Source organism: Aeromonas aquatica (genome assembly GCF_000764655.1).
Classification (GTDB): Bacteria; Pseudomonadota; Gammaproteobacteria; order Enterobacterales; family Aeromonadaceae; genus Aeromonas; species Aeromonas aquatica.
Genome location: NZ_JRGL01000089.1, coordinates 55,470 through 101,389, shown reverse-complemented (window position 1 = coordinate 101,389; position 45,920 = coordinate 55,470). Strand labels below are relative to the sequence as shown.

General features: G+C 61.6%; 35 protein-coding genes and 3 tRNA genes (1 of these 38 only partly in view). 14 read left to right on the top strand and 24 right to left on the bottom strand.

The features are described from left to right. Positions 1–219: 219 nt before the first annotated feature. Positions 220–1,161 (top strand): 23S rRNA (adenine(1618)-N(6))-methyltransferase RlmF, encoded by a 942-nt coding sequence (rlmF, locus tag LG30_RS0109605; RefSeq protein WP_033130481.1) that lies wholly within the window; start codon positions 220–222, stop codon positions 1,159–1,161. Between the two features lie 252 nt (positions 1,162–1,413). Continuing rightward, on the top strand, positions 1,414–2,136 hold the full coding sequence (locus tag LG30_RS0109600; protein WP_033130480.1) for a MaoC family dehydratase: 723 nt from the start codon (positions 1,414–1,416) through the stop codon (positions 2,134–2,136). Positions 2,137–2,215: 79 nt separating this feature from the next. Here LG30_RS0109600 and LG30_RS0109595 read toward each other — a convergent pair whose 3' ends face one another. Further along, positions 2,216–3,202: a DUF481 domain-containing protein gene (locus LG30_RS0109595; RefSeq protein WP_033130491.1), complete on the bottom strand. Its 987-nt coding sequence runs from the start codon at positions 3,200–3,202 to the stop codon at positions 2,216–2,218. Positions 3,203–3,226: 24 nt separating this feature from the next. Continuing rightward, positions 3,227–4,144, bottom strand: a complete 918-nt coding sequence (locus tag LG30_RS0109590; protein ID WP_033130479.1) for a L,D-transpeptidase family protein — start codon at positions 4,142–4,144, stop codon at positions 3,227–3,229. A gap of 392 nt (positions 4,145–4,536) precedes the next feature. On the opposite strand from LG30_RS0109590, the gene LG30_RS0109585 reads away from it, so the two are divergent. Next, positions 4,537–4,626 (top strand) — tRNA-Ser (locus LG30_RS0109585). 332 nt (positions 4,627–4,958) lie between these two features. Here LG30_RS0109585 and LG30_RS0109580 read toward each other — a convergent pair. After that, a complete protein-coding gene (locus LG30_RS0109580; RefSeq protein ID WP_033130490.1) occupies positions 4,959–6,827 on the bottom strand; it encodes a potassium transporter Kup in 1,869 nt (622 codons plus the stop codon). Positions 6,828–7,386: 559 nt separating this feature from the next. Here LG30_RS0109580 and LG30_RS0109575 point away from each other — a divergent pair. Further along, complete coding sequence (locus tag LG30_RS0109575; RefSeq protein ID WP_033130478.1) at positions 7,387–8,253, top strand: SPOR domain-containing protein; 867 nt, start codon at positions 7,387–7,389, stop codon at positions 8,251–8,253. A 300-nt stretch (positions 8,254–8,553) separates the two neighbouring features. Here the strand turns inward: LG30_RS0109575 and LG30_RS0109570 are convergent, their stop codons facing one another. After that, positions 8,554–11,802, bottom strand: a complete 3,249-nt coding sequence (locus LG30_RS0109570) for a response regulator (protein ID WP_033130477.1) — start codon at positions 11,800–11,802, stop codon at positions 8,554–8,556. 248 nt (positions 11,803–12,050) lie between these two features. On the opposite strand from LG30_RS0109570, the gene LG30_RS0109565 reads away from it, so the two are divergent. Beyond that, positions 12,051–12,126 (top strand) — tRNA-Gly (locus tag LG30_RS0109565). A 57-nt stretch (positions 12,127–12,183) separates the two neighbouring features. Continuing rightward, positions 12,184–12,257: transfer RNA gene (locus tag LG30_RS0109560), tRNA-Cys, on the top strand. A gap of 57 nt (positions 12,258–12,314) precedes the next feature. Here LG30_RS0109560 and LG30_RS0109555 read toward each other — a convergent pair. Beyond that, entirely contained in the window at positions 12,315–12,602 is a 288-nt protein-coding gene (locus LG30_RS0109555; RefSeq protein ID WP_033130476.1) for a hypothetical protein, read from the bottom strand. A 217-nt stretch (positions 12,603–12,819) separates the two neighbouring features. Here LG30_RS0109555 and LG30_RS0109550 point away from each other — a divergent pair, with 217 nt between their 5' ends. Next, positions 12,820–13,020, top strand: coding sequence for a YbfA family protein (locus LG30_RS0109550; protein ID WP_033130475.1), 201 nt, complete (start codon positions 12,820–12,822; stop codon positions 13,018–13,020). A 234-nt stretch (positions 13,021–13,254) separates the two neighbouring features. On the opposite strand, the gene LG30_RS0109545 is transcribed toward LG30_RS0109550, so the two are convergent. From LG30_RS0109545 to LG30_RS0109510, 8 genes are all read right to left on the bottom strand, one after another. Continuing rightward, a complete protein-coding gene (locus LG30_RS0109545) occupies positions 13,255–14,022 on the bottom strand; it encodes a DODA-type extradiol aromatic ring-opening family dioxygenase (protein ID WP_033130474.1) in 768 nt (255 codons plus the stop codon). A gap of 306 nt (positions 14,023–14,328) precedes the next feature. After that, positions 14,329–14,799 carry a BamJ family beta-barrel-assembly machinery protein gene (locus tag LG30_RS0109540; RefSeq protein WP_033130473.1) on the bottom strand — a complete coding sequence of 157 codons (471 nt, stop codon included), beginning with the start codon at positions 14,797–14,799 and terminating at the stop codon, positions 14,329–14,331. A gap of 135 nt (positions 14,800–14,934) precedes the next feature. After that, positions 14,935–16,089 carry a sodium:phosphate symporter gene (locus tag LG30_RS0109535; protein WP_033130472.1) on the bottom strand — a complete coding sequence of 385 codons (1,155 nt, stop codon included), beginning with the start codon at positions 16,087–16,089 and terminating at the stop codon, positions 14,935–14,937. A gap of 214 nt (positions 16,090–16,303) precedes the next feature. Then, positions 16,304–17,647, bottom strand: coding sequence for an APC family permease (locus LG30_RS0109530; protein WP_033130471.1), 1,344 nt, complete (start codon positions 17,645–17,647; stop codon positions 16,304–16,306). Positions 17,648–18,127: 480 nt separating this feature from the next. After that, positions 18,128–19,471, bottom strand: a complete 1,344-nt coding sequence (locus LG30_RS0109525; RefSeq protein WP_033130470.1) for an APC family permease — start codon at positions 19,469–19,471, stop codon at positions 18,128–18,130. Beyond that, the gene (locus LG30_RS22515) at positions 19,471–19,608 is read right to left on the bottom strand and encodes a hypothetical protein (RefSeq protein ID WP_193354261.1); all 138 of its coding nucleotides are present in this window, start codon (positions 19,606–19,608) and stop codon (positions 19,471–19,473) included. The genes LG30_RS0109525 and LG30_RS22515 overlap by 1 nt, the downstream gene beginning before the upstream one ends. Positions 19,609–19,841: 233 nt before the next feature. Further along, entirely contained in the window at positions 19,842–21,131 is a 1,290-nt protein-coding gene (gene gabT / locus LG30_RS0109515; RefSeq protein WP_033130469.1) for a 4-aminobutyrate--2-oxoglutarate transaminase, read from the bottom strand. Between the two features lie 232 nt (positions 21,132–21,363). After that, positions 21,364–22,842, bottom strand: coding sequence for an NAD-dependent succinate-semialdehyde dehydrogenase (locus tag LG30_RS0109510; protein ID WP_033130468.1), 1,479 nt, complete (start codon positions 22,840–22,842; stop codon positions 21,364–21,366). Between the two features lie 317 nt (positions 22,843–23,159). On the opposite strand from LG30_RS0109510, the gene puuR reads away from it, so the two are divergent. Together puuR and LG30_RS0109500 are read left to right on the top strand one after the other, a co-directional pair. Further along, a complete protein-coding gene (gene puuR / locus LG30_RS0109505) occupies positions 23,160–23,768 on the top strand; it encodes an HTH-type transcriptional regulator PuuR (protein WP_033130467.1) in 609 nt (202 codons plus the stop codon). Positions 23,769–23,817: 49 nt separating this feature from the next. After that, on the top strand, positions 23,818–25,095 hold the full coding sequence (locus LG30_RS0109500) for an NAD(P)/FAD-dependent oxidoreductase (protein WP_033130466.1): 1,278 nt from the start codon (positions 23,818–23,820) through the stop codon (positions 25,093–25,095). 250 nt (positions 25,096–25,345) lie between these two features. On the opposite strand, the gene LG30_RS0109495 is transcribed toward LG30_RS0109500, so the two are convergent. The 5 genes from LG30_RS0109495 to LG30_RS0109475 all read right to left on the bottom strand — a co-directional run bounded on the left by LG30_RS0109495 (position 25,346) and on the right by LG30_RS0109475 (position 29,769). Further along, positions 25,346–26,551 (bottom strand): transporter, encoded by a 1,206-nt coding sequence (locus LG30_RS0109495; RefSeq protein ID WP_033130465.1) that lies wholly within the window; start codon positions 26,549–26,551, stop codon positions 25,346–25,348. Between the two features lie 62 nt (positions 26,552–26,613). Then, positions 26,614–27,273, bottom strand: a complete 660-nt coding sequence (locus LG30_RS0109490; RefSeq protein ID WP_033130464.1) for a hypothetical protein — start codon at positions 27,271–27,273, stop codon at positions 26,614–26,616. Between the two features lie 7 nt (positions 27,274–27,280). Beyond that, positions 27,281–27,958, bottom strand: coding sequence for a C39 family peptidase (locus LG30_RS0109485; RefSeq protein WP_033130463.1), 678 nt, complete (start codon positions 27,956–27,958; stop codon positions 27,281–27,283). 50 nt (positions 27,959–28,008) lie between these two features. Beyond that, the gene (locus LG30_RS0109480; RefSeq protein WP_033130462.1) at positions 28,009–29,103 is read right to left on the bottom strand and encodes a hypothetical protein; all 1,095 of its coding nucleotides are present in this window, start codon (positions 29,101–29,103) and stop codon (positions 28,009–28,011) included. 87 nt (positions 29,104–29,190) lie between these two features. Continuing rightward, positions 29,191–29,769 carry a hypothetical protein gene (locus LG30_RS0109475; protein WP_238566410.1) on the bottom strand — a complete coding sequence of 193 codons (579 nt, stop codon included), beginning with the start codon at positions 29,767–29,769 and terminating at the stop codon, positions 29,191–29,193. Positions 29,770–30,137: 368 nt separating this feature from the next. Between LG30_RS0109475 and LG30_RS0109470 the strand changes: the two genes are divergently transcribed. After that, positions 30,138–31,439, top strand: coding sequence for a sigma-54-dependent transcriptional regulator (locus tag LG30_RS0109470; protein ID WP_033130461.1), 1,302 nt, complete (start codon positions 30,138–30,140; stop codon positions 31,437–31,439). Between the two features lie 116 nt (positions 31,440–31,555). Here the strand turns inward: LG30_RS0109470 and ybaL are convergent, their stop codons facing one another. Both ybaL and ggt read right to left on the bottom strand, forming a co-directional pair. Continuing rightward, positions 31,556–33,187: a YbaL family putative K(+) efflux transporter gene (gene ybaL / locus LG30_RS0109465; RefSeq protein ID WP_033130460.1), complete on the bottom strand. Its 1,632-nt coding sequence runs from the start codon at positions 33,185–33,187 to the stop codon at positions 31,556–31,558. Between the two features lie 393 nt (positions 33,188–33,580). After that, a complete protein-coding gene (ggt, locus tag LG30_RS0109460; protein ID WP_033130459.1) occupies positions 33,581–35,362 on the bottom strand; it encodes a gamma-glutamyltransferase in 1,782 nt (593 codons plus the stop codon). A gap of 134 nt (positions 35,363–35,496) precedes the next feature. Here ggt and LG30_RS0109455 point away from each other — a divergent pair, with 134 nt between their 5' ends. Beyond that, complete coding sequence (locus tag LG30_RS0109455; RefSeq protein WP_033130458.1) at positions 35,497–36,093, top strand: GDSL-type esterase/lipase family protein; 597 nt, start codon at positions 35,497–35,499, stop codon at positions 36,091–36,093. A gap of 109 nt (positions 36,094–36,202) precedes the next feature. On the opposite strand, the gene rdgC is transcribed toward LG30_RS0109455, so the two are convergent. Then, positions 36,203–37,114 carry a recombination-associated protein RdgC gene (rdgC, locus tag LG30_RS0109450; protein ID WP_033130457.1) on the bottom strand — a complete coding sequence of 304 codons (912 nt, stop codon included), beginning with the start codon at positions 37,112–37,114 and terminating at the stop codon, positions 36,203–36,205. Between the two features lie 177 nt (positions 37,115–37,291). Here rdgC and LG30_RS0109445 point away from each other — a divergent pair, with 177 nt between their 5' ends. The 3 genes from LG30_RS0109445 (at position 37,292) to LG30_RS0109435 (ending at position 42,819) form a co-directional block, all read left to right on the top strand. Then, a complete protein-coding gene (locus LG30_RS0109445; protein WP_033130456.1) occupies positions 37,292–37,726 on the top strand; it encodes a GNAT family N-acetyltransferase in 435 nt (144 codons plus the stop codon). Positions 37,727–37,837: 111 nt separating this feature from the next. After that, positions 37,838–39,064, top strand: coding sequence for an exonuclease SbcCD subunit D C-terminal domain-containing protein (locus LG30_RS0109440; RefSeq protein WP_033130488.1), 1,227 nt, complete (start codon positions 37,838–37,840; stop codon positions 39,062–39,064). Beyond that, positions 39,061–42,819 carry an AAA family ATPase gene (locus LG30_RS0109435; RefSeq protein WP_033130455.1) on the top strand — a complete coding sequence of 1,253 codons (3,759 nt, stop codon included), beginning with the start codon at positions 39,061–39,063 and terminating at the stop codon, positions 42,817–42,819. Before LG30_RS0109440 ends, LG30_RS0109435 begins: the two co-directional genes overlap by 4 nt. A 68-nt stretch (positions 42,820–42,887) precedes the next feature. On the opposite strand, the gene LG30_RS0109430 is transcribed toward LG30_RS0109435, so the two are convergent. The 3 genes from LG30_RS0109430 to ptsI all read right to left on the bottom strand — a co-directional run. Next, positions 42,888–43,433 carry a cytochrome b gene (locus LG30_RS0109430; RefSeq protein ID WP_033130454.1) on the bottom strand — a complete coding sequence of 182 codons (546 nt, stop codon included), beginning with the start codon at positions 43,431–43,433 and terminating at the stop codon, positions 42,888–42,890. A 520-nt stretch (positions 43,434–43,953) separates the two neighbouring features. Then, positions 43,954–44,463, bottom strand: coding sequence for a PTS glucose transporter subunit IIA (crr, locus tag LG30_RS0109425; RefSeq protein WP_005325875.1), 510 nt, complete (start codon positions 44,461–44,463; stop codon positions 43,954–43,956). A gap of 43 nt (positions 44,464–44,506) precedes the next feature. Beyond that, positions 44,507–45,920: the 3' portion of a phosphoenolpyruvate-protein phosphotransferase PtsI gene (gene ptsI, locus LG30_RS0109420; protein ID WP_033130453.1), read on the bottom strand. 314 nt of this gene lie beyond the right edge of the window; 1,414 of the gene's 1,728 nt are visible here — the last part of the coding sequence; its start codon lies beyond the right edge, outside the window; it ends in the stop codon at positions 44,507–44,509.

Sequence of the window (45,920 nt, the reverse complement as noted above, 5' to 3'; positions counted from 1 at the left end):
TTGCGCAAGACGACGCTGGCGCAAGCTGAGCAGTGGGAAGAGAGACAGCAGGTGTTGAAAGGCTTGGGTATCCATGATGGTGGCCCTCAGGGTGATGACCTATTTCAAGGTTAGCCTTTCAACACGTAATTGGGACAGAGCCTTTTTTATGGCCGCCGTTTAGACTTTCCGTCATCAACTCTCTATAGTGTGGCCCCCTTGAACCTCGGCAGGCCCAGCATGAAGACCCAGCATAAATCCGGATTGCACCCGCGCAATCGCCATCAAGCCCCCTACGATTTTGACGCTCTCTGCCAGCGCACGCCCGAGCTGCGGCCTTTCGTGTTCATCAACGAGCACGGCACCCAGACACTCGACTTTGCCGATCCTGCCGCCGTCAAGACGCTCAACCGGGCCTTGCTGGCGCTGCACTATGGCATCCAGCATTGGGATCTGCCGCCGGGCTATCTGTGCCCGCCCATCCCGGGTCGGGTGGACTACTTGCACCGAGTGGCGGATCTGCTGGCCGAGAGCGCGGGGGAAGTGCCCACCGGCAAGGGAGTGCGGGTGCTGGACATCGGCGTGGGGGCGAACTGCATCTATCCCTTGCTGGGGGCCCGTGAATACGGCTGGCGCTTCGTGGGATCGGACATCGATCCCGTCTCGGTCAAGGCGGCCAACCTGTTGGCGAGCAGCAATGGGCTGGCCAGCCAGATTGCCTGCCGTCATCAGAGCGATCCCAAGCAGATCTTTCGCGGCATTGTTGGCCCCAGGGAGCGCTTTGCCCTGACACTCTGCAATCCGCCGTTTCACGCCTCTCTGGCCGAGGCGAGCAAGGGGTCTGAGCGCAAGTTGCGCAATCTCGGCAAGGCGGTCGCCGGGGCACCTGTGCTCAACTTTGGTGGCCAGAAGGCCGAGCTTTGGTGCGAGGGGGGAGAAGCGGCATTTCTGGCGGCCATGATAGGCCAGAGCAAGGAGGTCGCCAGCCAGTGCCTCTGGTTCAGCTCGCTAGTGTCGAAGAAGGAGAATCTGCCGGCCGCCAGGAAGGCACTGGCTCAGGCGGGGGCGAGTGAGGTTCGGGTGATCGACATGGCGCAGGGCAACAAGGTGAGCCGGATCCTGGCCTGGAGCTTCCTGGATGCGGCGAACCGGGCCGACTGGTGGTCAGCCCGGATCGATTGAGTGAAAATGGGGGCCTTGAGGAAAAAATACCCTGAACGGCTCCCTTTTCACGCCCATCATTTCCGGTGACGTTGTCGCCACGTTAATCGTTTTTACTGCACGTTCAAGCCTGGTTTCCCCCGCAGGTTAGTGATCACTCTCACCTCTGGTACAGTTGTACGCCGAGATTTTTTTGCACTTACTGGTGAAACTTTCATAAAATAGGACTGGTTAGACCTCTTTACAGGCATTGAATCGAATAGGGATCGGTAAATGAAAGTTGTCGATTTTCTGAAACACAAGCGCGAGATACTGGCGCAGCACCCCTTTGAGCTCAAGGATTGGCTCTCTCCGGCGATCCGCGACTACTGGCGTGAGTTTCAGCAAAAAGCACACCTTCACCCGCTGCTGGGTCGGGTGCTCGACCTGCAGGCCGAGCAGCAACTGCTGCGACGGCAGGGGGCGGCTCAGGCTCAGGCGGTCAACAGCCAGCCGGTTCTGACCGAGGAGAACCCGGTCGAGCTGAGCGGCGAGGCGGCCAGCCTGTACGCCGAGTTGCAGGCCCGGATAGGGGAAGAGACCCATGTCGGCGAGTGGCTGCAGGTCAGCCAGCCGCTGATCGATCGGTTCGCGTCCGTCACCGGGGATCACCAGTGGATCCACACCGATCCTGAGCGCGCGGCGGCCGAGTCACCCTTCAAGACCACCATTGCTCACGGCTTCCTGACCCTGGCCCTGCTGCCCCAGCTGACCGGTTCGGTGGACGAGGCGACTCCGGAGTTTCCCAGTGCTCGCATGGTGGTGAACTTCGGCCTGGAGCAGGTGCGTTTCCCGTACCCCATCAAGGTGGATAGCAATATTCGCGCCCGTACCAAGCTGTCCAGGGTCACCCCCATCAAGGGCGGGCTCGAGTTGCTCAAAGAGATCAAGATAGAGATCGAAGGGATCCGCCGCCCCGGCTGCGTCATCGAGTCTCTCACCCGCATCTATTTCTGATCCCCCTCCTCGTTTGACGCGGATAAACACAGGCCCACTTCGGTGGGCCTGTGTCGTTTCTGACGTTTGGCGGAGGAGATTAGAAGCTGGCCCCCAAGGTGATGGTGTGGCGCCACTCCTTCTCATCCAGGCTATCCCTGAGACCACCATACTCGAGCCAGGTATCGTCCCAGCTCAGCTCGCTCGACCAGGAGAGGCGCAGGTGATCGTTGAAGTAATACCTGAGCCCCAGGCTGCCGTTGATGGACTGGTTGCGGGTCAGGTAAGGGGAGGGCTGGTCGATGAACTTCTCGTAGCTTCCCTTGCTGAACAGCTCGAACCGCTGCTGCCAGACGGAGACAGGCTGGCGATAGTCCCATCCCAGGCTGAGATAGGGGTAGTTGATGATGCGGTCATCGAACAGATCCGAGCCGCTCCAGACGTCAGGGGTGAAGTAGGAGCGCTGTAGACCGATTTGGCTGATCAACTCCAGCCGCCGCCGCTTGTCGTTCCAGAAACGATAACCTGGTCCCGAGGCATAGCTCAGCTCCAGGTAGTTGCTGTCGATCAGGTCGTAGTCGGCATCGAGGGAGGAGCGCAGGAACCAGTGCTCATCGAAGAAGAAGTCCAGCTTGGGGCTGAGTTTGTACTCGTGACTGTCGGTGATGCTGTTCGATGTCTCGTAGATGTACTCCCCATCCAGGGTGTAACGCCAGTCCAGGTTGGCCAGCTCTGTGGAGGCCTTGAGGTTGACGTTGTTGGTCTTCTTGTCGCTCTCCTTCAACTTGATGTTGAGATCCCCTGTCCCGCTCCAGAGCCAGGCGTTGAGCTCATCCGGGGAGTCCAGCAACGGGATCCCCGTCCTGGTCAGCGGCTTGGGTTGCTCCTGTTTGTCCAGCCGCCAGCGCTTGATGGCATCACGTGGGATGGTCAGGGCCTGGCTGTAAGCTGGCTTGATACTGATCTGCTCGTCGGTGATCTCCTCTATGGTGCCGGTCAGGCGATCGCCGTTGTGCATCCACAGTATGTCTGCCCACACTACTGGGCTGGCGAGCAGGGCGATCAGGCTCCAGGGCCCGTATCGCAGTGCGGACATAGCCGATCCCATCAGTTAGCCGCTGACGGGCTGGGGCAGCCCGTTTTTGCTGTCGAGCACGGCCGTCACCCGAGCGCTGTCCACCTCGGGGGCCGCGATGAACTGCTCAACCTCGGCGGACAGCACCAGGGGGGCCCCCTCGGCCAGCTCTTCCTCGGTGCGGGACAGAGGGGAATGGACCTCCAGCCAGCGTCGGCCGTCCGGCTCCACCGCCATCTTGACCGGCTGATTGATCACCCGCACCTGAGTACCGACCGGTACCAGTTTGAACAGGGTCTCGATGTCGTCGGGGCGCAACCGGATGCAGCCCGCGCTGACCCGCAACCCGACGCCGAAATCCTTGTTGGTGCCGTGGATCAGATAGTCCTTGTTGCCATAACCAAGCCGCATGGCGAACTTGCCGAGGGGATTGTCCGGCCCGGGGGGAACCACGGCCGGCAGGTCTATGCCTTTTTGCTCCAGCCAGGACTTGCGCACCATGGGGCCGGGCACCCAGGTCGGATTCGGATTCTTGGCAATGACTGTGGTGGTCATCTCCGGCGTCTCGCGGCCGATGTCACCGATGCCGATGGGCAACACCATCACCTCCTGTTTGCCCTTGGGGAAGTAGTAGAGCCGCAGCTCGGGCAGGTTAATGACGATCCCCTCTCTGGGCACATCGGGCAGCAACATCTGGGTTGGCAGGGTCAGCCGGGTGCCCGGGGTGGGCAAATAAGGGTCAACCCCCGGATTGGCCTCGAGCAGCGCCAAAAAGCCAATCTGGGTATGTTTACCCACCAGCTCCAGGTGGTCGCCCTCTTGTACTATGTAATCTTCCAGCTCGCCGATGAGGCGGCTGCCGTCCGGCGGGAGGGGATAGGTGATGGACCAGACCGGCGCGGCCCAGAGGCTGGCAACCACCAGCAGCAGTGAGGCGATACGTGTATACAACATGGTTTTTCCTATCAGCATGTCTTGAGGGAAGCGCTTCCCTCCCAAAAAAAGAGCTGGGATTGTTAACCAATAGCCCGGTGATTACCAGCGCCGGAGCCAGGTATGCCCGAGCCGGATTTATGCGACTCTTGCGCTCTTTTTAGCCTGCAGGCCTCTATTTTCCTGGTCTCATTGGACAAGGCCGCAGCCCGGAGAAAGGCGGCAGGGGGGATGGAGCATCGACAAGTCCCGACACGGCCGCGTGGTCACGCCGGGATGGGGAGCGGATCTGGATGGGGAATGCCCCTTGGGCGCACTTTGCCGTTAGGTGCTGATTTATTAGGCAGTCATCTGATCTGCAACGATATTTACATTGATTTCCCGACTTGGGTTGGGTCAATATGAGGGCCCGTGGAGAGATGCCGGAGTGGCCGAACGGGATTGACTCGAAATCAATTGTGGCAGCAATGCCACCCAGGGTTCGAATCCCTGTCTCTCCGCCATTTATGTCCTTCAAGCCCGCGCCAGTCGCGGGCTTGGCATTTCTATCCTATGCCAGCCAATACCTCAGTTCAGCTATAGCCAATGCCTCTCTTCCCTTGTTCAGGGGACGCTTCTCTGTTGGGGGCGGAGGGAAGGGCAGGGAACCTGGGTAAATTCCCCCACACTGGGTCCATTTCCCATTCGCGAACGCCACTGATGTACAGATCTTGATGTCACCATACACAGCCATGGCTGTGTATGGTCGGCGTACCTCTCTACCCCGTGAATATGCCGGTCAGGTCTGCCGTTGCCGCGGCTGATTCAGGGGGAGGGGCGTTGCCGAGACGCGCACTCAGAGTTCGAGTTGCACGCCCAGCTCCACCACTCTATTGGTCGGGATCTGGAAGAAGTCGGTTGCCCGAAGAGCGTTGCGGTTCATCCAGATGAATAGCTTCTCACGCCAGCGCGCCATACCCGGTATGTCCGTGCTGATGAGGTACTCGTAGGAGAGGAAGAAGGAGGTGGTATTGAGCCTCACCTTCAATGCCTGTTTGGCGCAGGCCTGGAAGATCTCCTCCATCGATGGCGTCTCCTGATAGCCGAAATGGGCCACCACCTGCCAGAATCCTTCCCCGATCTGCAGCAGTTCCAGCCGCTCCTCCCCCGTCAGCCAGGGCTCATCCTTCACCTTGATGGTCAGGAAGATGACCCGCTCGTGTAACACCTTGTTGTGCTTGAGATTGTGCAGGAGTGCGTGGGGCACGACCTTGATGGACTTGGACAGGAACACTGCCGTTCCAGGTACCCGCAGCGGCGGACGGATCTGGATATTGTCGACGAAGCCCTGCAAGGATAACGCCTGGCTCTCGAGTTTCTCGAGCACCAGCTCGCGGCCACGCTTCCAGGTGGTCATCACCACTATGATCAGCAGGGCAAACAGTACGGGCAGCCAGCCGCCCGCGAGGAACTTGGTGGTATTGGCGCTGAAGAAGGCCAGATCCATCACCAGCAGCGGCGTGCCCACCAGGCCGATCAGCCAGAGCGGCTGTTTCCAGCGGTGGAAGGCGACCACCATCAACAGCAGCGTGGTGATCACCATGGTGCCGGTCACGGCGATGCCGTAGGCGGCCGCCAGGTTGCTCGAGCTCTTGAACCAGAAGATCACCAGCACTATGCCGCCGAGCAGCAGCCAGTTGACCAGCGGCAGATAGATCTGTCCCTTCTCGTGCTCGGAGGTGTGGCGGATCTCCTGGCGCGGAAGAAATCCGAGCAAGATGGCCTGGCGCACCACCGAATAGGTGCCGGAGATGACCGCCTGAGACGCAATCACGGTCGCCATGGTGGCCAGCACGATCAGCGGCAGTGTCATCCAGCCGGGGGCCAGCAGGTAGAAAGGGTTCTCGATGGCCTCGGGGTGGCGCAGCAGCAAAGCTCCCTGGCCGAAGTAGTTGAGCAGCAGCGCCGGCATCACCCAGCTATTCCACGCCAGCTGGATCGGACCCCGTCCGAAGTGCCCCATGTCGGCATAGAGGGCCTCGGCTCCGGTCACGCACAACACCACGGCGCCCAGCACCACGAAGGCCGTCCCCGGTCTCGCCAGCAGGAAATCCAGGGCGTAGAGCGGGTTGACGGCTGCCAGGATGGCGGGCGTCTTGGCGATTTCGAGTACGCCGAGCAGCGCCAGTATGGTGAACCAGAGCAGCATGATGGGCCCGAACCAGCGCCCGATCCCGGCGGTGCCGTAGTGCTGGACGCCAAACAGCACCACCAGTACGACCAGGGCGATGGGGAGCACGAAGGGCGCGAGAGCCGGGGCCATGATCTCCAGCCCCTCGACGGCGGAGAGTACGGAGATCGCAGGAGTGATCACCGCATCCCCGACAAACAATCCGACCCCGGCCAGCCCCAGCAGCATCACGATCGCGCGCGTGCGCGGGGAGAGGCGCCGGGCGGCGAGGGAGGCCAGGGTCAGTATGCCCCCTTCCCCCTTGTTGTCGGCCTTCAGCACCAGCAGCACATATTTGAGCGACACGACGAGCATGATGGTCCAGAAGAAGAGGGAGACGATGGCATAGATCTCTTCTTTACCCGGCTGTAGCCCCATATTCCCGGCAAAACTCTGCTTCAGGGCATAAAGCGGACTGGTGCCTATGTCACCGTAGACGACCCCCAAGGCCGCCAATGTGATGGCCATACGGCCTTGCCCCGCTTCGTTGCTCATCATGAAATCCCATTTCAATTCATTATGTTAACCATAGTATGGCTGGCTATCTCGAAAGTGAAATGGCGACTGTTGGCGGGCTGATCGGGTTGGGCCTTTTGCTGTCTGCTCGTTCCACCGGCAGCCATGGGCTCTCGTAGCCCCTTTGGAGGGGCAAGACCGTTTCTCCTCGGTGTATGGGCCGCTGCAGAGGGGGCGGCCGCGGATTCAGGCCAATTCTGCCCAAATGATCGGCTGGCGGCGGCCAGATCCCGATGGACAGCCGGTGAATTCAGGCCGAGTTCAGCGCTACCCCGGTATCGTTTTCCGGCGTTTTATGTGGTGTAACGAGTAACAGGCAGAGATGGCTGCTGGTGCCGTTGTCCAGATTGCTCCTTCATCCCGCGTCGATACGCGAAGTGACAGCGTCGGGGCCAGATCACGGATCTGCCTGACCGGGTCGCGTTCATCAAGGATGTGATCTCCTGCACATGATTCACTGGCTTTGATGCTGGCCGGTGATCTCTTTTCGTGGCCTCGGTGGCCCTCTAACCATGCTCATGACGTCCTGGAGGACATGATGACCGAATCTCATCTGCGCAAGTGCAATACCCCTTCTCTCATTCGCCAGATAGTGCTCGGTCTGGTCGCCGGCATCTTGTGCTTCCTGGTACTGAGTTATTCAGATCTTTCTGCTCGAAAGGACGAGCCCGAGGTGGGGGTGGCCGCTCCTGCGCCGGCGGACGCCAGCTTGCCTGCCGCCGGCTCGGATCAGAGCAGTGGCGCCACAGCAACCCTGATCCCGCCGGCTGAGACCGGGTTCTCCCTGCCTTCTGCTACCGAGTCGATCGAAGGGCAGGCCGATGGTATGGCCGGCACGCTGGCCCCCATGCTGGATATGCCGGTCAGCGGCGCCTTGCCGACCGCGACCGAAGAAGTAATGGCGCCTGAGCCGCCAATGCCAATGCCCGCCGTCCCCTCTGCTCCCTTGGTTGCGGCCGAGCCTGCAGCGTCCCCCGAGCCGGTGTCCAAGTCAGCCTCGGAACCTGTGTCCAAACCTGCCACCGAGCTTGTGTCCAAGCCAGCCTCGGAACCTGTGTCCAAACCGGCCCCCACGCCCGAGTCGCAAGGCAAGGCATCCGGCAAGGTCAGCCTGACGCCCGCCAGCGTCCTGAACCAGAAGAGCATCAACCACCTCAGTATTCAGCTGATGGGAGCAGGCAGACTGGATGCCATCGAGCAGTTTGTGCTCGCCAATCGGCTCGCCGACAAGGTGTGGGTCTATCGAACCAATTTCCATGGCAGCCCCTGGTATGTGGTGCTGCAAGGAGATTATGCCGACCTGAGCCAGGCGCAGGCGGCCATTCGCAAGTTGCCGCCTGCCCTGCAGAAGGCGGAGCCCTGGCCCAAATCCTTTGCCCAGGTGAATAGAGAATTGACGCCATAAGCCGGGTGATAGGGGATTGGCCTGAGTGAACATGCTTCATCCTAGAGGCGTTGGGTTGCCGGCGCCCTTGGGGGATACGTGAGAGTCGGCTGACATGGGATAGGCAGTATGCCCTTGTCTCTGATGTGCCAGGCCGCTTGCTGAATCGCACTGCCCTGGAGGCGTTGCCCCTTCGCTCTTTATGACACCGCCCCTAATGCACCATACCCGCGTCAGTCGCGGGTGTGGTGTTTTTGGCATGCCATCTGCTCAATCCCTCCTGGCAACGGGATACATACCACCCGAGATCGCACCGGATCATCAGCCCTTGCGGTTGGCGAGCTGGCGCAGCAGCTGGGTGCTCTGGTGCAGGCTCTGTTGCTGGGCCTCGTTCAGGGGGCACTGCTTGAGCACGTATTCGGCGCTGGCCACCACCGTCTTCCAGCGCGGCGCCTTGGGCAGGGTGTCCAGGCTCAGGTACTTGTCGAGGGTGCGGGTCTGGGGGCTGGATCTGTCCATGTAGACGCGCCACAGCTTGCTCTTCTCCGCCAGCACTATCTTGCCCTTGCCGGTACTCTGCTGCCAGGCATCCAGGGTGAGGTGCATGGTGTCCACCAAAGCCCGACGCAGTGGTTCGTCATCCTGCTGGCGGATGAGGTTGTCGGCCAAGGAGCGGAACTCGCCTCCCAACCGACTGAGCTCGCCCAGCAGTTGGCCATCCTCGATGATGGCCTGACGGGACAGGCTCTTGAGGGCGTTCTCCAGCGCCATCACCCGGTTGTCATCCTGGCGAGATTCGGTACTGAGGGTGAGGGCGAACGCGCTCTGACCACCGAGCGTGATGGGCAGGGCACGGGCGTTGAGCGCATCCCGCTGACCCGCCACCAGGAAGGTGAGATCTTGCTCGGGATTCGTCACCATGTCCGGCCATTGACTGGCCAGCGGCGCCGCCAGCCACTCGTCCAGCGGCAACCCCTCCATGGCTTCCGGCTCCTGTCCCAGCAGGCGTGCCAGCACCCGGGAGGCAAACAGCACAGTGCCCTGCTCGTCGATGAAGACCATGGGATCGGCCCCTTCCCCGAGCAGGGTCAGCAGCCGCTCCTGATCCTGGTGAAGTTGCCCTTGCAGGCGCAGGCGATGCTCTATCTCCTGCTTGAGCAGCCGGTTCTCCACCAGGGAGGCGCGGCCGGCGCTGGCCTCCAGCAGGGACTTGACCCGGGCGAACAGCTCCTCCTTGCAGAACGGCTTGACCAGATAGTCGTTGGCGCCGGCGTTGAAGCCTTCCTCGATGTCCTTGGGCTGGTTGAGGGCGGTGAGCAGCAGCACCGGCAGTTGATCCTTGGGGTGTTGCTCGCGCAGGCGGCGACAGACATCGAAGCCGGACAGGGTCGGCATCATCACATCCAGCAGGATGAGGGAGACCGGCTCCTGAGCGAGCTTGGCGAGGGCGTCGTGGCCATCGCTGCTCGGCAAGATGCGGTAGCCACAGGGTTGCAGCAGGTGGCGCAGTATGTGCAAGTTGATGGGCTCGTCATCCACCACCAGGATCAGGGGCGCATCGGCCGGCGGCAAGGGCAGATCGTCGCTCTCCCAATCCGGCAGGATCAGCGGCTGCTGGCGTACCAGCTGGTGCTCGATCTGGCGGCTGTCCAGGGTCAGCCCACCCGCCTTGCCACTGGCGAGCGGCAGGGTGAAGGCGAAGGTGGAGCCGACGCTGGGTTCGCTCTCCACATAGAGCTCTCCCCCCATCAGGTGCACCAGCTGACGGGTGATGGAGAGGCCGAGGCCGGCCCCCTGCTTGCTCACCTCGGGGCTCATCTGCACCAGCGGCTCGAAGATGTGCTCAAGGTGCTCTTTGGGAATGCCGATGCCGGTGTCGGTCACCCGGATGCGCAGGAATTGCCCCTCCACCTGGGCACTCAGCACCACCTTGCCCTGGGGGGTGTACTTGATGGCGTTGCCCACCAGGTAATCGAGCAGATCGTCAACCAGCCGCGCCAGGCCGTCGGCACTCTTGATGATGAGGCCGAGCTGCTTCTGTTGGCCCTCGGTCAGGTCCTGCTGGCTGGCGAGCATGGACTCCGCCATCCCCTTGATGCCGTGGATCGGGGTGCGCAGCTCGTGGGAGGTGTTGGCGAGCAGTTCATCCTTGAGTTTGTCCGCCTGCTGCAGACTGAGGTTTTGCTTGTGGGTCAGCTTGACCTGCTGTTGCAGCTCCTGGGTCTGGCACTCGATGAGCTCAATCTTGTCCTTCACCGAGCGCTGCATGTGGCGAAACGCCTGGGCCAGCCGGTCGATGTCGTCGTCGGTACGGGGGATCTCGATCGGGTGATCCAGGGCGCCATCGGCCACCTGCTCTGCGGCGGCGGTGAGGGAGCGCAGCGGCGCCGTGATGGAGTGGGAGAGCCAGCGGGAGAACAGGGTCAGCAGCAGCAAGGAGCCGGCCCCCAGCAGGATCACTAGCGTCTCCAGCTGGCGGATGGGAGCATAGGCCTCGCTGGTGGAGATCTCGGCGATGAAGGCCCACTCGGTATCGAATACCTTGACCTGGGTATAGGCGGCCAGCACCTCGTCGTCGTGATAGGAGAGGAAGGGACCAACCCCTTGCTCGCCAGACAAGGCCTTGATGACGAGCGGGGTCTGCAGCGGCCGGAAGTTGGGGCTGAAGCTGTTCTCCACGCTAAATTCCGGCGCCAGCCAGGCGTCGGCCCGCATCCGCTTGTCCGGGCCGACGAGGATGGTCTCGCCGGTCTCGCCGAGCCCCTCCCGCTCCGCCATGATCTGGTTGAGTTTGTCCGGCAGCAGCTCGAAGATCACCACGCCGCGCACATCGTCATATTGCATGACGGGGGCGGCCAGGTAGGCGACCACCTGACCGGTCAGCTCGTTGCGGCCAAAGTCGGTGAACTCGAAGATCTGTCGCGGTTTCTGGCCCCCGTCGAGGCGGCGTTTGACCTTGGCGAAGGTGTTGCCAAGCCCGCTGGCCTGATAGGGGCCGGAGAGCAGGTTGGTGGCGAAGTTGGGGTGCTTGGTGACCGAATAGACCACATCACCATTGAGATCCACCAGGAAGATGTCGCTGTAGTTGCTCTTGCGCACCATGTCGGCATAGCCGCGGTGGAAGCGCTGGTGGACCCGGCCGTACATCTCGTCCGCCAGGATCAGGGCGCTGATGGAGGGTTCGATGACCAGCTTGCTGTCGGGTTGCTGCAACTTGTCCCAGGAGCCCGGCACGTAGCGGGCCTGGGCACGGGCACGAGCGCCCTGGGGCGTGGTGCCCAGCTTCTCGAAGGCGCCGGTGAAGCCATAGAAGCGGCCTATGCTGTCGCCGGCGAAGTCTTGCTGGGAGAAGTTGGTGATCTGCTCTTTGAGGTTGCCGAAGTAATCCTCCAGCTGGCTCTTCTTGATGTTACGTACCGACACCAGATGATTGGAGGTCTGGGTGGTGAGGTCCTTGCCGTGGCTGTAGAGGAAAAACAGGGTGACGACCAGGAAGGGCACCAGGCCTAACATGAAAAACGCCAGCATCAGCTGTGGTCTGAGCCCACGTGGCCTGAAGATCCATTTCATCGTATGATTTTCAATTGAGAATCCAGTTACTAAACGCGACAAGTCTCTGATTAAAGACTAATCATTTCAATGACTTTATCTTGAATTCGCCTACGGAGTCACAGCGGGCCGAGGGAATTTCGGCCAAGGCGTTTAAAGCCTGAGCAAACGACCGGGAAAAGTGCTGAAAGTCAGAAAAAAGGGTTGTGCCCGTGCTCGGGGTACGTATAATGCGCCTCGTTGTCGGGTAACTGACATCAGGCAATAAGGCGGGAATAGCTCAGTTGGTAGAGCACGACCTTGCCAAGGTCGGGGTCGCGAGTTCGAGTCTCGTTTCCCGCTCCAATATCTCATGACACCAAGCATGAGCATCACTCTCAAGGTTCAATACCTTGTCAGCATGGCGCGTTAGCAAAGCGGTTATGCAGCGGATTGCAAATCCGTTTAGTCCGGTTCGACTCCGGAACGTGCCTCCATCTTCTTGTACTTCCCAGCATTTCTATTCCATATCTTGTTCTCTGCGTACTCAGTGCTCACTGTTGCTCCGTCAACTGCTCGCAGCCCTGCAGGCGCCACTCCTTGTGCAGATAGCGATCCATGTCGGCCAGTGCCTGGCCTCGAAACTGATACTGCATCTCCGCCGACTGCTCGGCCAGGGCCGACATCTTCTGTTTCAGCTGGCCACATTGCCACAGGCTGACGGTGGGGGTGCCCCTGTAGGCGAGCTCGATGCTGTCATTTCGATTGAGTTGCCACTCCTGCCACTGCGACCAGGCAAGCAGACCCAGCACGCTCAGGACTGCGACTTCTGCCAGTTTCATTCTCTCATCTCCTTGCCGATGTCAGCCTTCCAATTAACTCTGGCCCAGCCGCCGCGTTTTTTCATGATTGTTGTTTTTTGGTTAATTAATGTAACCCGTTTTCATTTCATGGTCTGCTGGCGGGGATTTTTACCAAAAAGCGGCTTTAATGGTGTAGTAATCCTACAGTTTGTGGCGTAATATTCGCCAAGTGGTCTTACCAGTGAGGTGCTAAATCATGTTCCATCCCTTCTCTCTGACTCAGATAATCCTGCGCCGCATCTTCGTGTTGCTGGTGGGTTTACTCGCCTTCCCGGTGATGCTGTTTCGCCGAGATCGCGCCCGTTTCTACAGCTACCTGCACCGTATCTGGAACAAGACCAGCACCAAACCGGTGTGGCTCAAGATGAGCGAAAGGGGCGAGCGGATCTTCTACTGATCCCGCCGCACAATAAAAAAAGAGAGCCGAGGCTCTCTTTTTTTATTTCTGCAACACCATGAAATACAAGTCATCAGGCTTTGATTATCGGTCCCTGGCCAACCGTCCCCATGGTGTCCACCCGAGTGCTGTCGAGTGGCTGGTCGATGTTCTTCCTCATTCCCCTTTCAAGGCATTCGTCACACAAAAAATGGCGGGAGTGGCCCGCCATTGTGTTGATTTATCACTCTGAACTTAGCCAAAGCGGTAGGAGCCCATGTAGAGGCTGCCGTAATCCCAGCTGTCGTGCAGCTTCTGGGGTTTGTCGGCCCCAGCCGCCCCCAGTGCCACGAACAGCGGGCGCAGGTGATCGTCGTGGGGGTGGGACTCCACCGCCCCCGGCGCGCGGGCCCGGTAATCTTCCAGTGCTGGGCGATCGCCGGCGGCCATGGTCTGCTCCAGCCAGTGGGCAAAGTCCCTCGCCCAGTTCGGGACAGGGGAGCCGTCCGCTCCGAGTGCCCGCAGGTTGTGAGTGATGGCGCCGGAGGCGAGGATGCCGATCCCCTGTTCACGCAGGGCCTGCAGTGCTTCTCCCAGCTGCCACAGCTGGCTCGGGTCGAAGTTGGCCGGGATGGAGATCTGTACCAGCGGGATCTCGCTGGCCGGATCCATCAGGGAGAGCGGCGACCAGACGCCGTGGTCCAGCTCACGCTTGACCGGGGTGGCATTCAAACCGGCAAGCAGCAGCTGATCGCTCACTGCCTCTTGCAACCAGGCCGGGCTGTTGGCGGGCCAGCGGATGCTGTAGAGCGGGTCGGGGAAGCCGTAGAAGTCATACATCAGCGCCGGCGTTGGCTCGACGTTGAGCTGCAGATCGGTGCGGCTGAACCAGTGGGCCGAGATCACCACCAGCCCCTTGATATCCCCAAGGCGCAATTTCGTTAGAAATTGTGTAGCAGGCTGATCGCGCAAGACCAGATCCGGGGCGCCGTGGGAGATGAACCAGACGGGAGCGATAGCCATGATGAGACTCCTGGTTGGCGGCATCGGCACAGCTGACCGGCACCGCGTTAAACGGGATCAGGGCGAAGGGCCACTGAGATTGAGGTCATTATCCTCCCCGGTTTTGTGGTTAACAATCCAGCGCCATGTATAAGCACTGTTCACCATGGGTTGATAGTCTGGTCGGTTCGAAGCGCCGGCGGATGGACGCGAGCCCGCCAGGATGGCTCGGTCAGAGAGCGCGGTGAAATGGGGGGATGGGCAGAAACGACAAGGCCAGCGTGTGAGCGCTGGCCTTGGCTTTTGATGGCGGTTGAGCCTTGGGGCTTACTGGATGCCCAGCAGCTCCACGTCGAATATCAATACCGATCCCGGCGGGATCTTGCCGGCGGCACGATCGCCGTAAGCCAGGTTGGCGGGGATGTAGAAACGGGTCTTCTCCCCTTCCACCATCAGCTGCACCCCTTCGGTCCAGCCAGGGATCACCTGATTCAGACCAAACTCGATGGGCTCGCCGCGGGCGACCGAGCTGTCGAAGACGGTGCCATCCAGCAGCTTGCCCTCGTAGTGCACCTTCACCTTGCTGGTGGCGGTAGGGTGAACAGTGCCGGTGCCCGGGGTCAGCACCTCGTATTGCAGGCCGGAGGCCGTGGTGGTCACCAGCGGCTTCTCCTTGTTGCTGGCGAGGAACTCGGCACCCTGGCGCACGTTATCTGCGGCCAGCTTTTTGTTGTTGCTGCTCGAGTAGAAGTAGTAGGCGACGCCGGCAACCAGCAACGCGATCAGTATGAATTTCATCGGTTTTCCTTACATGCGGTGAGAGTGGCATCTTATCCCAGCCGGGGAGAGAGGGCGAGCCACAGGGGCAGGGGATGTGACTGGGCAGACAAAGGACGAGGGGCACGTGATGGGTGCCCCTCGTCTTCGCGGGAATTACTTGGCCGCCACCATCATCAGCGCAGGCAGGGCGAAGAAGAGCCCGCCCACGTAGCCGAGCGCCAGCAGCTTGTTCTCGCTGCCGACCCGGGCCAGGGTCTCGGCGGCCTTGATGGGCAACTCGCGCAGGAAGGGCACGCCATAGATGAGCGCCACCGCGAACAGGTTGAACAGCACGTGCACCAGGGCGATGGTCAGCCCCAGCTTGGCACCGGCGCCGCTGATGGCGGTGGCCGCCAGCAGGGCCGTGATGGTGGTGCCAATGTTGGCGCCCAGGGTGAAGGGGTAGAGCTGGCGAGTACTGAACAGACCGCTCCCCGCCAGCGGGATCATCAGGCTGGTGGTGGTGGAGGAGGACTGCACCATGACGGTGACCAGGGTGCCGGAGGCGATGCCGGTCAGGGGGCCACGGCCCAGTGCCTTGTGCAGCAGCTCCTTGGCGCGGCCGACCAGCACCCGTTGCAGCACCTTGCCGAGCCAGGTGACGCAGCCGAGGATCAGCAGGATACCGATGACGATGGTGGCGATGGCGCCGCCCTTGCCCGGCAGGAAGGCGACCAGCTTGTCGATGAGGTTCAACGCCGGCTCGATGAGGGGCTTCATGAAGTCCACCCCCTTCATCGACATGTCGGCGGAGCCCATCAGCATATTGGCCAGCCCCTCTGCGCTCTTCTGCAGCAGGCCGAACATCAGCTCCAGCGGCAGGAAGATGAACACCGCCAGCAGGTTGAAGAAGTCGTGTACGGTGGCGGCGGCAAAGGCGCGGCGGAACTCGTCCCTGTCCCGGATGTGGCCCAGTGAGACGATGGTGTTGGTGATGGTGGTGCCGAGGTTGGCGCCCATCACCATGGGGATGGCCATGCCCATGGGCAGGCCGCCTGCCACCAGGCCGACGATGACCGAGGTGACCGTGCTGGAGGATTGCACCAGGGCGGTGGCCAGGATGCCGAGCAAGAGGGCGACGAAGGGGTTATTGGCGAAGGCGAAGATCTGGGCCGCGCCCTCGGCGCCGCCGGAGAAGCCCTTGAAGCCGTGGGAGACGGCGCCGACGGCGACCAGGATCAGGTAGATCAGGGTGATGACAGCGAGCCAGTTGAACAGTGGGCCGGAACTTTGGGTCTGCTGTTGTGGGGAAGAGGGGGTGCTGTGCATGTTGCCTCTGGGCAGTCTGTGAAAATGGACGGGCGCATTACAGCAAGGCTCCATGACAGAAATATGACAAAGTGACATTTTTATGATGGTTTGATGACAGCCGTCAGGGGACATTCAGGATAGGACAGAGGTGAAGGGATAAGGCTCCCCGGGGCGGATGTCTGAATGAAAGAAGGGGAGCCATGGGCTCCCCTCTTTGCATCACGCGGATGACTTACTGGCCGTCGGCCGCTTCCTCGTACTGACGGAAGGGGATGCGGAACACCGCCAGACGCAGGAACAGATAGGTGACCCCGATCCCCGCCCAGATGAGGCCAAGCTCCAGGGAGCTGCGCTCCAGGTTGATCCACAGTGCCCCTATGGTGGCGGCGCCGAGCAGCGGCAGCACCAGGAACAGCAGGTGATCCTTCAGGGTCTTGTTGCGCTTCTCCCGCACCCAGAACTGGCCGATGACCGACAGGTTGACGAAGGTGAAGGCCACCAGGGCGCCGAAGTTCACCAGCGCCAGCGCCATGTCCAGATCGAACGACACCGCCGAGAGGGCCAGGGCCCCCACCAGCAGCACGTTGATGGCCGGGGTGCGCCAGGTGGGGTGAATGTAGCCAAACACCCGCTCCGGGATCATGCGATCGCGCCCCATCACATAGAGGATGCGCGATACCCCGGCGTGGGCCGCCATGCCGGAGGCCAGCACCGCGACCGTGGTGCACACCAGCACCACGCTCTGGAACAGGGTGCCACCCACGTAGAGGGCGATCTCCGGCAGCACGGCGTCCGGCTCCTTGAAGCGGGCCAGATCCGGGAAGAACAGCTGCAGGCTGTAGGAGACGGTGACGAAGATGATGCCGCCGATGAGCGCCGTCAGCACGATGGCGCGCGGGATCACCTTGCCGGCGTTCGGGGTCTCCTCGGACAGGGAGCTCAGGCCGTCGAAGCCGAGGAAGGAGAAGCACAATATGGTGGCGCCGGTGAACAGCGGCAGCATGCTGGCGGATTCCACATGGAAGGGACGGCTGCTGAGCAGGGTGCCGGTGCCCTCACCGTGGGTCAGGCCCCAGCCGATGAGGCCGAGGAAGGTGAGGATGATGGCGATCTGAATAAAGACGATGACGCCGTTGAAGTTCGCCACCAGGTTGATGCCGCGCAGGTTCAGGAAGGTCATCACGGTCACCAGACCGAAGATGAAGATCCAGGGCTCGACACCGGGGAACATGGCGGTCAGGTAGATCTTGGCCAAGAGGATGTTGATCATCGGCATGAACATGTAGTCGAGCAGGGAGGACCAGCCGACCATGAAGCCGATGTAGGGGTTGAACACCTTCTGGGCATAGGTATAGGCAGAGCCCGCCGAGGGGAAGCGGCGCACCAGATGGCCGTAGCTGAAGGCGGTCAGCAGGATGCCGCCGAGCGCCAGCAGGTAGGCGGTGGCCACGCGGCCTTCGGTGATATCGCCGACGATGGCGAAGGTATCAAACACCGCCATGGGAGTGAGGTAAGCCAGACCCATCACCACCACCTGGAACAGGGTGAGCGTCTTGAGCAGCTTGGCACCGGCCATCACGCGTTCTCCTCTGCACAGGCCCGGGGGGCGAAGGTGAACGGGATCAGGGATGCGGCGGGGCATCGCTGGACACAGGGGGCGCCAAACGGGTGGCGCACGCCGGTGGGGACCGGCAGACAAGCAGTGAAATGCCCCATGTATTTCCTCACAACGTCGGGAGATTGTTGAGCAATCTCGGTATCAATTCCGGCACAAGACCGGCCTCTTGGTGGATGGTGGTTTGCCCCTGAAATGCAAAGAACCGATGTTGTAAAACATCGGCTCTCAAGGGGCGCGACATTGTGCCCTCAGGGGGGGGGGGTGACAAGCAAAAAAAGGGTGCTATTGGGCATTTTGTTGACGGGCGTCAACCCCGGGATGGGTGTCCGCAGGCGCGAGAGCCGTCGGGGTGGCAGCGGACCGCGTGATGGGAGGGCTCCTGCTCAGCGTCGCCCAAAAAAGAGCCCGCACGGGGCGGGCTCGGGAAGGGCGTCAGGCTCAGGAGAGATCGGTCTCGGGCCGACGCAGCGGGACCCGGAACAGGGTCAGGCGCAGCAACAGGTAGAGGGCGCCGAGGGCGGCCCAGATCAGCCCCAGCTCGAAGGAGGCGGGCTCGAGGTTGAGCCAGAGCACCCCGATGCAGGCGGCGCCGCACAGGGGCAGCAACAGAAACACCAGGTGATCCCGCAGCGTCTTGTTGTGGCCGAGCTTGAGGTAGAAGTGGGCGATCACCGCCAGATTGACGAAGGTGAAGGCCACCAGGGCACCGAAGTTGATCAGCGCCAGCGCCATCTCCAGGTCGAATGACACGGCGGAGAGGGCCAGTACCCCCACCAGCAGCACGTTCAGGGCCGGGGTCTGCCACTTGGGGTGGACATAGGCGAAGAAGCGGCTCGGCAGGGCGCGATCCCGCCCCATCACGTAGAGCAGGCGGGACACCCCGGCGTGGGAGGCGAGCCCGGAGGCGAGCACCGCCACCGTGGTGCACACCAGCACCACCGCCTGGAACAGCTTGCCGCCGACATAGAGCGCTATCTCCGGCAGCACCGCATCCGGTTGCTGGAAGCGGGAGATATCCGGGAAGAACAGCTGCAGGAAGTAGGAGACGGAGATGAAGAGCACGCCGCCGATCAGCGCTGTGAGCACGATGGCGCGGGGGATCACCCGCTCGGCGTTCGGAGTCTCCTCACACAGGGTGGTGATGGCATCGAAGCCGAGGAACGACAGGCAGAGGATGGAGGCGCCGGTCAGCAGGGGCGTCACGTTCATGTGCTCGGAGAAGAAGGGACGGCTGCTGGTGATGGTGCCGAGCCCCTCACCCTGGTAGACCCCGGCGACGATGAGACCGATGAAGACGGCGATGATGCTGAACTGCATGATGACGATCAGGCTGTTGAAGTTGGCCACCAGCTTGATGCCGCGCAGGTTCAGGAAGGTCATGATGGCGGCCAGCACCAGGATGTAGGTCCAGGGCTCCACGCCCGGCAGCAACACCTCCAGGTAGATCTTGGCCAGCAGCATGTTGATCATCGGCATGAACATGTAGTCGAGCAGGGAGACCCAACCCACCATGAAGCCCACATAGGGGTGAAACACCTTCTGGGCATAGGTATAGGCGGAGCCTGCCGAGGGGAACTTGCGCACCAGGTGGCCGTAGCTCATGGCGGTGAACAGCATGCCGATGAGGGCGAACAGGTAGGCGGTCGGCACGTGGCCTTCGGTGATCTCGGTGACGATGCCGAAGGTGTCGAACACGGCCATGGGGGTCAGGTACGCCAGCCCCATGATGACCACGTGCCAGAGTTTCAGGCTTTTTTTCAGGCCGACGGGTTGGGCATTCATCATGCTTTCCCCTCTGTGTTGACCGGGGGGATCAGGTTGACGATGGCGTCAGCCTGGGCACTGGGGGCGCCAATGTGTTGCACAGACGGCTGGCGCAGACCGGCGCGGGCCGGCAGGAAAGCGGTGAAATACCCCATGGTGTTCCTCACTAAGAAGCGGGTGTCGTGAGATGGCAGCCCATCTCGCTATCATTTCCGGTCTGTTCCGGCCTCGTTATGGATTTGGTTGCCGCAAAAAAAGACCGGGCTGCGATGAGCGGGCGGTCCTTGAAAGCGGAGGCGCATTGTGCATTCGTGATGCCCCCCTGACAAGCATATCAAGGGGGTAAAAACGCATTTTTTAGCACAAATGCGAGGCGCTGGTGAGCAGCCTAGGGTCTGGCGGCTGCCAGCGCCTGTTCGAGCAGGGTTAATCCCTCGTCGACGATGGCCGGCGAGGCGGTCAGCGGCGCCAGGAAGCGGATCACGTTGGCTCGCACGCCGCAGGCCAGCAGCACCAGGCCGCGTTTGCCGGCCTCGGCCACCAGGCGCTTGGTGAGGTCGGGGTCGGGGCGGCTGGCGTCACCCTCCTTGACCAGCTCCATGGCCACCATGGCGCCGGGGCCACGGATGTCGCCGATGCAGTCGACGTCCTGTGCCAACCGGTGCAGGTGCGCCTTGATCTGCTCCCCCTGAGCCAGGGCCCGTTGGTTGAGCTTCTCCTCCTCGATCACCTCCAGCACCGCCAGGGCGGCGGCGCAGGCGATGGGGGAGCCGGCATAGGTGCCGCCCAGACCACCGGGCTTGGCGGCGTTCATGATCTCAGCTTTGCCCACCACGGCCGAGAGCGGGAAGCCCCCCGCCAAGCTTTTCGCCAGGGTCATGATGTCCGGCTCGACGCCGCTGTATTCGGTGGCGAAGGTCTTGCCGGTGCGACAGAATCCGGTCTGGATCTCGTCGCAGATGAGCAGGATGCCGTGTTGATCGCAGATCTTGCGCAGGCTCTGCAGGAAGCTTGGGCTGGCCACATAGAAGCCCCCTTCGCCCTGCACCGGCTCTATGATGATGGCCGCCACCCGGGCCGGCTCTATGTCAGCGCTGAAGCAGAGATCCAGCGCCGCCAGGGCATCGGCCTCGCTCACTCCCAGATAATCGGCGGGGAAGGGCAGGTGATAGACCTCCCCCGGGAAGGGCCCGAAGCCGGTCTTGTAGGGCACCACCTTGCCGGTGAGCGCCATCCCCATCATGGTGCGGCCGTGGAAGCCGCCCTTGAAGGCGATGGTGCCGCTGCGACCGGTGTGGGCGCGAGCGATCTTGATGGCGTTCTCCACCGCCTCGGCACCGGTGGAGAGGAACAGGGTACGCTTGGGGGTCGGTCCCGGCACCAGGGCGTTCAGCTTTTCGGCCAGCTCGATGTAGCCGGGGTAGGGGGTGACCTGGAAGCAGGTGTGGCTGAACTTCTCGAGCTGTGTGCGCACCGCGGCGAGCACTTTCGGGTGGTTGTGGCCGGTGTTGAGCACGGCGATACCGGAGGCAAAGTCGATGTAGCGATTGCCCTCCACGTCCCACAGCTCGGCGTTCTGTGCGCGCTCAATAAACACCGGCAGCAGGGTGCCCACACCCTGTACCACGGCCGCTTCACGGCGGGCCTGCCAGCTCTGGTTATTCTCTGAATGACTCATCTTTCCTCCCTGAGGGGCACGGGCCCCTGATATTCCTGTGCAATCTGCTCATCGATTGAACCGCGCACTGCCATCTGGCAGGGCGGCATGTCTGGTGCGGGGCGCGGGTGACGTACCGCAGGGCGCCGCCGACGCTCTCGTGAGGCCGAGGCGGCGCCCATGTCTATCTATAAAAACGATGGACTGGTGTCAGAGACATCTTTTTCAGCGATGCCTCTGCGGGGCATGGGCATCATCGGATGCCGCCAAAGCAGAGGTATTTGGTCTCGAGGTACTCCTCCAGCCCCTCTGCCGCCCCTTCCCGACCCAGCCCCGACTCCTTGATGCCACCAAAGGGCGCCAATTCGGTCGAGATGATCCCCTCGTTGATGCCCACCATGCCGTATTCCAGCTGTTCGGCCACCCGCCATACCCGGGCGATGTCGCGACCATAGAAGTAGGCGGCCAGGCCATAAGGGGTGTCGTTGGCAATGGCGATAGCCTCGGCCTCGGTCTCGAAGCGCACCAGGGGTGCCACGGGGCCGAAGATCTCCTCCTGCAGTATGGGGTTGTCTCTGGCCACCTCCGTCAGGATGGTGGGATGGTAGAAGAGCGGGCCGGCGGGATGGGGTTCGCCCCCCACCAGCACCCGGGCACCGGCGGCTTCGGCCTGCTTGACCAGGGTTGCCACCTTGTCGGCGGCGGCCGGGTTGATGAGGGGGCCAATCTGGGTGCCCTCGCTCATGCCATCCCCCACCTTGAAGGCGCGCACGGCGGCGGCAAGCTTGTCTGCGAAGGCGTCATGGACGCTGGCCTGCACCAGGATGCGGTTGGCGCAGACGCAGGTCTGGCCCGCGTTGCGGTACTTGGAGGCCAGCGCACCCGCGACGGCGGCGTCGAGATCTGCATCGTCAAACACGATGAAGGGGGCGTTGCCACCCAGCTCCAGGGAGAGCCGCTTCATGGTGTCGGCGCACTGGCGCATCAGCAGCTTGCCGATGCGGGTGGATCCGGTGAAGGAGAGTTTTCGCACTGTCTTGTTGTTGCACAGCTCGTTGCCCACGACCGAGGCCTGATGAGAGGTGACTATGTTGATGACCCCGGCGGGGATGCCCGCCTGCTCGGCCAGGGCTGCCAGTGCCAGCGCGCACAGGGGCGTCTCGGCGGCGGGCTTGATGATGATGGTGCAACCGGCCGCCAATGCCGGCCCCGCCTTGCGGGTGATCATGGCGATGGGGAAGTTCCAGGGGGTGATGGCGGCCACCACGCCCACCGGCTGCTTGATGGTCGCGAGGCGCCTATCCCCGGAGAAGCCCGGGATGGTGCGGCCATAGGCGCGCTTGCCCTCTTCCGCGAACCACTGGATGAAGCTGGCCCCGTAGGCCACCTCGCCCTTGGCCTCGGCGAGCGGCTTGCCCTGCTCCCGGGTCATGATGCGGGCGAGCTCGTCCTGATGGGCCATGATGAGCTCGAACCAGGCATGGAGCCTGTTGCTGCGCTCCTTGGCGGTGAGGGCGGCCCAGGCCGGTTGCGCCGCGTGCGCCGCCGCGATGGCGCGTCGGGTGTCCGTCTCATTCATATCGGGGACCCGGGTGATGACCTGGCCATCGGCCGGATTATGCACCTCGAACTGGCGCCCGTCCTCGGCCTCGCACCAGCGACCATCTATATAGGCGAGAGACTTGAGTAAGGCATGAGCCTGAACCGGTTGTGATGTTGACGATGCTGACATGGGAAGCCTCGATTGTGGGTCTGGGTGGCCAACTCATCCGAAGGTGCCACCGTATAGAATAATAAGCACACAATGACGATAAATTGAGCCGAAATGTTTTTCAAGTGTTAAATATATTTGAGTGAAGGGTGTGCTACATGCTAGAAATGGGGCTGTCAGGACGATTCTATCGGTTTTTAGCGGGGGCGGTGTGCAAAATAATGAACAGCCTGGTTGTGCAGGATAACGAACACGGCGGTGGAATTGGTCCGCTATTTTAACCAGATGGCTCACAGGACTTAGGCAGGCACCTACACAGGCACACAGGGAGGTGGGCGATGCAGCAACCACAAGGAGAGGCCCAGTGGCAGGCCATGACGGATAACCCCTTGACGGGCAAAGGGATGGATAAAAGCATGGGGGAGCGGCTCGCCGCCACCCGCCGCCGCCTCGGGCTCTCCCAGCGTCGGGTCGCCGAGCTGAGCGGGCTGACCCACGGCGCCATCTGCATGATAGAGCAGAACAAGGTGAGCCCGTCGGTGGCCTCGCTGCAGAAGTTGCTCAGCGTCTACGAGCTGCCGCTGTCGCGCTTCTTCGCCGAGGAGGAGAGGACGCCGAGCGTGGTGATCAAGGCCGAACAGCTGATCGAGCTGGGCAGTCAGGGGGTCTCCATGAAGCTGGTGCACAACGGTAACAACCGGCGCCAGCTTGGCTTCATGCTGGAGACTTATGCCCCCGGTACCGACACCGGGGGCCAGGTCAAGCACCTGGGGGAGGAGGTCGGTACCGTGCTGGAAGGCTCGGTGCTGCTGACCCTGGCCGGCCAGACCTACCAGCTTTGTGCCGGGGACAGCTATGTGATCGACACGGGCGAGCCCCACAGCTTCAGCAATCCGTCGGGGCAGGTCTGTCGCATCGTCAGCGCCCATACCCCGGCCAGTTTCTGATGTTGAAAGAAGATAGTTTGGGAACAGAACCGGTAAGGAAACAAGGATCATGACCGAACATGTAAACAGTTACTACGCAGCCAGCGCCAACAAACACGCGCCCTATCCGACCCTGACCGAGCAGCTGGAGTGCGATGTCTGCGTCATTGGGGCGGGTTACACCGGGCTCTCCAGCGCCCTGCACCTGGTGGAGAAAGGCTACAAGGTGGTGGTGCTGGAAGCCGCCCGGGTCGGCTTCGGTGCCAGCGGTCGCAACGGCGGCCAGATAGTGAACTCCTACAGCCGCGATATCGACACCATCGAAGCGAACTGCCCGCCGGATCAGGCCAGGCTGCTCGGCTCCATGTTGTTTGAGGGAGGCCAGATCATCCGCGATCGGATCAAGCGCTACAACATCCAGTGCGACTTGCAGCAGGGCGGGGTCTTCGCGGCCGAGACCGAGAAGCAACTGCACGAGCTCAAGGCGCAGTATGAGCGCTGGCAGAGGTGGGGCAACGATCAGTTGGAGCTGCTCGATGGGGAGGGGGTGCGTGAGGTGGTGGCGAGCGATCGCTACGTCGGTGCCCTGCTCGACAAGAGCGGTGGCCACATCCATCCCCTCAACCTGGCGCTGGGGGAGGCCGAAGCCATCCGCATGCAGGGAGGCAGGATCTTCGAGCAATCCGCCGTCATCGGTATCACCCCGGGGCAGCCCGCCCTGATCAAGACCGCCAAGGGGGCGGTGAAGGCGCGCTTCGTGGTGGTGGCCGGCAACGCCTATCTCGGCAACCTGGTGCCTGAGCTCGCGGGCAAGAGCATGCCCTGCGGCACTCAGGTGATCGCCACCGAGGTGCTGGGGGAGGAGCGGGCCCGCGCCCTGCTGCCGCAGAACTACTGCCTGGAAGACAGCAACTACCTGCTCGATTATTACCGCACCACCGGGGATCACCGCCTGCTCTACGGCGGTGGCGTGGTCTACGGGGCGCGGGATCCGGCGGATATCGAGCGGCTGATCATCCCCAAGATGCTGAAGACCTTCCCTCAGCTCGCCGGGGTCAAGGTGGAGTACACCTGGACCGGCAACTTCCTGCTGACCCTGTCGCGTCTGCCGCAATTTGGTCGCATCGGCCCCAACATCTACTACATGCAGGGTTACAGCGGCCACGGGGTCACTTGCACTCATCTGGCGGGCAAGTTGCTGTCGGAGGTACTGAGTGGTCAGGCCGAACGGTTCGATGCCTTCGCCAAGCTGCCTCACTACCCCTTCCCGGGTGGCCGTCTGTTGCGCATCCCCTTCACTGCCGCCGGCGCTGCCTGGTACACCTTGCGGGATCGCCTGGGGGTATAGCGACCCATGAAGGTGGCGAGCTACAGGTGATTCGACGGCCATCGACCATGAGGCTTGGGCCACCGCCGTTGGCTCTGGTGCTGGATGGGGAGGGCTGGTGCAGCCTGCGCTTGGCGCTTGCACCACGAGACGTGAAAAGGGAGAGGGAGGCATCATGCCTCCCTCTTTTGTGTATCTTGAAAGGCCGCTAAGGCGGCCAAATTACACAGTGGTATCAGTCGTCAAGCGAGTCAGACACCGCGTACATCCATTAGAAACGATAGGGGAAGCGGAGCCCTATGCTGTAATCCGGCGCATCGGTGGTGAGGCCTGCTGACCAGTTGACCGCCATGGACAGCTGGTCGGTGATGGCCCAGGTTGAGCCCATCCCGAAGCTGGCGGCGTTGGCATCCGAGCCGGTGACCTTCTCCATGTCAAAGCCCTCGGCCCCCTGTTCAGACTCGAGCGTGATGCGCTGGTTGACGTTGAAGGAGAGGCTGAAACGCTCATTGAGTGCAAACGCCACCCCCAGCCCGTATTCATACCAGTCACCCAGCTGAATGCTGCCGGGCTGCTCCCCCGGTTGATAGGAGATGTCGTCAAAGTCCTGCTTGAGGCTGTGGCCATAGTTGAGGTTGGCAAACAGGATGGCGGGATCCAGGGTCTTGACCAGCGAGAAGCCGGTCGACAGCTGCCAGAGCCCATTGCCGGTGGCGAGCTCCTTGGGGGTCATGAGATTGCCGGATTCCGATGACTCGAACTCTGTGCCGTAGGGATCCTTGCCGGTTGGCGCCTTGGCCCGAACGTTCCACACCAGATCCGGCCAATCTTCATCCTCGGCCAGGACCCTGTAGTAGACGGCGAGACTGAGATCCCCGAGCCCGCCATCGCTGACGCTTTGCTCTTCAAAATCACGGCTGGAGTTCTCCTTGCCGGTACTCTGATAGTTGGTGTTGCGATACATATAGGGAATCGCGAGTTCCAACTGCCAGCGGTCATTGAGGGTATAACGGGTCACCAGGTCTGCGGTCCACTGATCGGAGCGGACCCTGTCCAGGTTGATCTCGCCGAGGAAGATGGCGTCCAGCGCCAGGAAGCCGCGCAGGGCCAGATCCTTGCGATTGTAATGCTGGTAGGAGAGGCCAAAGTCGAAGGTCAGGGCGCGGTCGAACACGTTGTGCTGCTCGAGCATCAGATCTTCGGTACTGCGACCGGCCTCGGGTGCACGGCGCGCCGGATCCGACTGGGAGGAGGCTGCGACGGCGGCGGTTCCCGCAGCAGTGCCAGCTGTGGTGGTGGTCGTTCCGGCCGCCTTGACGGCTTCCAGCCGAGCTTGCAATTGGTGGAGCGCCTGATTTTGCTGGATCAATTGCTGACGTAATTGATCCAGCTGTTGTTGTAGCGCTTCTTCCTCTGCGGTTGCGCCCCAGCAGGTGAAAGGGGTCAATGCAATCAACAGCATGGTGGACTGTTTCATCGAAATTCATCCTTGTTGTTTATTATCCTTTTTATAGCGCAGCCAATGGGATTCATCTTTGCCTAGTGAGAAAGCCAGATCCTGGTCTGATTGAGGGTCTGCAAACCATCGCCTCTGACTCTATTGAGTTGCAGCAGACCTCGACTGAAATCGGTTCCTCTCAGACTCTGTTCCAATAGGACGCGTCCATCGGACGAGTTTAGTTGCAGCCCCGCATAGTTGCCTGAAACCCGATAGCTGGCGGTACCCAGGTTTCCCTGATGTTCATAGTTGCCGGCAGGAACAATCTGTCCCGTCATGACGGGGGGAGTCAGTGCAATACCGGCCTGATTCACGGAGCTGTTGCCACTGCCTTCCAATTGCACGACTTGCACCAAGCCTGATCCTTGCACCGAGGCCGTGTCAGGCGTGCTTGTCACTGCCTTGATCTGGTCTTTTATCCGGATATCCAGTTTGGGGGAATTTTGTAGCACGCTCAGGGTCAGATTCATGGCAGCGGTCTGCTGAGCTTGGGCCGTGGTCAGGGTCGAAATGAATTCGATACCGAAATAGTTGATCCCGTGAGAACTGACATAACGACCACGCAAGTGGGCCAGTTCCCCATCAGCCAGCTCGGGTGCAAAGTGATCTGACAGCAATGCCAGAGGATCGGAGGCTGCCAGCAGTGGGCAGGCAACGCCACCTAGGCTGCAAATGAGGCAGATAGCTGGGCGGGTGTTCATGATGACCTCACATTAGTTCTTTGTGCTGAAAACCAAATTCCAGCAAAGATGTTTCATTGACAGGGGCGAACATCCCGTCTTTTCCTCTGGCCGATGGCGGGGGAGAGGGATTGGCTAGAGGGGCATCCGGACGGTAACCTGAGCCAATCACGGCCAGCAGGATCCCGTTCCAGCTTTCCTTGAATTCCTGGAAGGTGATGACGCGGTTCCCCAGCGCCGGGTCTGCCAGATAAACACGGTCATGTCGATCAATGGCGCGCAGCACGGCAAAGTGCTGGTAGCCTCGAATATTGAGTAAAACGATGGTGGGCACTCTCACCTGGCGAAGTTTTTCATCGCCCAGGCGATAGCCCCTGACGCGCATGCCGAGCATTTGCAGATATTGCTTCATGTCGAGCATGGAAAAGCCGTAGCGCTTGACTTGCTCCGGGTCGGCCATGGCCAGCATCCCGTCCATCACCCAGCGCTCATTGGTTACTTGGCCATAGGAGTAGCGCAGTATGGTGGCAACGGCGGCGGCTCCACAGCTGAAATCGGTATGTTGGCGCTCGATATTGGCATAACGGCGCTCCAGAATACTCTGCACCGGCTTGTTGAGATCCCCCAGTGCCGGGAGGTGTTCTCCCAATGGCAGAGTGGCCGACCAGGCCGCAGGGCAACATAACAACAGCAGTAGCCAGCGCATCGAAACCTCCATGTCCTTGAAAAAGGGGGCACAAAGGCCCCCTGAGTGGATTACTTGGCAAAGCCGGCTGCCAGCGAGAGATTGTTCGCTTGCAGATTGTTGGTGCCCGAAGACACGTTCACCCCGATATTGCCGACAGCATTGTTAAAGGATCCGCCATCAATGGTGGCGTGATTGAAGGTCTCACGACTGGTGTAGGTGTTGACCACAGGAATATAGCCGGTGGCATAACCACTGAGCTTGATATCCCCCTCTTCCTTGAACTCGAACTTGCCGTCATTTTTACCTTCATTGTCATAGTCGATATGACCCCACATGTCGCCACCACCCGGGTGATCCCCATCTTTCCAGATTTCCGGATAGACGTTGTTGGACTGCTTGCTGGTCCCCTCGTACTCACCATTGGCCTTGAGCTTGAGGTAGATGGGGTTGTAGTCCACTGTCTTGGTGGCGCTCAGGCTCTTGTTCTCGGTCAGGTTCTTGGAGACACTCTGGCTGTTGGCCACGGTGGCGACGGCCATGTTACCGGTGGATACGGAGGCCGCCATGTTGTTGGCCTGCACGTTACCCGACCCGGAGGTCACATTGGCCCCGATGTTGCCTGCCGCCCCATCGAATGCCCCATCGCCTATCCCGGCTTCGTTCTGATGACCACTGTTGGTGGTCCAGTTTTGGCTGGCACTTTGGTCGGAGAAGATCTCGGCATCCGAGGATCCGCCTGGGGTACCGTGCTGTTGGCCACGACCCATGACAAATTCGGCATCGGCGTCGACTTGGTCATAGGCGGCCAAGGCGGCACTGTTGCCCTGCACGTTGGAATCACCGGCCGCTACGTTGGCGCCGACGTTACCGGATGCATCCTGGAAGGAGCCATCGATCTGGCTCTTGTTCTCGGTTCTTGAATTGGCGGTGCCAATCATGGAGCTGGATTGTTGGTTGTCCACCACCGCCATGCCGAGCTTGTTAACATTGATGAAGCCACCGACATTGACTCTGCCTTCGTATTCAACATCGACCTCTGCCTTGACCTTCTTGGTCAAGGTTGCCCCTGTCTCATCCCTGTCACCGCGATAATCCGCGAATGCGGCGCCCGACATGGCCATGACGACCGCGGCGGCTAATGAGCTATAAATAAGTCCACGCATAATGAGTCTCTCCATTGAGCTTTCTTTGGAAGATGTGCCTATCGGCTAGTTCTACACCTCAAAGCTTGGCTTCCTATCCCTGCGGTATCATGGTGATACCGTTACTGCGCCTGCCAGAGGCAGGGAAACCATGTTGACTGCCTGGTTTCCTTGCCCCGTGACCTGGTTCACCTGAATGACCCCTTTGCTGCCTGTTAGGGCATTGTCATCCAGATAGATGCTGGTAGTCGTGGTCGCAGGGACCTTGCCGGAAGGGGTCTTTGCGACGCTGGTGCTAAGATTGATATCGGTCACCACACCCATGCCGCTGTCATCCAGTGACAGTGCGAAGGCATTGAGTTGTTGGTTGGCCTCACCCGCACCTTGATTGATACCGACGAGTCCCTGGTTATGGCTGAGAGCCTGTCCAAGAATGGCGACGCTCTGCTTGCCACTGAGATTGGTAGTGGATTGATTCTGCTGGTTAAATTGAATAACAGCCGGCCCCGAGATAGCGATGGCAGAGAGGTTGCCCTGTTGGTTGTTATTACCGGCAACCATATTGACACCCATGCTTCCCCGGATATTGCTAAGGGCCTGCGAACCGAGATCAACACGATTCTCTGCTCGTGGTTGACTCGTTAATATCGAAAGGGAACAAATTGCCAGTGCAATATATATTTTCATGCTCTTTCTCCGTATGCCACTAGAGCAAACTAGATAGAGCAATGAATATGCCAACCTGTAATTAGTTGATTAATATGGGTTTTTATTTTGATTTATTTATCTATATGTCTCATGTCTGAGATGAGGATTTATGACTAACATTAACTCATTGTTTATCAATGATTTTATGCTTTCTCACCGTTAAAGTGACGTTCTCATTATTGTGGTGCCATTAGTCTATATGGGAGATAGGTTATAGTTAGCATCGTCTGGTGGTGTTGGATTGGCGTCATTTGATAATGAAAAAGTCCTCTCTCAATGAAAGTGTGAACCTCAAAGAGTCATGGTCTGGCTCTACTGTCTCGAAGGGATAACAAGGAGGTTTTCATATGACAGGAACGGCATTATTACTCATCAATTCATGTGCCGTGCTGGAAAGTCTGCTGGTAAAAGACGAGTGGCGACTAGAGTTGGCGAGTACCTTGGCAGTGGCAGAAAAGAAATTGCAGGAGCGGGACTATCCGCTGGTACTGGTTGCCATCGGGCCTGACCAGCACGAGGCGTTGCATGCCCTGATTGCGCAGCATGCCAGCAGCCTGTGGATTGGCCTGATCCAGCGCGATTGCCTTGCCAGCGAGGCACTGCGTAATCTGCTTGCTGCCTGCTTCCATGATTTCCACACCTTCCCGCTCGATCCGGACCGACTCTCCCACAGTCTGGGGCATGCTCTTGGCATGGCCCAGCTCATCCGGCGTCACCGCCCCAAGCTGCCGGTCCAGTTGCGTTTTATCCAGGGAGAAAGCACTCCGATCCGCCACCTGCGGGATCAGATCATGCGTCTGCAGCATTGCCGTCTGCCGGTACTGGTGACGGGGCCCAGCGGGACGGGCAAGGAGCTGGTGGCCAGGGAGCTGCACTACAGCACCTTCGGAGAAGAGAGCCCCTTTGTCGCCGTCAACTGCGGTGCCATATCCCATCAGCTGATCCAGTCCGAGCTGTTCGGGCACGTGAAGGGCGCCTTCACCGGGGCGCAGAGCCGCAAGATCGGCAAAATAGAGGCGGCAGATGGCGGCACCCTGTTCCTCGATGAAATCGGCGAGCTACCGCTGGAGGATCAGGCGACCTTGCTGCGCTTCTTGCAGGAGCAAAGCATAGAGGCGGTGGGCAGCCACATGTCCCGTAACGTCGATGTGAGGGTCATTGCGGCCACCAATATCGATGTGGAGCAGGCGGTTGCAAACGGTGGTTTTCGAACGGATCTTTACTATCGGCTCAACGTGGTGCGGCTGCGCACTCCCGCCTTGAGTGAGCGCGTCGAAGATATCCAGTTGCTGGCTGACGATATCCTGGCCGAGGTACGGGGAGCGCGTGTGCTCAGTTTCACCCACAAGGCGCGCCAGGCCATGCAATCCTATGGCTGGCCCGGTAACGTCAGGGAGCTGCGCAACCGAGTACAACGGGCCGCTGTCATGTGCTCGGGCCCTTTTATCGAGGCCCATGATATGGAGCTGACCAACATGGACTCACTGCTGCTGGATGGATCGCTCAAGGCAGTGCGAGAAGCCGCCGAGCGTCAGGCATTACTGCAGACCCTCGCCCGTTTTCCGGATCAGCTGGAGGAGGTGGCGCGCAGGCTCGACATCTCGCGGGCAACTCTCTACCGGTTGCTGGATAAACACGATTTGCTGTGAGTTTGTCGACGCAGGGTGCTCAAAAAAACAGTCCGGGCTAATGGCCCGGACTGTTTTTTATGCCGGTTTCAGGGATGAGTGACCGGGAGGCGCTTTCAATGAGGACCCGCCGAGTCTCAGGCTGGCTGGACTGCCAGCTGGCACAGCCGACGCGCCGCCTCTTCCTCGCTTTTGACCACCTGATGTACCCCGCGGATCAACAGATGATGCACCTCTTCGGCCTGATGGGCACAGGCGGCGATCCGCAGCAGGGCACCCTGTTCGCGCGCGGCTGCCGCGACCTCGCCGGCCAGCAGGCTGTCCTCCAAAGTGATCAGCAACCAGCTGGCATTGGGGAGTGCCGCCGCGAGCAGATCCTGCTGGACGGGATGGCCGGCTAGGCAGGTGATGCCCTGGGCGCGCCAGGGATCGAGCAATCTCTCATCGCTGTCTATCACCACCATTTCCGTCCCTTGCGCATGCAGTTGCCGGATCAGATGAATGCCGATGCCGTCGGCACCAACTACCACCACATGGCCTTGCAAGGGGCAGTGCGGGGGGCTCTCCTCCACCTTCGGCTCGGGGTTGCGCCGCAGCCAGCGTTCGGCCTGGTTGAACACCAGGGGGTTGAGCATGATGGAGAAGCAGGCGCCGACCAGAACCAGGTCGCGCGCCACCTCGGGCACCAGATCCAGCATGATCCCCAGCCCCATCAGGATGAAGGAGAATTCCCCCACCTGTGCCAGGCTGGCGGAGATGGTCAGGGCGGTACGCTGGCTGTGACCAAACAGCCGCACTATGGCGAAGGCCGCGACCGACTTGCCGATGACGATGACGAAGATGGTGGCCAGCACCGCCAGCGGCTCGCGCAGCAAGATGGTGGGATCAAACAGCATGCCCACAGAGACGAAGAAGAGCACGGCGAAGGCATCCTGCAAGGGCAGGGTATCGTTGGCGGCCTTGTGGCTCAGGTGCGAGCTGTTCATCACCACCCCGGCGAAGAAGGCGCCGAGGGCAAAGGAAACCCCGAACAGCTTGACGGCGCCGAAGGCGATGCCGAGCGAACAGGAGAGTACGGCCAGGGTAAACAGCTCTCGGGAGCCGGTGGCGGCGGTGCGGGCCAGCAGCCAGGGAATGAGGCGAGGACCCCCGATGGCCATCAGCGCGATGAAGGCGGCGACCTTGGCCAGGGTGAGGCCCAGGTCCCACAGCACATGGGCGAGGGTCAGGCTCTCATCCCCTTGTTGCAGGTTGGCGAGTATGGGGAGCAGCACCAGCGCCAGTACCATCACCAGGTCTTCGACGATGAGCCAGCCGATGGCGATGCGGCCCTCATTGGTATCGACCTGGCCGCGGTTCTCCAGCGCCCGCAACAGCACCACGGTGCTGGCGGTCGAGAGTGCCAATCCGAACACCACCCCGGCGGTGATACTCCAGTCGAGCAGCTGGGAGAGGCCGAGGCCGAGCAGGGTCGCCAGGGTTATCTGGACGATGGCACCTGGGATGGCGATGTGTTTGACGGAGAGCAGATCTTTCAGGGAGAAGTGCAGCCCCACCCCGAACATCAGCAGAATGACACCTATCTCCGCCAACTCGGGGGCCAGTTGCAGATCGGCGACATAGCCGGGAGTAAAGGGACCGCACACGACCCCGGCCGCCAGATAACCTACCATGGGGGAGATCCGCAGGCGCTGGGCCAGCATGCCAAAGAGATAGGCCAACACGAGGCCGCCAACCAGGGTTGTGATAAGGGGGAGTGAGTGGTCCATGTCGTCACCTCGCTAATGGCAGTCAGGGGCTACCAGGTCACCGCGGGGGTGAAGAGGGCAGCTGTCAATGAGCAGGGGGCGAAAGAGACAGATGTTGGCCGTGGCAAGCACAATATCTTGGGGACAACAGTTGCCGTTTCTATTGAAAAATAATGTATTTTTTTACTCCAAGCAACACTTATCCACGTTTAAGTCAGTATTTGAGATTAAACGCGTATAAATCATAGAATTAGGGAGAGGGAATTGCGCTTTGTCACATTTCTTGGCAGTCGCAATCAATCTGTGATGAGTTTTATGCGGCTTTGGCTGAAGAGTGTCGAGGGTGGAAAGGACGGAGGCGGCACCAGGCCGCCTCCGTCTCAATCGGGAACTAAAGACGAGTGTCAGAGACCTTCACTCGCCTCTGGCCACCCCCTCGCGCCTGGGATCGGCCGCGCCAAACCAGCCGCCGGCGTTGCGCTGCACCCCCTGCAACCCCGAGGTCTGTTCATTGAGCAGGATCTCATGTCCTCTGGCCTTGAGCCCCTCGATAACGGCCTGGGGCGTGCGCCCCTGCTCCAGCTCGGTGGGGCCGTTGCGGCTGCCAAAATTCGGCAGGGCTATGGCTTGCTGCAGGTTCAACCCCCAATCCTGGGTAGCCAGCAGGGTCTTGCCCACGTAGTTGATGATGGCGGAGCCGCCCGGCGAGCCGAGGCTCATTTCCAGTGCACCGCTCCGCTTGTCAAACACCAGCAGGGGAGACATGGAGGAGCGGGGGCGCTTGCCCGGCTCGAGCCGGTTTGCCACCGGCAGGCCGGCGGCGTCCATCGAGGTGAAGGAGAAATCGGTGAGCTGGTTGTTGAGCAGATAGCCGTTGACCATCAGCCGCGAGCCGAAGGCATCCTCGATGGAGCTGGTCATGGAGACCGCCATGCCATGCTGGTCGACGATGGAGACATGGCTGGTGGAGGGGAGCTCAGGAGTATTGTCCCGTCCCCTGGCGAGCGATAGTGGCGGCGTGCCGGGCTTGGCCAGCCCCATGGATGTCGGGCCTATCAGCTTGCCACGCTCGGCGAGGTAGCCTTTGTCGAGCAACCCGGCCACCGGCACGCTGACGAAGTCGCCGTCGGCCACGTACTGGTTACGATCGGCGAAGGCGAGCCGCGCCGCCTCGCTGTAGAGGTGGATGGCATCGCTCGAGGCAGCCAGCCGACCGTCTGCTCCTGGCACCGGCTTGAGCGCCGCCATGTCGCGGCTCTCCAGCATGCCGAAGATCTGGCCAAGGGCCAGGGTGCCGGAGGAGGGGGTCGGGAAACCGCAGATCTCGCTCTGGCGATAATCAAAGCAGAGGCCGTCTCTCAGCTTGGCGCTGTAGCTGGCGAGATCGGCCGCCGCCAGCACCCCAGGGTTGGTGGGATGCCGGTGCACCTTGGCCACCATGGCCTGTGCCAGTGGCCCTCGATAGAAGGCGTCCGCTCCCTCGTGGGCCAGGGTCTTCAGCACCTCGGCCAGCGCAGGGTTGGTGAGCCGGGTGCCCGCCGCCTTGGGGGCGCCGTCCGGTTGATAGAAGTAGGCGCGGGCCTCGGGATCCCTGGCGAGGTAGGGGTCTTTGGCAATCAGGGTGGCCAGCCGCGGGCTGATGATGAAGCCCTGCTCGGCCAGGGTGATGGCGGGGTCGAACAGGCTGGCCCAGGGCAGCTTGCCATAGCGCTGATGGGCCAGCGCCAGGGCGCGCACCGTGCCGGGGGCGCCGACCGAGCGGCCCCCCACCACGCCGTCGTAGAAGGCCATGGGCTTGCCATCCTTCATGAACAGCTGATCCGTGGCCGCCGCCGGCGCCGTCTCCCGGCCATCCACCGCGCTCACCCGCTTGCCATCCCACACCAGCAACAGGGAGCCACCGCCGATGCCGGAGGATTGGGGCTCCACCAGGGTCAGCACCAGCTGGACGGCGATGGCGGCATCCACCGCGCTGCCGCCGGCCTTGATGATCTGATAGCCGGCATCCACCGCCAGCGGGTTGGCGGCGGCCACCATGAAGTCACGGCCCTGCCAGCCCTGTTTGTCGGTCCAGCCGCTGGCCGACTCGGGTGCGAGCAGGGTCTGGGGTGGGGTCACGTAGTGGAAGGTATTTTGAGGGGCACAGCCGGCGAGCAGGCCTAAGGCGGCCAGCAGGCCGAGGGATCGGTGGGACATGACACTCTCCTTGTCTGTTTTTCATTCACCGGTCGGAATGTGGCACAATCGAACCTCGATGAAAAGATTGTCTATGTACTCATACGGCAATATGGCCATCGGTGGATGAGGGTGCAACCCACAAGGAGAGGTGGATGAGAGAAATCATGATAGGGCTGCTCTGCCTGCTGCTGGCCGCCTGCGGGGATCCCGGGCTCAAGCCTCTGGCCGCGGGGGCGACCATACTGGCCTTCGGTGACAGCCTGACCGAGGGGCGTGGCGTCGGCCCGGCCCAGAGCTACCCCAGCGTGTTGGCGGATTTGAGTGGCCATACCGTCATCAATGGCGGCGTCTCCGGGGAGCTCAGCCTGGGGGGCAGGGCCCGTCTGCCCGGGTTGCTGGCCGAGCACAGGCCCGCACTGGTCATCCTGCTGGAGGGGGGCAACGACATCTTGCGTGGCAGCGGGGAGGGGGCGCTCAAGGACAACTTGGCCGCCATGATAGAGGCGGCGCAGGGCAGCGGTGCCCAGGTGCTGCTGGTGGCCGTGCCCCGCAAGTCCCTGTTTGCCGACGGGGCCCCCCTCTACGGGGAGCTGGCGGAGCATTATGGGCTGGTGCTGGACAACGACAGCATAGGGGAGTTGCTGCGCAGCCCCGGGCTCAAGTCAGACTCGGTGCACTTCAACGAGCTGGGTTATCGCACCCTGGCCGAGCGGCTCCATGGGCTCTTGAAGGATCGCGGGGCGCTCTGAGTTGCATCGTCTATGACGGATGCAGTCGGTTAGCCTGGCACCAGAATGAAAAAAACCGCCGGATGGCGGTTTTTGTACGATGGCTTCTGTCGCCAGCGGGACTGAGCCCTCAGATGGACTGCTCCTCGCCCCCCAGGGCGGCGAACAGTGCCGGGATGAACTGGGCCAGCTCGGCGGTCACCAGGGCGAAGTCGGCGTCCAGGCGAGCGGCCGGATCTTCGCTGGTTACATCGTCGTTCTGCTCGCGCAGCTCTTCGCTGAACTTGAGACGCTTGATGGAGAGATCGTCCCCCAGCACGAAGCTCAGGGTCTCGCCCCAGTTCAGGGCCAGCTTGGTCACCATCTTGTCGTTGGCCAGGTGATTCTTGATCTCCTCGCTCATCAGATCCTGCTGCTTGCAGCGGATGATGCCGCCGTGCTCCATGGCACTGCGCAGCTCGGCCTCGTCTTCCAGGGTGAAGCTGGCCGGCAGGTTACCCTCGTTCAACCACTCGGTCATGGTGATCTCGGGCGGGTTCTTGAGCGCCACCGGCACCACCGGCAGGGAGCCGATGGATTTGCGCAGCAGCGCCAGCAGATCGTCCGCCTTCTTGGCGGAGCCTGCATCCACCACCATCAGGTTGTCGGCCGGGTTGATCCAGGCGAAAGTCTGGCTGGTGCGGCTGAAGGCGCGGGGCAGCAGGGTATGCATGATCTCCTCCTTCAGCGCCTCCTTCTCCTTCTTCTTGAGGGCGCGGCCCTGCTCGAATTCGATCGCTTCGACCTTCTCCGCCAGCATCTCCTTGATCACGGTGCCTGGCAGCATCTTCTCTTCCTTGCGGGCGCAGAGCAGGATGTGGCCAGAAGCGCTGTGGGTCAGGGTAGAGCCGAATTTGCCAAGGGGCTTGACCCAACCGAACCGGGAGATGTCCTGGCTACCACAGGGGGTGAAGGCACAGGCCTCCAACTGGGTTTCCAGCTGCTCCACGGTCAGTTCGAAGGGGCGGGTAAAGCGATAAATCTGCAGGTTTTTAAACCACATGGCGTCCTCGGTCTCATAGATTGTCCGGCGGGCATTGTACTAGAGAGGCGCTTTGTGATCAGCCAATCATTCTCGCTAAATAAAGGGCGATCGAGTTCACAGGGCATCATGTTCGGCACTGGGGCGGCGACCGAACTCCCCTAGACTGCTTGTGTTCAGGTTAATAAGGATAAGAAAATGTTGAGAGCGAGTCGGCCGCAAGACATGGAAGAAATAGTCGAAATCTGGTTGCTGGCGTCTTTGCAGGCCCATGACTTCGTCGATGCGTCCTGCTGGTGGCAGGCTCAGGAGGAGCTACGAACCCGTTACCTCGATCATGCCCGTATCTGGGTGTTCGAGGAGCGGGGCGAGCTGCTCGGTTTCATGGCGCTGGTGGATGACTTCCTGGCCGCCCTCTTCGTGCGCCCCGACCGGCAGGGGCGCGGTGTCGGTCATGCCCTGCTGCAGGAGGCCAAGCAGCAGGGGGGTGAGCTGCACACCCGGGTATTTGTGGAAAACGAGCCGGCGGTACGCTTCTATCGCCGCCATGGCTTCACCGTCGGGGACGAAGTCTCGGATCCCCTGACCGGTCACCCCCAGTATCAGATGCATTTTATACCGAGCCGAAGCTGACCCGGCCGCCCGCTTTGTTGGCGGGCGGCGCTTGAAAAAAGGGGGCCTTGTCCGCATCCTGTCTGCATTCGGTGCCCTTGGCACCCCCTCTCTATGCCGAGCCGCTTTCTCATGAAGATCCTGCACACAGCCGACTGGCACCTTGGCCATCAACTCCATGGCCATGAGCGCCGTTTCGAACACGATGCCTTCCTCGACTGGCTGGCCGACATTATCGAGCAGCGCCAGATAGATGCCCTGCTGGTGGCGGGCGATCTGTTCGATACCGCCAATCCCCCCGCCAGCGCCTGGCAGCAACTCTATCGCTTCCTGGCCAGGCTGCGGGCCGAGCACCCGACGCTGGACATGGTGCTCGTCGGCGGCAATCACGACTCCCCCTCCAAGCTGGATGCCCCCCACGAGCTGCTGCGGGCCTTCGATCTGCACCTGGTGGGCAGCATCAGTCGGGACGGAGAGGGGCGGCTCGAAACGGAGCGCCTGCTGGTGCCGCTGCACGACAGGGAGGGCCAGGTCGCCGCCTGGTGCGCCGCCGTGCCTTTCCTGCGCAGCAGCGATCTGCGGGTCGAGGCGCTGGCCGAGGGGCAGGACAGGTTGATCGAAGGGGTACGCCAGATCTATGAAGCCGTGCTCGGCGCCGGCCGTGCGCGCTGTGAGCCGGGTCAGGCGCTGATCGCCATGGGCCACGCCTATCTGGCAGCGGGCCAGCTCTCGGAGCTCTCGGAGCGGCGGGTGCTCGGTGGCAACCAGCACGCCCTGCCCGCCGACATCTTCGCGGGGGCAGATTACACGGCCCTGGGTCACCTGCATCTCGCCCAGAGCCCGGCCCCCGGCGTGCACTACAGCGGCTCGCCGCTGCCGTTGTCGCTGGCCGAAGCGAACTACAACCACCAGGTACTGGAGGTGACCTTCGAGGGCGACAAGCTGACGGCGCTGGAGCGGATCCCGGTTCCCCGTAGCGTCGAGATGATCCGCTTGCCGGAGAGCGCGCTCGATGAGGCCCTTGACGCCATCACTGCGCTCGATTTGCCCGAGCTGCCTGTTGAGGCCCAGCCCTTCCTCGAGGTGCGACTGCTGCTGCCCAAGCCCGAGGCTCGCATCCGTGAGCGCATCCTGGCGGCCATGACCGGCAAACCGGTGCGTCTGGCCCGCATCAGCACCCGTTATCAGGGTTCGGGTCAGGGGTTGGCCGATGGGGCGAACCGGCGCAGGCTCGATGAGATCTCCCCGACCGAGGTGTTCAGGCTCTGTTACCAGCGCCAGTTCGAGGGGGAGCCGACCGCCGAACTGGTGGCCTCGTTCGAAGAAATCCTGGTGCAGGTGAAGGAGTCAGAGGCATGAAAATACTCTCTCTGTCAGGCGAGAACCTGGCCAGCCTGACCGGCAGCTTCGCCATCGATTTCAATGGCGGTGCCCTCGGCGCTGCCGGCCTGTTCGCCATCACCGGCAACACGGGGGCGGGCAAGAGCACCCTGCTCGACGCCATCTGCCTCGCGCTCTATGACGAGATGCCGCGCTTTATCGCCAATCGCAAGAATGTTGAAAAAATTGGCCGAGCTGATGAAGACGAAAAAGAAAAATTAACAGCTAACGATGTTAAAAATATCCTCAGTCGCGGTCATGCCAGCGGTTTTGCCGAGGTGCAGTTTCGCGGCTGTGACGGTCGCCGCTATCTGGCGCGCTGGGCGGTACGCCGGGCACGCAACCGCTCGGAGGGACGCTTCCAGGCCCAGGAGCGGAGCCTGACCGATGTCCAGACTGGTCAGCTCTTCTCCGGCAGCAAGCGAGAGTTGCAGGAGCGCATCGACGAGCTGGTGGGCCTCTCCTGGGAGCAGTTCCGCCGGGCGGTGATCCTGCCTCAGGGGGAGTTTGCGGCTTTTCTGAAATCCAGTGCCGACGAGCGCTCGGCGCTGCTGGAGCGGATGACGGGCACAGAGCTCTACTCCGCCATCTCGGTACAGACCCATGAGCGGGCGCGGGCCGAGCAGCAGGCACTGACGGCCATCGCACAACGGCTCGGCGACGTGGCGCTGATGGACGAGGCGACCCGGGAGCACTGGGTCACACAACAGCTAAACCTCTCCACTGGCCTCAAGCACGAGCAACAGCAGCGCCAGCTGTTGCAGGACCTGCGCGATCTCAACGAGCGTATCAGGGCCCTGCGCCAGGCTTGCCAGGAGGGGCAGGGGTTGCTGGCCGCCGCCGAGACGGCTCATGGCGAGGCCGCTCCCGAGCGGGAGGAGTTCGCCCGGCTCGAGCAGGCCCAGGTGGCCCGCGCCGATCACGACGAGCTGGCGCGCCTGACTCAGGAGCTGCAGCAGCAAACGCTGCTTATCGGCCAACTGGGCCCGGAGCTTGCGCAAATTGAGCAGGAGCAGCAGCAGGCCGTGCTGCGAGAGCAGCAGTTGCTGGCAGAAAAAAGCGCTGCCGAGCGGGAGTGGGGGGCGCTGCAACCGGAGATCAAGCGGGCGCAGGAGCTTGATACCCGCATCAGAGAGAGGGTCAGCCAGCTGCAGGAGATCCAGCAACAGGGCGCGCAGGCGCGGACCCTGCAACTCCAGTGGCAACAGGAGTGGCAACAGCAAGCAGAGCGTGTGCAAGGGCTGACGGCGCGCCGCCAGCAATGGGCGAGCTGGCTCGAGGAGCGCAAGACCCTGGCTCCCCTGGCACCCCAGTGGCGCCCCTTGCTCACCGCCATGCAGGATTGGGTCGAGAGCCGGGTGTTGTTGCAGCGGGTGCAGCAGAGTCGTGAGCAGCGAAGCCAGGCCCTGCGCGCGCTCAACGGGCGTCTGGAACAGGCTCGGCATCAGCGTGATGATTGGCAACATGAACACACCCGGCTGCAACGTCAGCACGATGAGCAGCAGGCGCTGGAGTGGGATGGCCAGGTGGCACGCGCGCAAGAGCAGCGCCAATCCGATACCGAGCAACTGGCACGGGTGCACCAGTTGCTGGAACTGGCACAGTCGGGGCGTAGCCACAGCGAGCAGCAGGAGCGGCTCTGGCAAGAGATCGCTGCGCTCGAGCAGCAGCTGGCCCGGCTCGCCGTAATGCACGCCGAGCGGGAGCCGGCGCTGGCTCGCCTCGCCATCCAGCGTGACGAGGCGCGCCGCGCACTGGATCAGGCCCGCGCCGTGGCCAGTTTCGAGCAGCATCGCCATGAACTGCAAGATGATGAACCCTGCCCGCTCTGCGGCGCCAAGGAGCATCCCTATCGCCAGAGCCAGCCCCAGGTGGCGGGCATCCTGGCTCAGCAGGCCGAGCGCATCCGTCAGCTGGAGCTCGAGTGGGAGCGGCTCAATCATCAACATATTCAAGGGGAAAGCGAGCGGGTTGAGCTGGCCCGCCAGCTGGCCGCTCGCCGGCAACAGCAGCCCGAGCTGGAGGCGAGATCTGCTCGACTGGCCGAGCGCTGGGGGCAACTGGGTGGTAACGAACTGTCCGGGGGCGAGCTGCCGCCGCATCAGAGCCCGGCCGTGTGGGGCGAGCTGCAGTCCCGCTTGCTGGTGCAGGGGGAGTCGCTGGAGCGGCGTCTGGCCGAGGGGCAGCGGCAGCTGTCGCAGGCCCAGGCAGGGCAGCAGGTGCTGGCGGGACTGCGTGAGCAGCTGGCCCAGCTCAATGTCCGTCAGCAGCAGTTCGAACAGCAGTGGCACGAGAGCGAGCGGCAGAAGGTGCAGTGGGAGGCCGAGCTGAAGGGCCTGGCCGAGCAAGAGAGCAGTCTGTGCCAGCGGCTGGCACAGGGGGAGGCCCGACTCGATCAGCAGATGGGGTCCGAGCCCTGGCGCGAGTGGGCAGAGGGTGAGCGTTGGTCTGAGTGGCAGCAGACCTGTGAGGCCTGCCTGCAGGGGCAGGGGGAGTGGGAGCAACTCGGGGCGGACATCGCCAGCCAGACGCCCATCCTGAGCGCGCAGGCGGTGCGGGTGCAGAGTCAGGACGAGCTGATGCATAAGCTGGAGCTTGACTACAAGGCAGGGGACCAGCAGCGGCAGGGACTGGTCGCCAGTCGGGAGGCCTGCCTCGGCGGTCGTGCCATCGCCACGGTCGAGAGCGAGTGGCAGCAGCGACTGCAGCAGTTGAACAGTCAGCTCGACGGGGCTGTGACGGCCCTGCGTGCATTGCGGGAGCGCCAGACCGAGCTCAAGACCCGGCTGACCCATCTCGAGCAGGACAGGCTGGTGAGCAGCCGACGGCAGCGCGAGGTGCAGGGGCGCTGCTCGGCTCAGGCCAGCGCGATCGGGATCGCCGAGTATGAGCTGCGCCGGCTGTTGGCCATCCAGCCGGATGAGATCAAGGCGCGCCGCGCCGCCTTGCAGCAGCTGGACTATGCCCAGGCCGAGGCGCGTACCCGGCTCGGTGAGCGCCAGCGGGCGCAGGCGCAGGAAGAGGCCAAGCTGGAGCGTTACCGTGAGCACCACGGCGAGCTGACGGCGCTCAGTGCAGAGGCTCTGAGTCAGCGCCTCGGCGCCTGTGAGGCCCATTGTCGCGAGCTGGAGGAGCAGTTGTTCCAGTGCAAGAGCATGCTGGCCCAGGCCGAGACAGCGGCGCTCAAGGCGGGGAGCCTGCAGGCAGAGTTGGCCCGCCAGCAGGGGGTGGTGGATCACTGGCAACAGCTGTCCGAGCTGATAGGGTCGGCCAGCGGTGCCAAATTGCGCACCTTCGCCCAGAGCCTCACCTTGGAGCGTTTGCTGCTGGAGGCCAACGCCCAGCTCGCCGAGCTGTCGCCGCGCTACCGGCTGGAGCGGGTGCCCGGTACCGATCTCGCGTTGCAGGTGGTGGATCTCGACATGGGGGACGAGGTGCGCTCGGTGGACTCGCTCTCCGGTGGCGAGAGCTTCCTGGTGTCGCTGGCGCTGGCGCTGGCGCTCTCCAGCCTCTCGTCGCGCCAGACCCAGGTCGAGTCGCTGTTTATCGACGAGGGGTTCGGCACCCTGGATCCGGACAGCCTGGATCTCGCGCTCTCCAGCCTCGACTCCCTGCAGGCGGCGGGCCGCCAGATCGGGGTCATCTCTCACGTCCAGACCCTGGTTGAGCGGATCGGCGTGCAGATCAGGGTCGAAGCCCTCGGCGGGGGGGAGAGCCGGGTGGTCTTGCCCTGAAGACTATGTGTCGACCAACAAACAGGCCCCAGTTATGGGGCCTGTTTGTTGGCGTGGCCGGTCCGGGGTTATCTCTTCTCGGGCAACATATTGGTCAGGGTGTTGTCCTTGAGCACATGGTGGTGATAGAGGGCCGCGGCGGCGTGCAGGGCGATCAGGGCATAGCCGATGTTGGCCAGCGTCTCGTGCAGCTCCTTGATGGTCCCCTTCAGGCCATCATCCGGCACCATCAGGGCGGGCAACTCGGCTCCGAAGAAGGGGATGGGCTTGCCCCCTGCGCTCAGCAGCAGCCAGCCCAGCAGCGGGGTGAGCAGCAGAAAGCCGTACAGCGCCAGATGGGCGAGGTGGGCCAGCCTGAGCATCAGGGGAGAGAGGGCGGGCTCGATACGTGGTGACGGGCTGCTGAAGCGCACCAGCAGGCGCACCACGACCAGTGCCAGGATCAGTAGACCCAGCATGAAGTGCCACTCCTTCATGGCATCGCGGCCGACGGAGCCCTTGGGGAAGATGTCCCTGAACTCCATCAGGCTGTAGACGGCAATCATCAACAGCAGGGTCAGCCAGTGCAGCCCGATGCTCAGGCTGCCATAACGTCGTTCCGTATTCTTCAACATGCTCATCTCCTGCTCGGGGTGCCCGTTGCATCCGCTCTGGTTCTGCCTCTCCGGCCTCGCTTTCTGTACCCCGATGTGGTCTTGGTCATCTCCATGTTACAAGGCTTGCTTGCCAAAACCTTGATCTCGATAACTTTCTGACATTTTACCCCAGCTCCCAAGCGGTGACCGACAGGCAGCTTCAGGCGCGGGCGATACGGCGGCCACCCTGCCTGTTATGGCCGTGCCGATGAGAAACGGGTGATGGGCTGGTTCTGCTCGGATGGTATTGCTCAGCCGATGCCGGGGGCCATGCCGCTGGATCATAGGCCCTCGTGACGGGCAGCCCCGTGACTCCGCATGGTGTGGATCAGGGGTTGGAGGCAGGTTAGGGTTGTGACTCGGTATCGGACCGAGGCGCTGGGCGGCCGGTTGGAAATGGGCGAGGGGGGGCTGTCGTCAACGGATCCTAGCCCATAAAAAAACCGAAGCCCAGGGCTTCGGTTTTTCGTTGCGGCAGCTGGCACAGGCCAGCGGCGCATTATTTCTTGATGCGGATCACCGGGGTCTCGCCCACGGTCACGGCGCCAGTCATCTTGATCAGCTCTTTGATCTCATCCATGTTGGAGATGACCACAGGCGTCAGGGTAGATTTGGCTTTCGCTTCCAGAACGGCCAGATCGAACTCGATGATGGTATCACCGCGCTTGACCTTCTGACCTTCCTGAGCGATGCGGGTGAAGCCTTCGCCTTTCAGCTCGACGGTGTCGATACCAAAGTGAACGAACAGCTCGATACCAGAGTCGGATTCCAGAGAGAACGCGTGGTTGGTCTCGAAGATCTTGCCGATGGTGCCGTCGCACGGGGCAACCATCTTGTTGCCAGCCGGCTTGATGGCGATGCCGTCACCGACGATCTTCTCGGCGAAGACGACGTCAGGCACGTCTTCGATCGGTACGATTTCCCCTGACAGGGGGGCAAAGATTTCGATGCCACCGGTGTCAGAGCTGTCATCGGAAACCAGTTTCTTCAGTTTATCAAACAGACCCATAGTAAAAGCTCCTAGAGATGATTGTCGCTGTTTGCAGCCGATCTTAGCAGACTGCCTTCTGCTTAATAAAGTTATCTACACAGGCTTCGATTTCGGCGGCGGTCGCATAGCTCAGAGCCTGGTCTGCCATTGCCTTCACATCTTCGAAGTTGGTGTTACGGATAAGCTTCTTGATACGCGGTACAGAGATGGCGCTCATGGAGAACTCATCCAGACCCATACCCAGCAGCAGCAGGGTGGCACGTTCGTCACCAGCCAGTTCACCGCACATACCTGTCCACTTGCCATTGTCATGGGAAGCGTCAATGACCATCTTGATCAGGGTCAGGACGGAGGGTGACAGCGGGTTGTACATGGCGGAAATCATCTCGTTACCACGGTCGACGGCCAGGGTGTACTGGGTCAGGTCGTTGGTACCGATGCTGAAGAAATCCACTTCCTTGGCAAGATGATGAGCCATCACGGCGGCGGCCGGGGTCTCGATCATGATACCTACTTCGATGGATTCATCAAAGGCTTTGCCGTCGGCACGCAGTTCGGCCTTCAGCTGCTCCACGGTGGCCTTGAGGCTGCGGAACTCTTCGACGGAGATGATCATCGGGAACATGATGCGCAGTTTGCCAAAGGCAGAGGCACGCAAAATGGCCTTCAGCTGGGCGTGCATGATGTCTTCGCGATCGAAGAAAATGCGCACGGCACGCCAGCCCAGGAAGGGGTTCATCTCTTTCGGGAAATTCATGTAGGGCAGTTCTTTGTCGCCGCCGATGTCCATGGTACGGACGATGATCGGCTGATCCGGCATGGCCTCTGCCACTTCTTTGTAGGCCTTGAACTGCTCGTCTTCGGTCGGCAGCGCATCACGGTCCATGAACAGGAACTCGGTGCGGTACAGACCCACGCCTTCGGCGCCATTACGGATGGCACCCTCGGTATCCTTGACGGTACCGATGTTGGCACACACTTCGACTTGATGACCATCCAGAGTGATGGCGGGCAGGTCTTTAAGCTTGGCCAGCTCGTCTTTCTCGGCCTGGAACTGAGCCTGGAATTTCTTGGCTTCAGTCAGCTGCTCGGCGGTCGGATTGATGATGAGCTGGTTGTTGATCGCATCCAGTATCAGCATGTCACCATTGTTGACACGCGCTGTGATGTCGTTGGTGCCCACGATAGCCGGCAGCTCCAGGGAGCGGGCCATGATGGAGGTGTGAGAGGTACGGCCACCGATGTCGGTGACAAAACCCAGCACGTATTTCAGGTTGATCTGAGCGGTTTCGGACGGGGTCAGGTCTTTGGCGACCAGGATGACCTCTTCGTTGATGGTGCTCAGGTTGACAACGGCGATGCCCAGCACGTTCTTCACCAGACGGGTTCCGATGTCACGGAAGTCGGTGGCGCGCTCACGCAGATAAGGGTCATCCAGATCGGCCATCATCTTGGCGTACTGTTCGATCACCTCA

Coding starts and splice junctions, on each gene's coding strand:
- rlmF (WP_033130481.1), top strand. CDS start 220: ATGAAGACCCAGCATAAATCCGGATTGCACCCGCGCAATCGCCATCAA.
- puuR (WP_033130467.1), top strand. CDS start 23,160: ATGCAGCAACCACAAGGAGAGGCCCAGTGGCAGGCCATGACGGATAAC.
- LG30_RS0109540 (WP_033130473.1), bottom strand. CDS start 14,799: ATGAAATTCATACTGATCGCGTTGCTGGTTGCCGGCGTCGCCTACTAC.
- LG30_RS0109555 (WP_033130476.1), bottom strand. CDS start 12,602: ATGAAACTGGCAGAAGTCGCAGTCCTGAGCGTGCTGGGTCTGCTTGCC.
- LG30_RS0109570 (WP_033130477.1), bottom strand. CDS start 11,802: ATGAAATGGATCTTCAGGCCACGTGGGCTCAGACCACAGCTGATGCTG.
- LG30_RS0109430 (WP_033130454.1), bottom strand. CDS start 43,433: ATGTTGAAGAATACGGAACGACGTTATGGCAGCCTGAGCATCGGGCTG.
- LG30_RS0109600 (WP_033130480.1), top strand. CDS start 1,414: ATGAAAGTTGTCGATTTTCTGAAACACAAGCGCGAGATACTGGCGCAG.
- LG30_RS0109440 (WP_033130488.1), top strand. CDS start 37,838: ATGAAGATCCTGCACACAGCCGACTGGCACCTTGGCCATCAACTCCAT.
- LG30_RS0109530 (WP_033130471.1), bottom strand. CDS start 17,647: ATGGCCGGTGCCAAGCTGCTCAAGACGCTCACCCTGTTCCAGGTGGTG.
- LG30_RS0109525 (WP_033130470.1), bottom strand. CDS start 19,471: ATGAATGCCCAACCCGTCGGCCTGAAAAAAAGCCTGAAACTCTGGCAC.
- LG30_RS0109500 (WP_033130466.1), top strand. CDS start 23,818: ATGACCGAACATGTAAACAGTTACTACGCAGCCAGCGCCAACAAACAC.
- LG30_RS0109535 (WP_033130472.1), bottom strand. CDS start 16,089: ATGCACAGCACCCCCTCTTCCCCACAACAGCAGACCCAAAGTTCCGGC.
- rdgC (WP_033130457.1), bottom strand. CDS start 37,114: ATGTGGTTTAAAAACCTGCAGATTTATCGCTTTACCCGCCCCTTCGAA.
- LG30_RS0109485 (WP_033130463.1), bottom strand. CDS start 27,958: ATGCGCTGGCTACTGCTGTTGTTATGTTGCCCTGCGGCCTGGTCGGCC.
- LG30_RS0109490 (WP_033130464.1), bottom strand. CDS start 27,273: ATGAACACCCGCCCAGCTATCTGCCTCATTTGCAGCCTAGGTGGCGTT.
- LG30_RS0109575 (WP_033130478.1), top strand. CDS start 7,387: ATGACCGAATCTCATCTGCGCAAGTGCAATACCCCTTCTCTCATTCGC.
- LG30_RS0109435 (WP_033130455.1), top strand. CDS start 39,061: ATGAAAATACTCTCTCTGTCAGGCGAGAACCTGGCCAGCCTGACCGGC.
- gabT (WP_033130469.1), bottom strand. CDS start 21,131: ATGAGTCATTCAGAGAATAACCAGAGCTGGCAGGCCCGCCGTGAAGCG.
- crr (WP_005325875.1), bottom strand. CDS start 44,463: ATGGGTCTGTTTGATAAACTGAAGAAACTGGTTTCCGATGACAGCTCT.
- LG30_RS0109475 (WP_238566410.1), bottom strand. CDS start 29,769: ATGAAAATATATATTGCACTGGCAATTTGTTCCCTTTCGATATTAACG.
- LG30_RS0109480 (WP_033130462.1), bottom strand. CDS start 29,103: ATGCGTGGACTTATTTATAGCTCATTAGCCGCCGCGGTCGTCATGGCC.
- LG30_RS0109545 (WP_033130474.1), bottom strand. CDS start 14,022: ATGGCTATCGCTCCCGTCTGGTTCATCTCCCACGGCGCCCCGGATCTG.
- LG30_RS0109580 (WP_033130490.1), bottom strand. CDS start 6,827: ATGAGCAACGAAGCGGGGCAAGGCCGTATGGCCATCACATTGGCGGCC.
- ggt (WP_033130459.1), bottom strand. CDS start 35,362: ATGTCCCACCGATCCCTCGGCCTGCTGGCCGCCTTAGGCCTGCTCGCC.
- LG30_RS0109455 (WP_033130458.1), top strand. CDS start 35,497: ATGAGAGAAATCATGATAGGGCTGCTCTGCCTGCTGCTGGCCGCCTGC.
- LG30_RS0109550 (WP_033130475.1), top strand. CDS start 12,820: ATGTTCCATCCCTTCTCTCTGACTCAGATAATCCTGCGCCGCATCTTC.
- LG30_RS0109590 (WP_033130479.1), bottom strand. CDS start 4,144: ATGTTGTATACACGTATCGCCTCACTGCTGCTGGTGGTTGCCAGCCTC.
- LG30_RS22515 (WP_193354261.1), bottom strand. CDS start 19,608: ATGGGGTATTTCACCGCTTTCCTGCCGGCCCGCGCCGGTCTGCGCCAG.
- LG30_RS0109495 (WP_033130465.1), bottom strand. CDS start 26,551: ATGAAACAGTCCACCATGCTGTTGATTGCATTGACCCCTTTCACCTGC.
- LG30_RS0109445 (WP_033130456.1), top strand. CDS start 37,292: ATGTTGAGAGCGAGTCGGCCGCAAGACATGGAAGAAATAGTCGAAATC.
- LG30_RS0109510 (WP_033130468.1), bottom strand. CDS start 22,842: ATGTCAGCATCGTCAACATCACAACCGGTTCAGGCTCATGCCTTACTC.
- LG30_RS0109470 (WP_033130461.1), top strand. CDS start 30,138: ATGACAGGAACGGCATTATTACTCATCAATTCATGTGCCGTGCTGGAA.
- ybaL (WP_033130460.1), bottom strand. CDS start 33,187: ATGGACCACTCACTCCCCCTTATCACAACCCTGGTTGGCGGCCTCGTG.